The organism is Stappia sp., assembly GCF_048261845.1.
Classification (GTDB): domain Bacteria; phylum Pseudomonadota; class Alphaproteobacteria; order Rhizobiales; family Stappiaceae; genus Stappia.
Map to the genome: position 1 here is coordinate 1 of NZ_JBLXFR010000028.1, position 49,272 is coordinate 49,272.

Genomic DNA, 49,272 nt, shown 5'->3' on the forward strand with positions numbered 1-49,272 from the left:
GCCTCCCCGGGCCAGTCGCCATAAGGGAAAGCGGCGTCGTCGGCGGCGTAGACAATCGGCAGTTTCGGCATCAGGCGCCGGATCTCGCGGGCGACGGTGATCCCGCCGACGCCGCTGTCAAAGACCAGAACCGGTGCCTGCTGGGTCACTGCGCCGAACTCTCCCGGAAGGTTACACCTGGTCTGGCTGTGTGCCGCGCGGCCGCGTGGCCCGTCCCTCGAGCGCCGCGATGACGCCGCGCAGGGTCTTCACTTCCTGGTCCGTCAGTGCGGCTTTTTGAAGGATGTTGCGCAGGTTGCGGACGATCGAGGGGCGCTTTTCGACGGGGCGGAAGAAGTTGACCGTGTCGAGCGCGCCTTCCAGGTGCTCGAACAGGCGAACCAGGTCGTCCTTTGTCGCCGGCGGGTTCTGGGTTTCGTCGAGGCGGAAGGGCAGGGCTCCGTTGTTCGCCTTGACGCGCCATTCATAGGCACACACGAGCACCGCCTGGGCGATGTTCAGTGAGGCGAAGTCGGGATTGACCGGCAGGGTGACGATTTCGTCGGCCAGCGCCACCTCGTCATTGTTCAGGCCCCAGCGCTCACGACCGAAGAGATAACCGATCCGTGTGCCGCCGGCGCCAAGTCGCGTCGCGATGGTGGCCGCCTCGTCGGGGCCGCGCACGGGCTTTGCCACTTCGCGTGAACGCGCGGTCGTCGCGAAGACATGGCCAAGGTCGGCAACCGCCGCCTCGACGCTGTCGAACACCTGGACGGCGTCGATGACATGGTCCGCGCGACTTGCCGCGGCGCGCGCCTTTTCGTTGGGCCAGCCGTCGCGCGGATTGACGATGCGCAGGTCATGCAGGCCGAAATTCGCCATGGCGCGGGCGGCGGTGCCGATGTTTTCGCCAAGCTGCGGCTCGCACAGGATGACGCAGGGCGGGGCAAGATCGACATCCCGCGCGGCGGGATCTATGGAGGCGTTGCGTGTCATGCGCCGGCAGATATCCCAATCCGGCGCGCATTTCCAGTGGAGACGCGTCGCTTGCGCCCCGCCGCCCGTCCGGCATCGACAACGTTGCATCACTCGCTACACTCGGACAGCCTGCATTGAGAGGCCGCAACACGGTGGACAAACGACATGACAGACGCTCTCGCTCCCGCTCCCTCCATCACGGACATTGTGCGTGCCAAATGGGGCTGGTTTCTTGCCCTTGGCATTGCGCTGGTGCTTGGCGGTACCTTGATGATCACACTGCCCCTGGCCAGTTCCATCGCCGTCACGCTGATCATCGCGGCCGTCTTCGTCGTCGGCGGCGTGCTGCAGATCTGGCACGCCTTCTCGGTGAAGGGGTGGAGCGGTTTTCTCTGGAACATCGCAACCGGGCTGATTGCCCTGATCGGCGGCGCGACGGTCTACTTCAATCCGATGGTCGGAACTTTCACGCTGACACTGGTCGTCGCCGGCATTCTCCTCGCCCAGGGCGTTACGCAAATCCTGCTCGCCCTCAAGGTGCGTCCGCATGACGGCTGGGGATGGGTGCTTGCTGCGGGCGTCATCTCGATCCTTGCCGGCCTGTGCATCTGGCTGGAGTTTCCCACGTCGGCCTTGTGGGCGCTGGGGCTGCTGGGCGGCGTTGCCGTGCTCACAAACGGATGGAGTTACATCGTGATCGCATTGGCCGCGCGGCGACTGACGAAGGTCGCCTGACACTGAGAACCGGAAAACCGAAAGCCTGAAACGGAACCGGGAGGCGGAGGCGCATCCATTGTGCGCCGGTCCCGCCGCCGGCGGGCCGGGCGGTCCGGTTACTCGGCTGCGGCCAGCTGGGTGACTTCCGCCACCTGCCGGTTCTCCGGCGCGAAGTCGATCCGGAACGGGGAGCCTTCGCCGGGCACGCTCGTCGCATCGAGGTTCCAGCCGTGCCGCCGGGCAATGGCCGAGCAGATCGCCAGCCCCATCCCTGTGCCGGCATAGCGATCACGCGGATGCAGCCGCCGGAACGGCTCGAACACCTGCGCCTTGTGGGCCATGTCGAAGCCGATTCCGTTGTCCCGGACGACGACGCTTTGCGGGATGCCGTCCTCGTCGCGTTCGGCAAAGATCTCGATGCGGGGACGCCGTCCGGCGTCGCGGAACTTGATGGCGTTGCCGATGAGGTTCTGGAAGAGCTGCTCGAGGAAAACCGGGTCACCGAGCAGTTCGGCATCGCCGTCGCTCAGAACGATCTCGGCCTCACCCTCGCGCACCCGCTCCGACAGGCTGTCTCGGACGCTGTCGATGAGGACGGATAGGCGCACCGGCTCGTTGGAGAGCTCCCGGTCAGAGGCGGCCGAATAATTGAGCAGGTTGGAAATCAGCGTCTTGGCGCGGCCGGCAGAGGCACGCATGACATTCGCAGCGTAGTCGATGGTCTCGCTGTCGCTATTGGCGACGCCTTCCAGCAGCAGGTCGCTGAAGACGGTGATCTTGCGAACCGGTTCCTTGAGGTCATGCGAGGCGAGATTGTTGAACTGGGTGAGCCGCTCGTTGGCGGACAAAAGCTCCGCATTGGCATGGGCGAGCTCTCCGGTGCGTTCGGCGACCCGGCGCTCCAGTTGCGTCTGCAGGCGCATCAGCCGGCTGCGGTCGCGCAACAGCAGCAGACCCATCGACACTCCGGCGACAAGCAGGCCGATGATCAGGAAGAGGACCAGATCCACGGTGCGCTGGAGAACGCTGCGCTGGCGCGAGGCGGATTCCAGCTGCAGGCGGTAGACGGCGGAACGGAACGAATCGAGGGTGGACTGCAGCGCCTCGAAGTCACCGCGCAGCTTGCGGGCCGCGCCCACATCGCCGGCGGTGATCTGCTTGATCAGCGGATCGGAGGCAAGCAGGGTCTTCTCGAGGTCGGCCATCAGCGGCACGGACCCGTCGACACGCACGAGTTCCTGGCCGGCCTCGCCCTCGTCGAGGCGCATGGCGCGGCTCCACAGGATGTCGAAACGTGCCGACACCTCCTGGCGGTAGTCCTCGCCGCCGTCATGCACGATCATCGTGTTGAGGGCATGCATCAGGTCCTGATACTCGACCACGAGCTGGGCCGTGTACCAGATCAGGCTCTGACGGTATTCGGAGCGGTCTTCGCTGTTCTGGCGGTTGAGGGTGGACACCACGATAAACAGCGAACCGGTGATGATCGCCACGCCGATCAAGAGGGACACGTAGAGTGCCCGTACCCATTTCGCGCTGAGGTCCATCGCCACCCGGTCCACTCGACGCACGCGCACAACATCGTACGGTGTCCTGTCGGGACAGCTTACAGTCGACGTGGCGTCGATGGAAGCGGCATTTCAACCAGAACTACCCAGCGTCGTCGGCTACCACTATGATTTCGCGGATCTGCCAGATCGAACGCGAGTAATAGAGTTCGCGCTGCAGCGTTTCGTGCTGCGACCAGGGATAGATCAGCCAGAGCGGCCCGCGGTCGCGAATGCCGATATCCTGTCCGTCGGCGCGCATGGCGAGAATGACATCGTAGTTGCGGGCGTCCTCGATGGGAACTTCGACCCGGTAATTGTTGAGCGCGACCGCCTCGATCCTGTCACCCCGCGCTCCCACATGGTCGAGGAGGTGGCGCAGGAGCGGTCCTTCGAAGAAGGTCGTGCGCCGGGTCCAGGGGGTGTCCGTGGAAACGCCGGTCATGCCGATGCGCCTGAGATCCGCACGGGTGAAGACCCGGGGGGCGGCGCCGTCGATGGCACCGCTGACCACGAGAACGGGCTTGTCCGACGCCGCAGCCGGCCATGTGCCGAACGGGCCGCCAAGGACAAATGCCAGGCAGACAGCGAGAACGACCGGGAGACGGTCGGTCAGGCTGCTTTGTACGAACCTATCGAAATTGCCCATTCCGCACCATCCGAACCGCATTCCCCTCCGAATCTTTTACAAGGGAGGTATGCGACGAATAGGCAGTTCCCGCAAGCACTGGCACCGATAGTGGTTGCGCTTCGGATCACGGGGCAGGCTGGAGCGGCTTTGCGGTGGCGCCTTGCGCGGTAATTGACGAATGGCCGACTTCCCGTTTCGCCGCCCCTTTGGTATAGGGGCCGCGCGGTCGCTGCGACCGGCGGCGCCAACCGGTCACGGCAGGCGCGCCGGCAGGACCGGCGGTATCGGGCGCATGAGGCGCGGGAGCCACCCAAGACGCGAGGTCATCTGCACTATGGCGAAGATTAAGGTTGTCAATCCGGTTGTCGAACTCGACGGCGACGAGATGACGCGGATCATCTGGCAGTTCATCAAGGACAAGCTGATCCATCCCTATCTCGACATCGACCTGAAATACTACGACCTCGGCATCGAAAAGCGCGACGAGACCGACGATCAGATCACCATCGACGCGGCCAATGCGATCAAGGAACACGGCGTTGGCGTGAAATGCGCGACGATCACGCCGGACGAGGCACGCGTCGAGGAATTCGGCCTGAAGAAAATGTGGCGTTCGCCCAACGGTACGATCCGTAACATTCTGGGTGGCGTGATTTTCCGCGAGCCGATCATCATGCAGAATGTGCCGCGCCTGGTGCCGGGCTGGACCGAGCCGATCATCGTTGGCCGTCATGCCTTCGGCGACCAGTACCGTGCCACCGACTTCCGTTTCCCGGGCAAGGGCAAGCTGACTGTGAAGTTCGTCGGCGAGGACGGAACGACGATCGAGCACGAAGTGTTTGACGCGCCGTCTTCGGGCGTCGCCATGGCGATGTACAATCTCGATGATTCGATCCGCGACTTCGCGCGAGCCTCGATGAACTATGCGCTGGCGCGTGGCGTGCCGTGCTACCTGTCGACCAAGAACACCATCCTCAAGGCCTATGACGGTCGTTTCAAGGATCTCTTCCAGGAGATCTTCGACACGGAATTCAAGGACGCCTTCGAGAAGAAGAAGATCACGTACGAGCACCGCCTGATCGACGACATGGTCGCTGCCGCGCTGAAATGGTCCGGCGGCTATGTCTGGGCCTGCAAGAACTACGATGGCGATGTGCAGTCGGACATTGTCGCGCAGGGCTTCGGCTCGCTCGGCCTGATGACCTCCGTCCTGATGTCTCCGGACGGCAAGACGGTCGAAGCGGAAGCTGCCCACGGCACTGTTACTCGCCACTATCGCCAGCACCAGCGCGGCGAGGAGACGTCGACCAACCCGATCGCCTCGATCTTCGCCTGGACCCGGGGCCTTGCCCACCGGGCCAAGCTCGATGACACGCCGGAACTGGCAAAGTTCGCCGCGACGCTCGAGAAGGTCTGCATCGACACGGTCGAGTCCGGTCACATGACCAAGGATCTGGCCCTGCTTGTCGGCCCGGACCAGAAGTGGCTGACGACCAACGGCTTCCTCGACAAGATCGACGAGAACCTGAAGAAGGCAATGGCCTGAACGCCAGTCTGTGAGCGCCATCCGGCGATCACGTCCTGAACCGGAAAAGGCGCCTCCTGGCGCCTTTTTCTTTGCGCGGCCGCGTGCGGTCTTGCCTGAAGGACGGCCAAGGTGAAAAGCTTGCCGGCGATGCCTGTGCACGACATCGACCGGGAGAAAAGGGGCAGGGGGTATAGAATGCTGTTTTCAAGGACGGGACGTTTGCGGGCATGGCTCGGGGCCATGGCCGTGATGCTGTCGGTGGTTGCCGGCGGCACCGGGGTGCTGGCGCAAGGCGCCTATGAGCCGGCGCGGGGGACGGCGGAACGCGCCGAACTGATGAACACGATCCGCCCGCTCGTCGAGGTGCGTGTCGGGCCTCCGGTCGAGTTCGTGATCGACCGGTTGCAGGTCTCGGGCGGCTGGGCCTTCGCCATCGTGGCGCCGCAGCGCCCGGGCGGTGCGGCCATCGACATGGCGCAAACGGTTTACCGCGAACAGGTCGACTACATGGACGGGCTGCAGACCTATGTGCTGATGCACCACGCCTATGGACGCTGGAATGTGGTCGATTTCGCGGTCGGGCCGACCGATGCGTTCTGGGATGGCGACCCGCTCTACAGCCAGGTCCCGCGCGGCCTGCTGCCCGGCACGGACTGAGCGGCCCGGATCGCAAACCGCATGGTCCGTTACGGACGAGAAAGCCGGCGGATTTGTTTGACTCCCGGCCTGCTATGGGGTAGGCATCGCGTCGCTTGGCGGGCCTGTTGGCCCGCTTTGCATTTCACGCAACCGTGGAGACCCGCGCCGGCGCTGTTTGGCCGGGTGTCCTGTCGCCTCTACCGATGCCTGGCACCGGATGAGGAGAGGAGGTCGTGTTTCCTTAAAGAACGCACATACAACGAAGGAACCGCGTATGTCGAAGCGCCATGGTGTAAAGTACAAGATTGACCGCCGGATGGGCGAGAACATCTGGGGTCGCCCGAAGTCTCCGGCCAACCGCCGCGAGTACGGCCCCGGCCAGCACGGCCAGCGCCGCAAGGGCAAGCTCTCCGATTTCGGCGTGCAGCTGCGCGCCAAGCAGAAGCTTAAGGGCTATTACGGCAACATCTCCGAGAAGCAGTTCCACAAGATCTACGTGGAAGCCTCGCGGATGAAGGGTGATACGTCCGAGAACCTGATCGGCCTGCTCGAGCGCCGTCTCGACGCCGTCATCTACCGCGCGAAGTTCGTTCCGACGGTCTTTGCCGCGCGTCAGTTCATCAATCACGGCCATGTCAAGGTCAACGGTCGCCGGGTCAACATCTCGAGCTACCGTTGCAATCCGGGCGACGTGATCGAGGTTCGCGAGAAGTCGAAGCAGCTCGTCACCGTGATCGAGGCAGTCCAGCTCGCCGAGCGCGATGTGCCGGACTATGTCGTCGCCGACCACAGCAAGATGAGCGCGACCTTCTCCCGCGTTCCGACGCTGGGCGACGTGCCGTACCCGGTCCAGATGGAACCGAGCCTCATCGTCGAGTTCTACTCGCGCTGATACCTGCAGTTTCGCCAGGCCTGCAAGAGGGGCGCGCCGACCGGCGCGCCCCTTTCTCGTTGGCGTGGGCGTGCAGCCGGTACGACGGCAGCTTCTCCCCTTTTCATATTCGCTCACTCGAATATGATGTCTTCAAGAGGGAGATGCCACGGTGACCATTTCAAGACGAACAATTCTGGGCGGCGGTCTTGCCGCGCCGGCAACATTGCGGCTTGCCGCGCTCGGCGGGGCCGCAACCGGAGGCGCGCTGCTGTCGTCTCCGGCGCGCGCGGCGCAGGACGCGCATCGCCTGACGCTGGGCGCAACCGAGCTGATCGTCCTGACCGACGGCGGGTTGTCCCTGCCGGCCTCGACCCTGGCCGGCAATGTGGAGGAAGCCGAACGTTCCGCCTTTCTTGCTGCCGGCGGCTTCGATACGGCGATGCGGGACAGCGCCCTCAACATCACCCTGATCCGCTCCGGCGATGCCTTGGTGCTTGTCGATACGGGCGCGGGCATGAACTTCTTCGAAAGCGCCGGACTGCTTGCCGACAGTTTCGATGTGGCGGGGCTCGACCGGGAGGCGGTCACGCATGTGGTGCTGACCCATGCACATCCCGATCATGTCTGGGGCATCATCGACGATTTCGACGAGGCCGAGCGGTTCCCGAACGCCGGCTATCTGATTGGCGCGAGGGAATGGGACTTCTGGATGGATCCGGATTTCCTCGTCAACAACCCGGAAGAGCTGCATTCCTTCGGGCTGGGTGCACAGCGCAATCTGGGCGCGGTCGCGGAAAAGGTCACCCGCGTCGGAGCGGATCATTCGGTCGTGCCGGGCGTCACGATGATCGCGACGCCGGGCCATACGCCCGGGCACATGTCGGTTCTGGTGGAGGATGGCGGCGAACAGGTTCTCGTGCTTGGCGACGCGTTGACCCACCCGACGATTTCCTTCGAGCGGCCCGACTGGCAACCGACCTCCGACCAGGTGCCGGAACAGGCGATTGCCACTCGCCGTGCGCTTCTGGATCGGGCGGCGACAGACCGGTTGATGCTGATCGGCTATCACCTGCCCTGGCCGGGCGTCGGCAGGGTCGAGGCCAAGGACGCGGCCTGGCGCTACGTGCCGGCGGGCTGACGTCCGCTTCGTCCGGCAGGCCGTTTGCTATGGCGGAGGCGGGATGTCGGTCTTGCCCGGCGTTCCGATGGTCAGCGAGCGTGTGTCGATGGTGGCGGCGCCGCGTCCGTCGGACTTCAGCACGACCGTCCCCACCGAGGCGGAGGCGCAGGCTCCGGCAAGCAGCGCGATGGCAAGGCCGATAGGGAGAAGAGGGCGCAAGGCAAGCCTTTCCTGCTTTCGATTGCAACGTCAATTGACGAAGATCCAACGGTGACGGTACCGGATCGCGTTTTCAACTGCCACCGCCAAGGGCCTCAACGCGCCTTTTCGCTTGGCGCGGCAGCCACAAGCCGATATTCCAGCGGCGGAACAGTGATCACTTTTGAGACACCCGGGACCGTCCCATGACCGAACTTGCCAGCAGCACGGACAGCGACGTACCGGCACTCTTCCGCAACGCGCCGTCCTCGGTCGGTTTCCGCAAGCTGCGCAAGCGGCTTGTGCGCGAGGTGCGCGAGACGATTTCCCGGCACGGGATGGCAGAGGCGAGCGGTGTGCGGCCGCGCTGGCTCGTGTGCCTTTCCGGGGGCAAGGACAGCTACACGCTGCTTGCCGTGCTGCTGGAGCTGCAGTGGCGCGGGTTGCTGCCCGTCGATCTGCTCGCCTGCAATCTCGACCAGGGACAGCCGGGCTTTCCTTCGCATGTGCTGCCTGACTATCTTTCGGCCAACAGCATTCCGCACCGGATCGTGCGCCAGGACACCTATTCGATCGTCACCGCGAAGATCCCGGAAGGGCGAACCTATTGCTCGCTCTGTTCGCGGTTGCGGCGCGGGCTGCTCTATCGCACGGCGCGGGAGGAGGGGTGCCAGGCGATCGTTCTTGGCCACCACCGTGAAGATGCGCTCGAAACGATGTTCATGAACCTCTTCCATGGCGGCCGGTTGTCCTCGATGCCGCCGAAGCTGGTCAATGACGACGGCGACCTGATGGTGCTGCGTCCGCTGATTTCCTGCGCGGAAGCCGACATCGCCCGGTTTGCCAAGGCCATGGAGTTTCCCATCATCCCGTGCGACCTGTGCGGCAGCCAGGACGGGCTGCAGCGCGCCGAGGTCAAGCGCATGCTGGAAGAATGGGAACAGGCCCACCCCGGGCGGCTCGCCACCATGGCGAAGGCTCTGACCCAGGTGCGGCCGTCGCACCTCCATGACGGGACGCTGTTCGATTTCGCGGGCCTTGCGCCGGGCTCTCCCTCCGGTGCCGGGGCGCGCGAGGAGGCGGAAGGCTGCGGTGCGGCACTTGCGATGACGGCGCGGCTGTTCGCCGCCGAATAGATCCCGCCGTTCCAGACCGACAAGCGAGCCGGGAAGGGCATCTTTCCCGGCTTTTCCTTTCTTTTCAGCGCCGCCACTGGCTGCGCGAATTTCCGGAACTCCACGATGACTGTCCACAAGCCCTGCGGCATCGACTTCGGCACGTCCAACTCGACCGCTTCGATCCTCGATCACGACGGCTCGGCCTGTCTCCTGCCCCTGGAAGGCGACAGCGTCGTGCTGCCCAGCACGATCTTCTTCCCCTTCGAGGACCGGCATGTGCGGTTCGGCCGGGCCGCGGTCGGTGCCTATGTCGAGGGGATCGAGGGGCGGTTGATGCGTGCGCTCAAGAGCGTGCTCGGCTCCAGCACGATGGCGGAGAAAACCACGATCAAGGCGCAGCGCTGGACCTTTTCCGAGATCATCGGCCTTTATCTCGGGCAGGTGAAGCACCGGGCGGAGCAGGCGGTGGCGCATCCGCTTGATGCAGTTGTCCTGGGTCGGCCGGTGCGGTTCGTCGATGACAACGAAGACGCCGATCGGCGCGCCGAAGGGGAGCTGGAGGCGATCGCCCGGGCCGCCGGTTTCGCTTCCGTCGCCTTCCAGTTCGAGCCGATTGCCGCGGCTCTCGACTATGAGCGCTCGGTGACGCGCGAGGAACTGGCCGTCATCGTCGACCTTGGCGGCGGCACGTCGGATTTCGCCATCGTGCGGGTGTCGCCCGAGCGACGGCGCAGAACCGACCGCCGCGAGGATATTCTCGCCAGCGCCGGGGTTCACATTGGCGGCACCGATTTCGACCGGCTGCTCAGCCTGCGCAAGCTCATGCCCGAATTCGGCTACGGCACGCTGGCGCGAGACCGCCGGCGCGATCTGCCGAACTGGGCCTTTTTCGAGCTGGCCACCTGGCACAGGATCAATTTTCTTTACGCCCCGCAGGTCGACACCAGGCTGAGGGCGTTGCGACAGGATGCTGACCGGCCGGAACTCGTCGAGCGGCTGATGTCGGTGGTCGCCGAGCGTCAGGGACATGCGCTTGCCGGCGCGGTGGAAGAAGCGAAGATCATGCTGTCGGGCACGGAGCTTCACCGCCTGCATTTCCCGCTGCGCGACGAGGATCTCGACATCGACGTGAGGCGCGAGGATCTGATCGCGGCGATCGAACAGTCGGTCGGGGGAATCGAGGGGGCGCTTGGCAACTGCCTGAGCCAGGCGGGCGTTCAGGCAGGAGCGATCTCGTCCGTGTTCCTGACAGGCGGCTCGGCCTCGGTGCCTTTCGTGCGCGAACGGCTGACCCGCCTGTTTCCGCAGGCCGAGGTGGTGCAGGGCGATGTGTTCGGCAGTGTGGGGGCGGGGCTGGCGCTTGATGCGGCACGCAAATACGGCCCCGCGTGAGCCGTATCGCGTTTTCCGGGCGCGCCCTGTGCCGGGGCAGCTTGGCAAAGGCGCATGACGTCTCGCGGGGAAGCAGGCGTCACTCCGGAAATGGCTTGCCCGTTTGTGTCACGACGACGGGCTTGTCAGGATCCCTTGCCGACGGTGAGGCCGAGGTCCGAGCCTGCGGGCCGGTTGCGAACGAGAATGACGAGAGCGGCGGGAGCCGCCGTTGCACCTTCCGCCGCAAGCCCGCCATGGGCGCGGCAGGTGTCTGTATCGCTGATGCCGTTGGCCGGTGCGAAGACCATGAGATTGACGCAAGAGATGCGACGGAGACCGGCATCCGACTCCTGTGCGAAGGTTGCAAGGCCCAGCCCGAGGCTGAGAGCAATACCGGTAACGGCTATTTTCGCGATCCGCATCTGCCAATCCTTTCGGTGTCGGGAACTCCTGATACAACCGAGGACTATCCCGCCCGGACTGAGTACGACCTGAAGCAGGCATTCATCTGACGTTCATCGTGGGTGATTCGGCAAAATTTGCCTAGTCTTCAAATTTTGCAAAAATAAAGGGCGAATCGACTTCGATCCGCCCTTTATTAACCATTTGTTAACCTGTCAATTCAGGCGAGCGTCATGCCGACTGGCGTGTCTCGACGCCTTTTTCGGCGAGATGCGACTGCAGTTCCTGGTTCTGGAACATCTCGCGGATGATGTCGCAGCCGCCGACGAACTCACCCTTCACATAGAGCTGGGGAATGGTCGGCCAGTCGGAGAATTCCTTGATGCCCTGGCGCAGTTCGTCGTCCTCGAGCACGTTGATGCCCTTGTAGGTGGCACCGACATAGTCGAGAATCTGCACGACCTGGCCGGAGAACCCGCATTGCGGGAAGGCCGGGGTGCCTTTCATGAACAGCACGACGTCGTTGTTTTCGACTTCGTTCTTGATCCAGTCCTTGATGCTCATTGTCCTGTCCTTTCGTTGCGCCGGGTCAAGGTCCGGCGAGCGTGGAATTGGTTGCGGGCCGGGTTATTCGGGAGCGCTCGTCTGCAGCGCCAGCGCGTGCAACTCGCCGCCCATGTTGCCCTTCAGGGCCTGGTAGACCATCTGGTGCTGCTGGACGCGTGTCTTGCCCTTGAAGGCATCCGAGACCACGACCGCCGCATAGTGATCTCCGTCCCCGGCCAGATCGCGGATTTCCACCCGTGCGTCGGGCAGGGCCTCCTTGATCAGGGCTTCGATCTCGCGCGCCTGCATCGCCATTCTGTCACGTCCTTCCTGTCGGGCAGTCCGCAGGGCCGGGCAGCCCGGTCCTGCAATCCTCGGTTTGCATGTCTTTCACGGCAACCTTCGCGGCAGCCGCATGGCCGTTGCCTCAGGCATTGGCCATGTATCGCGGAAACCAACTCTCGTGGGTCTCGCGCAGCTTTGCAACGGATATGGTGAGAATGTCCTCAACCGTCAAATCCGTGCCACCGACATTGCCGATCTCGACAACCTCGAGACCTTCGTCGAGGGCGTCCTCGATGACGGCCGCCGTTCTGTCGGCGGGAATGGTCACCACGTAGCGGGCCTGGTCCTCGCCGAAAAGTGCGGCATGGGCGGGCGCGGGAACCGTGACTTTGGCTCCTTTTCCCCCGGCCATGGCCATTTCCGCGAGAGCCACGGCAAGGCCCCCGGAGGAAATGTCATGGACGGCGGTGACGCGGCCGGCGCGGATCAACTCGCGAATGAAGTCGCCGCGCCGCCGCTCGGCTGCAAGGTCGACAGGCGGCGGCGCGCCCTTCTCCTCGCCCAGAATGTCGCGCTGATAGGCGCTCTGGCCGAGATGGGAGCCGTGGCCGCCGATGATCGCAATCGCGTCTCCCTCGCCGGAAAAGGCGAGGCTGGCGCGTTTCGTCACATCCGGCAGCAGCCCGACGCCGCCGATCGCCGGTGTCGGCAGGATGCCCTCGCCGCTGGTCTCGTTGTAGAGCGAGACATTTCCCGAGACGATCGGCATGTCGAGGGCCTCGCAGGCCGCGCCGATGCCTTTGATCGCACCGACAAGCTGCCCCATGATCTCGGGACGCTCGGGGTTGCCGAAATTGAGGTTGTCGGTGGCCGCCAGCGGCTCGGCGCCGACGGCGGTCAGGTTGCGCCAGCATTCGGCGACCGCCTGCTTGCCGCCTTCGAAGGGATCGGCCTCGACGTAGCGCGGTGTGACGTCGACGGTGAAGGCGAGGGCCTTGCCGTTGTCTCCGACCCGGATAACACCGGCATCACCGCCGGGCGACGCAATCGTGTTGCCCTGGACGAGCGTGTCGTACTGCTCGTAGACCCATCGGCGCGATGCACCGTTGGCATTGCCGAGAAGGGTCAGGAGGGCGTCCGCGTAGCTGGCGGGTTCCCGGACCTCCGATGCCGGCAGCAGGGGCTGCTTGGGGCTCTCCGCCCACGGGCGGTCATATTCCGGAGCCTCGTCTCCGAGTTCCTTGATCGGCAGGTCGGCGACCGTCTCGCCCTGGTGATTGACGATGAAGCGCAGCGTGTCGGTGGTCACACCGACAATGGCGAAATCGAGCCCCCATTTGCGGAAGATCGCCTTGGCCTCGTCTTCCTTCTCCGGCTTCAGCACCATGAGCATGCGCTCCTGGCTTTCCGAGAGCATCATTTCGTAGGCGCTCATGCGCTCCTCGCGCACGGGCACGGCGTCGAGGTCGAGGGTGATGCCGAGATTGCCCTTGGCGCCCATCTCCACGGCGGAGCAGGTGAGGCCGGCCGCGCCCATGTCCTGGATGGCGACGACGGCGCCCGTCTTCATCAGCTCCAGACAGGCTTCCAGCAGGCATTTCTCGGTGAAGGGGTCGCCGACCTGCACTGTCGGGCGCTTTTCCTCGATGGTCTCGTCGAATTCGGCCGAGGCCATCGTGGCGCCGCCGACGCCGTCGCGGCCTGTCTTGGCGCCGAGATAGACGACCGGCAGGCCGACGCCCTCGGCTTTCGACAGGAAAATGCCGTCGGCCGGCGCGATGCCCGCGGCAAAAGCGTTGACCAGGCAGTTGCCGTTGTAGCGGGGATGGAACTCGACCTCGCCTCCAACCGTTGGAACACCGAAGGAATTGCCATAGCCGCCGACGCCGGCGACGACGCCGGAGACAAGATGGCGGGTGCGCGGATGCTCGGGAGCGCCGAAGCGAAGCGCGTTCATCGCCGCGACGGGGCGCGCACCCATGGTGAACACATCACGCAGGATGCCGCCGACGCCGGTCGCGGCCCCCTGGTAGGGCTCGATATAGGAAGGGTGGTTGTGGCTCTCCATCTTGAAGACCACGGTCTCGCCGTCGCCGATGTCGACGACGCCGGCGTTCTCGCCCGGCCCCTGAATGACGCGAGGCCCGGTCGTGGGAAGCGTCTTCAGCCACTTCTTCGAGGACTTGTACGAGCAGTGCTCGTTCCACATGGCCGAGAAGATGCCGAGCTCGGTAAAGGTCGGCGTGCGTCCGATCAAAGCCAGGACGCGCTCGTATTCATCCGGCTTGAGGCCATGGGCCTCGACCAGTTCGGGAGTGATCGCGATGTCGTTGGGGATCATGGGCGCCTGCAGCCTTGGATGCGAAAGATGCCGCCCGTTTAGCAAACCGGGAGGCCAAAGGGAATTGTAGACATTCGCTCTTGCCCCACCCATCTTCGAACGCGGAGGGGATACCTCGCTCCCGCGTTCCGCTTTTCCCCTTCCCAGCAACAGACCGGAGCATCGTCATGCGTCGCATGTATCTCATCCTGAACGGCAAGTCCTCGCAACGCGACGATGTACGGGCGGCGGTCGCACATGTGCGTGAACAGGGCTACCAGCTCGAAGTCCGGGTGACCTACGATGCCGACGATGCGGCTCGTTTCGCGCGCGACGCGGTATGCCGCGAGGCTGATGAGCGACCCGACGTGATTGTTGCCGGGGGCGGCGACGGCACGCTCAACCAGGTCGTTGCCGCGGCCATTGAAGCGGATGCCGGGACACGCTGCGCCTTCGCGCTTCTGCCGCTGGGAACTGCGAACGATTTCGCGGCCGGGCTCGACATTCCGGTTGATCCGCAGGCGGCGCTCGTCCTCGCGGCGTCCGGTACGCCGCGCAAGATCGACATCGGCCGCATCAACGACCGTGTCTTCGTCAATGTCGCCAGCGGCGGCACTGTCACGCGCATCACCCGCGAGGCGGACCCGCGCGCCAAGCGCCTGCTCGGCGGGGCGGCCTATCTGATCGCCGGGGCCAGCCGGATCGGCGAACTGACGCCGACGCGCGCCTCCTTTTCCGCAGACGGGTTTTCCTGGGAGGGGCAGTTTCTCGCCATGGCCATCGGCAATGGCCGGTTGGCGGGGGGTGGCGTGCCGCTCTGCCCCGAGGCAAAAGTCGACGACGGCCGTCTCGACCTGATGCTGTTTCCCCAGCCCGAGGCCGACCATGTCCTGTCGCTGCTGTCGAGCCTGCTGCGCGAGCCCGACGGCGACCTGCAGGGCTATGCTACGCGCGCGAGTTTCACGTCGCTGCGTGTCGATGCCGAGGAGGAATTGTCACTCAATCTCGACGGCGAGCCGATGTCGGCCTCCCGGCTCGACGTCAAGGTCGAGCCGGGGGCGCTTCGCTTCGTGAGCCGAGCCTGACGAGATCAGACCGCGCCCGTATATTCACCGCGGGCCGGATAGTCGTTCTTGCGCACGAAATCGAGCGCGCCGACCATCTCCTGGAAGTGCGGACGGACGAAGGGCATCGTCTGCACCGAGGCGAAGTAGAGCGTGCCGTCGGCGCGGACCAGGAAGACGCCGGGCTCGGAGAAGAGTTCGGGCTCCTCGATGCCGATCGATGTCGTGCCGCGTCCGGCCGAGACATAAAGTCCCCATTCGCGTGCCAGTTCGAGCGGCAACCCGTAGCCGAAGCGCAGGCCGGTCGCGCCGACCTTCTCTGCCATCGCGCGCGTGCGCTCCTCGCCGTCGGACGAGATCGCGATGGTGGTCACGCCGCGCTCGGCAAGGTCCGGCGTCAGGCGTGCCAGTTCCTTCAGGTAGGTGGCGCAGATCGGGCAGTGCAGGCCGCGATAGAAAACGACGAGCGTCGCGAAGTCGGGCGTTTCCGAGGAAAGGTCGAACGTGCCGTGGTCGAGCGTGTCGACGATGAGGCCGGGGACGGGTTGGCGGGGGAGGAGGGGCATGGGCGTGTCCTTTTGGGCAAGGGGTGGCCGGCTGGTCGCCGGGCGGTCGGGATCTGACGCATCCCGCGTTGTTCAGGATCTCTAGATAGTGTATTCTTGGGTAACATCGATGCTAATTTCTTGCCATATCGTTCAGGTGCGTCATGGATCTCATGCAGAAGCGGGTGGACCGGCTGTCGGCCCTCATCGACCGGTTCCGGATCGAGGCGTCGGTTCTCGATGCCCCGCTGGCTGACAGGGCGGCGGATAGCGTCAATCTGTTCCTGATCACCGATGGCGTGCCCGAAGAGGTTTCGCACCCGCGCTGGCTGGTGTTTCGCACGGATGGCGCCGCCACCAACGGTGCGTCCGTGCCGCCCGAGGGCCATGTCGCGGTTGCCGCGCGGGTCGACCTTGGCGGGGCGGGGTCTCCGCTGGCGATGGCCTTGCCGGCCGAGGTGCGTGTCGATCTTGGGGATGCGCCCGCGCTGGCCGCCGTTTCGGCCGTTCTTCTGGAAGAGGTCGAGCGACCGCGATGCGGCGGCAAGGCGATTGTCGACCGGCTTTGCGAGATCGTGGTGATCCGCTTCCTGCGCCATGCGGTCGAGACCGGCCGTGCTGAAAACGGGCTGATTGCCGGGTTGGGGCATCCGCAGATCATGCTGGCCCTGGTTGCCATGCACGAGGCGCCGGAGCGCCGATGGACGCTGGAGGACCTTGCCGGCCTGTGCGGCATGTCGCGCACCGCTTTCGCCGTCACTTTCCGCGATGTCGTGGGACGTACGCCCGGGGCCTATCTGCAGGACTGGCGGCTGGGGCTGGCGCGCCAGGAGATCGGCCGGGGCGGGGCGCTCAAGACGGTCGCGGGGCGTGTCGGGTTCTCAAGCGCGGCCGCTTTCAGCCGCGCTTTCTCGCGCCAGTTCGGGCATGCGCCGAGCGCCTGCGCGCGGCCGGGTTAGCGGGGCGCGCCGGTCGTCGGCTTTTCCAGCTGATAGACAGCGTCGGTCGCCTCCTCCAGCCGGGCGGCGATGGCCGCCTGTGCGTCGAAGAGACCGCGATTGTAGAAGGCATTGCCGATCTCGCCGGCGAGGAAATCCAGAAACGCCTCCGCCTCGAGCGTTCCGATCCGCACATCGAGTTCATCGCGCAGATGCGTGCGCAACCGGTGCACCAGTTCCGCTTTCTCTTCGGTGCTGAAGGGGGAGCGGTTCATGGCGTCCCTTGTCGGCCCGGGGTCAGGCGGTGGCGAAGGCGTTGCAGATGCTCTCGAAGAAGGCGCGGCCGTCGGTGCTCGCCTGCAGCGGATCGACGTAGTTTTCCGGGTGCGGCATCATCCCGAGGACATTGCCGGCCGCATTGGCGATGCCGGCGATGTCGTTGATCGAGCCGTTGGGGTTGGTGCCTTTCGCGTAACGGAAGGCGACGCGGTCCTCTGCCTCCAGCATGCGGACCGTTTCCGCGTCGGCGAAGTAGTTGCCGTCATGATGGGCAACGGGGCAGCGCCAGATCGCGCCCTTTTGCATTGCTGCGGCGAAGCGGTTGGCGGTGGAGGCGGTTTCCATGAGCACTTCGCGGCAGACAAAGGTAAGCGCTGCGTTGCGCATCAGGGCACCCGGCAGCAGGCCTGCCTCGGTCAGCATCTGGAAACCGTTGCACACGCCTAGGACGAGGCCGCCCTTGTCCGCGAAGGCGCGGACCGCATCCATGATCGGCGCACGCGCGGCAATCGCCCCGGAGCGCAGGTAGTCGCCATAGGAAAAGCCACCCGGCAGCACCACCAGGTCGACGTCGGGCAACTGCGTGTCGGCATGCCAGACGGCGGCCGGCTTGTGGCCGGAGACCAGCTCCAGCGCGTGCATCATGTCGCGCTCGCGATTCGAGCCGGGGAAGGTGACGACGGCGGATTTCATGGCGGGACGGCTCCCTTGGGGTTCGGACCGGAACGGCTTCAGACCAGAAACAGAGCGGCGGCCAGTGCCAATGCGGCCGGCAGCAGGATGAAGACGGCCGCCTTGATCAGCAGGAAACGCAGGGCACGGGCGCTGTCGTCATCCATGGCTGGCGGGCAGGGCCGGAGGCCCCGTTCTTCTGAGTATCAGACGATCTCGATGTCGTAGTTCTCGATCACCGTGTTGGCGAGCAGCTTCTCGCACATGGCGGCAAGGTCGGCGCGGGCGCTGTCCGCGTCGCGGCCGCCGATCTCGATGTCGAAGACCTTGCCCTGGCGCACGCTGTCGACGCCGGCAAAGCCGAGCGCGGCAAGGCCGCCCTCGATCGCCTTGCCCTGCGGGTCGAGGACGCCGGTCTTCAGGGTGACGGTCACGCGTGCTTTCATCAGGGCTCGTCTCCGCGAATGGGGGACCGGCACGGATCGCGGCCGGCCGGGCTTTCGCGCCGCTTCTAGCGCGGCGGCCGTACGGAAGAAAGGGGCTTCTGCACATTTTGCATCATCCCCTGTGTTCGCCACAACAGCGTGAGCGATCTCTAATCGGGTGTCGCCGCCGCCTCCGTCCGCCTACCAAGCCTGTCATTGGCAACGGCAATGGAGGGTTTCATGCCTGTACTGGAAAACAAGGTCGCGATCATCACCGGCGCAAGCTCGGGTGTCGGCGCGGCAACGGCGCGGCTTTTCGCGTCGGAGGGCTGCGCGGTTGTTCTGGCCGCCCGCCGCAAGACCGAGCTTGAGGAACTGGCGGCCGAGATATCGCACAAGGGCGGCCAGGCTGCGGTGCTCGCCGGAGACGTGCGCGAGGAGGCCTATGCCGAGGCGCTGGTCGATCTGGCGACGAACCGCTTCGGCGGGCTCGACATCGGCTTCAACAACGCCGGCACGCTCGGATCGATGGGGCCGGTCCCGTCGCTGTCGCTCGACGACTGGAACATGACACTCTCCACCAACCTGACCGGCGCTTTTCTCGGCGCGAAATATCAGGTGCGGGCGATGGAGGAGCGCGGCGGCGGGTCGTTGATCTTCACCTCGACCTTTGTCGGGCAAACGGCCGGGATGCCGGGAATGGCCGCCTACGCGGCCAGCAAGGCCGGTCTTGCCGGTCTGACCCAGGTTCTGGCGGTCGAGCATGGGGCGAAGGCGATCCGGGTCAATGCGATCCTGCCCGGCGGCATCGACACACCGATGGGACGCGTGGTCGCCAACACGCCGGAGGCGCGCAGCTTCGTCGAGGGCCTGCACGCCTTGAAGCGGATTTCCAGCCCGGAGGAAATCGCCCGCTCGGTGCTGTATCTGGCATCCGACGCGTCGAGCTTCACCACCGGCACGGCGATGCTGGTCGACGGCGGCGTCTCGATCAACCGCACCTGAACGGCGCGAGCGCCCTCGAAACGCAAAGAAGCCCCGGCCAGTGGCCGGGGCTTCCTCGTTCGTTGAGTGGCTGCAGGGGCGCGGCCCTACAGGCAGTCCTACTTGACGAGAACCGGGCCGGTACCGGCGGCGCGGTCATTGTCGTTGAGGATGCCGAGGCGGCGCGCCACTTCCTGATAGGCTTCCAGCATGCCGCCGAGATCGCGGCGGAAGCGGTCCTTGTCCATCTTCTCGTTGGACTGGATGTCCCACAGACGGCAGCTGTCGGGCGAGATCTCGTCGGCGACGACGATCCGCATCATGTCGCCTTCCCAGAGCCGGCCGCATTCGATCTTGAAGTCGACAAGACGGATGCCGACGCCAAGGAACAGGCCGGAGAGGAAGTCGTTGACGCGGATGGCCAGCGCCATGATGTCGTCCATCTCCTGCGGCGAGCACCAGCCGAAGGCCGTGATGTGCTCCTCGGAGACCATCGGGTCATCGAGCGCGTCGTTCTTGTAGTAGAACTCGATGATCGAGCGCGGCAGCTGGGTGCCTTCCTCGATGCCGAGGCGCTTGGACAACGAGCCGGCGGCAACGTTGCGAACCACCACCTCGAGCGGGATCATCTCGACCTCACGGATCAACTGCTCGCGCATGTTCATGCGGCGCAGGAAATGCGTGGGGATGCCGATCCCGTTCAGATGGTTGAAGATGAACTCGGAAATCCTGTTGTTCAGGACGCCCTTGCCATCGATAATCTCGTGTTTCTTGTTGTTGAAGGCGGTCGCGTCGTCCTTGAAGTGCTGGATGAGCGTCCCGGGCTCCGGGCCCTCGTAGAGGATCTTGCCCTTGCCCTCGTAAATGCGCCTGCGGCGGTTCATAGGCACGTACCGTGTTGGAGAAAGAAAATCCATAACTGGCGGAGTTGCTCCGGTTGACTGCGGTCCCGAGCCCCATGGACGCTGTCTGATCGGCCATGCGGGCTGGTCGGGACGGTCATCGGAAGGCGCGAGAACGGCAGTTGCACTTTCGGCCCCCCGCTCGATGGCGCGGAACCTACACGATCGCCCGGTAAAGTACAATGAAGCGCGAAAAGAGAATTTCCCGTCGTCCGCCGGGGCAGAGGTTCGTCGTCGGCAACGCCGTGGATTTGGCCGGACGATGCCCGCACGCAGGTTCTTATCGCGTTGATTTGGCCGCCTGCGAAGGATATGCAAGGGCGCACCGGATACCCATATGGAATATGCCAAAGAGTATGGCGCAATCCGCAACCCTTCCAGCGGCCACCAGCAACGGCGGGCCGCACCCGAGACGAGGCAGGAGACACAGGCATGAGCACGTTCGACCGTCGCGAGGAGGCCTTCGAAAACAAGTACGCCCACGACGAGGAGCTCCGCTTCAAGGCCGTGGCGCGCCGCAACAAGCTGCTTGGCCTTTGGGCGGCGGAAAAACTCGGTCTCGATGCCGACAAGGCGCAGGACTACGCCAAGGAAGTCGTGCGCTCCGATTTCGAGGAGCCGGGCGAGGAAGACGTGTTCCGCAAGATCCGCAAGGATTTTGACGACGGGGGCGTCGAGCAGTCGGACCACCAGATTCGCCGTACCATGGACGAGCTGCTGCATCAGGCGGCGGAACAGATTCAGAGCGAAGGCTGACGCTGCAAGGCGAGCAGATGCCGGCGGCGTCCGCGCCGCCGGATTCTTCCGGCTTCCGTTCTTTCGCGGGGGGCGGACACTTCCCTCCCGCAAGGATCTTCCCGATGACCGCCGCTCCCACTCTTGCCGCTCGTCTGCGCGCCGACGAGACCGTTGTCACCGCCTGGTCGACGCTGGCCGTCCCGATCCTGGCGGAATTGCTGGGGCGTGCCGGTTACCGCGCGGTGACGCTCGACATGCAGCACGGCGCCCATGACATTGCCTCGGTACGCGATGGCATCACTGCGACACGGCTGTCGGGAGCCCATGCGGTGGTGCGCCCGCCGGTCGACGATTTCGCCACTGTCAGCCGGGCCTTCGATCTCGGCGCGGAAGCGGTCATCATGCCGATGGTGAATTCGGTCGAGGACGCGCTGGCGCTTGTCGGGGCTACCAAGTATCCGCCGATCGGCACGCGCAGCTGGGGACCGCACCGTGCGGCGATGCTGCAGGGCATGACACCGCCGGACTATCTCGCCTCCGCCAATGCAGAGACGGTCGCGCTGGCGATGATCGAGACGCCGGCGGCGGTCGAGGCGCTCGACGAGATCCTCGCCGTCGACGGTCTGGACGGCATCTTCGTTGGCCCTGGCGACCTGTCGCTGACCCTGTCCGATGGCAAGGCCGTGACGCCGAGCAGTGAGACGGTGCAGGCGATGGCGGCCGATATCGCGGCCAGGACGCGGGCGGCGGGGAAGTTCGCCGGCGCCTTCTGCAACACTGCGGAGGATGCGCGCGCGGCCCGCGACATGGGCTTCCGCTTCATCGCCCACGGCGTCGAAATGTCGCTGTTGCTGGATGCCGCTGCCGCCAAGCTCGCCGAACTCGACTGATCGCGGGGGCGCCTCCGGCGCTCCTCCCTGATTCCGGTGAAGTCCGGTATCACGTCCGCGCGTGTGGCTTCGCCGCGGCGCTTCGTGTTGCCGGGTGATCGCCCTAGCCGGCCGGGGCGAGGAAGCCTTTCAGGTCCTTCTGAAGATTCTCGATCGGCGGATTGCCATTCTTGAGCAGCGGCTTGCGGGCCGGCGCACAGCCCGGCGAATAGGGCTTGGCCGCATCGCGCGGCAGCGGCTTCACCACCCTTGCGCTGGTCAGGCCGAACACGTCGCCGCGCTTGGTGTCGAGCATGAAGACGTTCTGGTGCTGGAAATTGCCGCACTGGAAGCCGGGGCCGGCATCCTTCATCATCGGGTTGCGGGTGCCGGGGCCGTAGTCGTAGCAGACCTGCAGATAGTCCTTGCTGTCGTCCAGCTTCCAGCGCCCCTGCAGGATGCGGGAGTTGCCCGGATACCAGAGCCAGGAGCGGCCGTCGGCGGAGGTGTAGGAAATCTGCGTGCCATGGCCGGGCATGTAGGAGACATCGGTGCGGTCGGCCATGGATTCGGGTGCGTCGGCCGTCGTGTAGCGCGTCAGCCCGCGCAGCCGGTCCTTTTCCACGATGGCCCGCGCCGCCGGCGCATCGTTCTCGGTGTTGCCGCAGGTGCTTTTCTTGTCCCAGGCCTGCACAAACAGATCCTGCTCCCGCTGCAGCACTTCCTTGCTTGGGCCGCAACCGACGAGGATCAACGGAACCGAAAGAAGAAGTGCCACACGTAGAAATGTCTTGTCCGCTTTCATCGAAATGTCTTTTCCAAGAAACGTGAGTATGCACGCGATCATCGGATGATGCCGCTGTCGCGTGGAAAGGATCTGCCACTCGGACGAGCTTTGCTCGCGTCGAACTCGCCTCAAACTTGCATTTCCCGAGAACTTCCATATCAACGGCGGACGCATCTGCCAAGCGGCATCGGAGAACCCCGGATGTCTTGCGGCAGGGATACTCAAGGACTTTTCAGGACATCGATATGTTCAGGCTTGTTGTTGTGTTTTCGCTTTGCCTCTTTGCAGCTTCCTGCAGCAAGCAGGGCGCCGACGAATTCGCCGAGTCGGTCGGAGGAGCGCACATCCTCTTCCATAAAAACGTGAACGTTCTTCCCGAGCCGCAAAGGGCGGCGATGGTTCACCGGTATCGGGACTCGCTCGAGTGCTGGATGGCGGATTCCGCCATCAACACGCAAGGCCTGGTCATTTCGCGGGTCGAGCCCTACGACAATGACCGTGGCTTCACCGCTTATTTCGCCTATCCCGACAAGCCGGGTGTGACCGCCGCGAATATGGAATTCGGGTTGCCGTGGTTCTGGGTGCCGAGTGTCTCTGTCTTTGTCTTCGGCCCGGAAAGGTGGGGCGCGACCATGAAGGCGCTGAAGCCGTTCCACCAGGAGAACCGCATCATCCTGTGCGGCGACAAAGGGCAGTTCGGCTTCCGTTCGTCGCGGCGCTAGAAGCGCCGGGACCAAACTTCACCTGCGTTTGCCCTCACAGGTCCTTCATCAGATAGGCGAAGGACATAAGCCCTTCCGGCCAGGGGCCGTGGCCGCTTTCCAGGTTGATATGGCCGGCATCGCCCGCATCCTGGAAGTGGGCGCCCCAGTCCTTCGCCATCTGTTCGGCCACCTCGAAGGCGCAATAGGGGTCGGTGCGGCTGGCGACGACGCGGGCGAAGAACGGGAGCGGTCCCTTCGGCACGGCCCGAAACGGGGCGGCGTCGAAAGCGGGTTTCGGCTCATCGCGGTCAAGGTTGGTCGGTGCGACGAGGAAGGCTGCCTTGATCTTGTCCGTGGCGAGGCCGTGGCCATGCGCGGCATGCACCGCGGTGATCGAGCCGAGCGAGTGCCCGACCAGCACGACCGGGCGTTCGGCCTCGTCGACGGCCGCCTTCACCGTGTCGATCCACTCCTTCAGCACGGGCTGGAACCAGTTGCGCTGGGCGACGATGCGCGCGGTCGGCATCTTCTCGCACCAGCGGTGCATCCAGTGGCCGGCCGGCGTGTCGCCGTAGCCGGGCAGAAGCAGGATATCGGTCTCGGCGATCTTCATGGGTCTCCGCTCCCTTGTCGGTGGGGCAGGGACGGGTTTGCAGCCCGCCCCTGACTTGCGTCAGGCGTTCTGCCTCAGGCCTTGCCGAACACCCGGGCGAAGATCGTGTCGACCGCCTTGGTGTGATAGCCAAGGTCGAAGCGCGAGCGGATCTCCTCCTCCGACAGGGCGGCGCGCACGTCCTCGTCCTTCAGCAGTTCCTCGAGAAAGTCGACATCGGCGCTGCCGTCCTTCTGGTAGCTGTCCCAGACCTTCATGGCGTTGCGCTGGACGAGACGGTAGGCGTCTTCGCGCGAAGTGCCGGCCTGGGTCAGCGCCAGCAGGATGCGCTGCGAATGTACCAGCCCGCCAAGGCGGTTCATGTTGGCCAGCATCCGCTCGGGATAGACGAGGAGCTTGTCGACGACGCCGGTCAGGCGGGCCAGCGCGAAGTCCAGCGTCACCGTCGCATCCGGCCCGATCATCCGCTCGACGGAGGAATGCGAGATGTCGCGCTCGTGCCAGAGCGCCACATTCTCCATCGCCGGAAGCGCGTAGCCGCGCACCATGCGGGCAAGGCCGGTCAGGTTCTCGGTCAGCACGGGGTTGCGCTTGTGCGGCATGGCGCTGGAGCCCTTCTGGCCCGGCGAGAAATACTCTTCCGCCTCCAGCACCTCGGTGCGCTGCAGGTGGCGGATTTCGGTCGCCACCCGCTCGATCGACGAGGCGACGACGCCGAGTGTCGCGAAGAACATCGCGTGGCGGTCGCGCGGGATCACCTGGGTGGAGACCGGCTCGACGGCAAGGCCCATGGCCTTGGCCACATGTTCCTCGATGCGCGGGTCGATATTGGCGAAGGTGCCGACGGCGCCGGAAATGGCGCAGGTGGCGATTTCCGCGCGGGCCGCGACAAGCCGGGTGCGGCAGCGGTCGAACTCGGCATAGGCCTCGGCCATCTTCAGGCCGAAGGTGACGGGCTCGGCGTGAATGCCGTGCGAGCGGCCGATGCAGACCGTGTCCTTGTGCTCCATGGCGCGGCGCTTCAATGCGGCGAGCAGCGCGTCGATATCGGCAAGCAGCAGGTCGGCGGCGCGGGTCAGCTGCACGTTGAAGCAGGTGTCGAGCACGTCCGAAGAGGTCATGCCCTGGTGGACGAAGCGGGCGTCGGGTCCGACGATCTCGGCCAGGTGGGTCAGGAAGGCGATGACGTCGTGTTTCGTCTCGCGTTCGATCTCGTCGATGCGGGCGACGTCGAACGTCGCGGCTCCGCCCTTGTCCCAGATCGTCTTCGCCGCTTCCTTCGGGATCACGCCGATCTCGGCCAGTGCGTCGCAGGCATGGGCCTCGATCTCGAACCAGATGCGGAACTTCGTCTCGGGAGACCAGATGGCGACCATCTCGGGCCGCGAATAGCGCGGAATCATGCGGGTTCCTTCAAGGGCGGAGTGCTTAGGATGCGCCGGTCCTTAGCAGACGCGGCGGCGCGGCTCAATGCGGGCGAAGTACAAGGAGAAGGCGAGCAGCGGAACGAGAGCGAAGGGAAGCAGGGCGCGCGCGCCCATGACGCCGAAGATGTAGGCGGTGGTGGCGGCCGTGAAGACCTGTTCCCACAGCATCCGGTAGGAGATCTGCTGCGTGTGCCATTGCGAGTAATAGGCGCGCAATTGCAGGAAGAAGAAGAGAGCGGCAAAGGCCGCGGTGCCGAGTGACAGGAACAGGACCATGGCCGCGAAGCGCGCCGGGCCGCGTGCCTTTCGGCGGCGCAGCGTGACGAGGCTCGCGGCGCCCCAGGCACACCAGGCGCCGAGGAACGAACCGCTGGCGAAGACCGCGACGACAGCGGCGGAACGGCCGCTCAGCGCTTCGCCCCGCCAATGGGCAAGAAGGGCGGCAAGGCCGCCGATGACGAGCGCCCAGGCTATCGCGAAAGCAAGTGAACGCACGGGCGTGTCTGTCCTTGCGGCTGTTGCCGGCGTCGGGAACCCGGAGCCGGCCTCGGGTCTGGTGTTTCAAGAGTGGGACCGGGCCGGGGCGGGGTCAAGCGGCCGCGGCCTCGGCTGCCTTGCGGATCGCGTCGATATTGGCGCGGTAACCCTCGATGCCCTTGCCCTTGAAGACGGCGGAGCCGGCGACAAGCGCATTGGCGCCGGCCTTTGCGACCAGCGGCGCGGTCTCGGCGGTGACGCCGCCATCGACCTCGATGTCGATCGGGCGCTCGCCGATCATCGCCTTGATGCGCGCGACCTTGTCGACCATGGCGTGGATGAAGGACTGGCCGCCGAAACCCGGATTGACGCTCATCACCAGGACGAGGTCGAGCCGGTCGAGCACATATTCGATGACGCTTTCGGGCGTGCCGGGGTTGAGCGAGACGCCTGCCTTCTTGCCAAGCGCACGGATCGCCTGGAGCGAGCGGTCGAGATGCGGCCCGGCCTCGGCATGGACGGTGATGATGTCGGAACCGGCCTTGGCGAAAGCCTCGAGATAGGCGTCGCAGGGCGCGATCATCAGATGCGTGTCGAAGATCTTGTCCGTGTGCTTGCGCATCGCCGCGATGACATCCGGGCCGAAGCTGATGTTGGGCACGAAATGGCCGTCCATCACATCGAGATGGATCCAGTCGGCGCCGGCCTCGACGACATCGCGGACCTCCTGGCCGAAGGCTGAGAAATCGGATGCGAGCATCGACGGGGCGATGACGAGGGGGCGGGACATGGCGGCGGCTCCGAAGGGAAAGGTTGGCATGCCGCTACCATAGCCGGTGCCGCCCCACAAGGTCGTGGGCCGCAACAGGGACCGTCCGGCGTCAAAGACGACCGGTGATGGCGATATAGCGACCGTCCGGCCCCTCGAAACCGATTCGCTCGACCAGCACGAGAACGGCGAAGACGGGACGGCCCATTTCCTCGGGGTAATGCACCACCAGCCGGTCGATCCGGTAGCGCAGCGCGCAACCACGGCTGTCGGGCAGGCGGGTGTCGTCATTGAGCACCCGGGTTTCTCCGTCATGGGTGAGTGTCAGGCGGAAACCCTGGATCGTGCCGAAGCCCTCCGGGCAGTTTGCCGGGCGCTGCACCGGCGTCTCGCTCAGGCGCAGTTCGATCGTCGGACCGAGCGCGGGAGCCGCTGCGCGGGTCCCGGCGATCATCATGTGCGGATCGGCGCCGCGCTCGGTCGACGGATTGTGAGCAACCGTGGCGCCTGCTCCGGAGATTGCCGCCGCCTCGATCGCCGTGCTGGCCGCCTCGTGATTGGCGGCGCGGGTGCTCGCCAGTTCAGCCTCGAAGTCGAGAGGCTGGCTGTCATCGATCTCGTCGAGGCGGCGGAAAGGGCTGCCCTTGGTCCAGCTGTCGCGGGCGACGTCGATCACGTAGAGATTCGACCAGGGAAAGCCGGAGCCATCCTGGATGCCGTATTCCTCGAAGGCGAAATGCGCTCCGTCACCCGAGAAACCCAGGATCTCGGTGCGGGCGTAGTCGCCGGCAAGGGCCGCCTGCGGGACAGGCATGGCCGTCAGCAAGCAGGCAATCAGCATGCGCCACCCGGCGTGCATTGTCGAAGGAGACATCACTGTCACTCCATTGCGGGGTTTTCGCGCAGTCTAGCCCTTGTTGTCCGCTCCGGCGTGACCGGCGTCACGGCCTGCCTGATTTGCCGCCAGCCGTGTCGCCACCGGTTTCAGCAGCCAGGGAAGCAGGTAGATCGGCAATTGGCCGAGGCCGAAATAAAGCCAGGCAAGGTCAGGCAGCGTGCCGCCAAGGGCAGCCACAAGCAGGCCCATGTTGCGATTGCCGGCGGCGTGGGCGAGCACGAAGGCATGGTCGCGGCGGGTTCTTGCGAACACCAGAAAGGTCACGCCCATCTGGGTGAGGGCTACGAGGAAGGTGAGAGCGGCGACGCCGAGCGTGAAGAGCGGTGCTTCCAGGAAGCGGTCGGCGACACCGTCCATGACCGCGACGGCGAAGACGAAAAGGATCAGCACGTTCATCCCGTCGACATGCTCTTTCGCGGCGGTCACACGCGCGGAGCCGGCAAGACGCCGAATCAGCGTTGCCAGGCCTGCCGAGGCGGCGAGCAATGCGGTCAGGCGGAAACCGAGGGCGACGGCGTCGATCGGCAGGGCCTCGCCGACAAGGAAAGCACCGATCAGCGGTGCGGTCAGCGGGGTCAGCAACATGCCGCCGCCGACCAGTGCCAGAGAGAGGGCGCCATCAAGGCCGATCAGGGCGATGAAGGCCGGCGCCGACATGATCGGCGGGGCGGCCGTGACGATGAACACGGCAAGCGCGACATCGGGATGAAGCGCGATCAGGCCCGTCGCATGCAGGGCGAGCCCGACCATCACGGGAATGGCGATGAGCATCCAGGAAAGTGCAAGCGCCGCAAGGCGCGGGCGACGCATGTGGGCAACGACCGCGACCGGGTCGACCCGCAGGAAGGCGAGCACCAGCAGCACGAAGATCGCTTCTTCGACCAGCGGCCGGAAGAGCGCCGAGAGCTGCGGCAGAACAAGCCCCAGAAGGGCGCTGACGGCGACGGCGCGGGTGCCCTGGCGGCCAAGCCAGGCAAGCAGGTCGAGCGGCAATGAGAGGGCCCGCATGGCGGCATCCAGGGCTTGGGGAAGAAAGTAAGGCGGGAACAAATCCGGGAGGGAGAGTATCGCGGAGTGCGTCTTCCACTTGCAAGGTGATTGTGAACGGTGTCGATAGGTTCTGATGCGAAGAGTCGATGTCGTTGTCCTGGGAGCCGGAATCACCGGCGTGAGCGCTGCCCTGCATCTGCAGGGGCGGGGCCTGCGCGTGCTCCTTGTCGACCGGCGCTCGCCGGGCGAGGACACCTCGCGCGGCAACACGGGCGTGCTTGGCCGCGACGGCTTCTCGCCCGTGCCGCTGCCCTCATCGGTGCTCGGGCTTGCCGCGCATGCGCTCAGCCCGATGAAGCGCCCGCGTGTCGAGCCGCGTTCCGTTCCCGCCCTGTTGCCGTTCCTGGCCGCGTTTCGCGATGCGACACAGCCCGCCGCCATGGCGCGCAGTGCCCGGGCGCTGGCGCCGCTGCAGGGGGCCGCCGTCGGGGAGCATCTCGCGCTGGCGCGGGCCGCCAGCGCCTTGCGGTTTTTCAGGCGCACGGGCTGGATCAAGATCCAGCGCTCGCGGGAGGCTCTCGAGGCGGCCGAGATCGAGCGGCATTTCGCGCGCGTTCTCGGCGTGCCCTATGCCGATCTGGCGGCGCAGGACATCGTCCGTCTGGAGCCGCATCTGCGGGCGCTCGACCATGCGGCGATGTCGTGGCCCGAAAGCCAGTCGGTGTCCTCGCCCGGCGGGGTGACCAAGGCCTATGCGCGGCTGTTTCGCGAACGTGGCGGGGAGAGCGAAACCGGCGATGCGGCAACCCTTGTCGAGATTCGCGGAGGCTACGGGTTGAGGACGGCGCGGGGCGAGATCGAGGCGGCACAGGTGGTGGTGGCGCTGGGCGTCGGTGCCATGCCGCTGCTGGACCGCTTCGGCCAGGGTCTGCCGGTGGCGGCCTGCCGCAGCTATCACCGTCACTTCCGCGCGGTCTCGGGTGTCGCGCTGTCGCGGCCGGTCACGGATGTCGATGCCGGTTTCACGTTGACACCGATGGAGCGCGGCCTGCGTCTTGTCGGCGGGGCGGAACTCCTCTCGCCGGCGCGAGCAACGGGAGATCTGGCGCCGCGTGCCTCGGCACTCAACCGTGCCACGACGCTCGTGCGCAAGCTGCTTCCTCTTGGCGCGGCGGTCGAAGAAGCGCCGGTGGCAGGTCTGCGCGCCTTCGTCCCTGATCTGTTGCCGATTGTGGGGCCGGTTCCGGGACGCCCGGGGCTCTGGCTTTCGATCGGCCATGAACGCGACGGGTTCGCGCTTGCCCCGGCCATGGGCCGGCTGCTTGCCGACCTGATGACGGGCTCCCTGCCGCTCGCCGATCCGCTGCCCTACGCACCGGCGCGCTTCCTGCAGGTTTGACGCGTGGCGATCAATGCGCGGCCGCGAAGTCCTGCATGAGCGGCTGGAAGTCTTCGGGCGGCGGGAACCCCTCGTAGCTGCGGTCAACGGGAAGTTCCACCCAGGCCAGTTTCTCCGCCGTCATTGTCTCGATGAAGGGGCGGCTCCATTTCGGCTCGTCAAACAGGGTCGGCCGGACATTGACGATGTCGGGCATCTGGGTGATCCGCGTGAACATCCAGGTCATGCAGTCGGGGCAGAAGAAATGGTCGAGGTCGGGGCCTTTCGTTCCGCCTTTCACCGGCTCGCCCCGGGTAACGCGGAAGGCGGGCGCGGGAACCATCGCGGTCAGCGAATAGGCACTGGAGCTCATCTTCCGGCAGCCCTGGCAGTGGCAGGCAGCCGTCATGATCGGCGGGGCGGCGATCTCGAATTCGGTCTTGCCGCAACGGCAGGTTCCGGTGAGCCGTGTCGGGGCATCTTGCATGGGTGGTCTCCGGTTGTGTCGGGCTGGAAGCGCGACCTTGCGGCGCACTCTGGCGGAAATGATCGGACGGGGGATGCCTGCCGGCGGACATGTCACCATCCGCTTCAGCGGCTCTTGGCTGTTGTCGTGTCGCGGCGATGGTCACCCGGGCAGTTCGCCCTGCCGTGCCGGAATGTCGGTGGTCAGGTTTCCCTGAGCGGTAGCGCGACCGTCTGCTTGACGTTGCTGACGACGATGCGCGACTGGACGTCGGAGACGAGCGCGTTGTCGAGCAGCTTCAGCCGGAGGAAATCGTCGTAGGCCTTGATGTCGCTCGTCACCACCTTGATCAGGTAGTCGACAGCGCCTGTGATTCGCTCGCAGATCACCACTTCCGGCCATCGGTTGATCAGCCTGTCGAAGGTTTCCATGTTGTCGCGGCTCGGCACGGCGAGCTTGACGAAGGCATAGGCGACGAAGCCGAGACCGACCGCTTCCCGGTCGACGACGGCGACGATCTGGCGGATGACGCCCGCCTCCTTCATCTTCTTGATCCGCCGCCAGCAAGGCGTCTGGCTCATGCCGGCCTCGCGGGCAATTTCTGCGATGGAGAGGGAGGCGTCGCGCTGGAGAATCTGCAGCACACGGATGTCGGACGGGTCGAGAAGTGTTTTTTCGCTCATAGGCCGTGATCTGGGAATTTTCGTTCTCATTTGAGGTCGTTGCCCGGCACGATAGCACAGAAATCCACCTGAAGAAGGACCATATTGGATGGCAGGAAAGCCTGTGGGGCGCGTGGCCGCAAGGTCCCCTCGCATGCGCATGCTCAAAGACGGATGAGGAGGCCGTCGCATGAACGCCATCACCAGAACCATCTCGCTCGACGACAAGTATGTGGCCACCCGCGGCCGCGTCTACCTCACCGGCATCCAGGCGCTGGTACGCCTGACGCTCGACCAGGCGCGTCTCGACGCGGAAGCCGGACTTCGCACCGGGGGCTTCGTCTCGGGCTATCGCGGCTCGCCGCTCGCCGGTTATGACACCGAGCTGGTGCGCGCCAGGCGGCACCTTTCTCCCGCCAGCATCGTCTTCAAGCCCGGCGTCAACGAGGAGCTGGGCGCCACCGCCGTCTGGGGCACGCAGAAGGTCGGCCATCACGGCAAGGGCAGCGACTATGACGGCGTCTTCGGCATCTGGTACGGAAAGGCGCCGGGCGTCGACCGGGCCGGCGACGTGCTGCGCCAGGCCAATGCCAGCGGCACGGCGGCAAAGGGCGGCGTGCTGGCGCTTGCCGGTGACGATCACCTCGCCAAGTCGTCGATCCTGCCGGCCCAGTCGGAATTCTTCTTCGAGCATGTCGAGATGCCGGTGCTCAATCCGTCCGACATCCAGGAAGTGCTCGACTACGGCCTGCACGGGCTCGCCATGTCACGCTTCTCCGGTCTCTGGTCGGGCCTGATCTGCCTTGCCGACACGATGGATGCCTCGGCGACGATCTCCGTCGATCCGCGCCGCCTTTCCTTCGTTCATCCGGAAGACCGCGATCCGCGCCGGCATGACGACCTCAACCGGGTGTTGCTCCTTGGCAACCGGCTCGAGACCGAACGGCTCCTGCGCGACATCCGCATTCCGGCGGCGCGTGCCTATGTGCGGGCCAATGGGCTCGACCGCGTCGCCTTCGGGGCGAGCCGGCCGCGCATCGGTATCGTGGCCACCGGCAAGGCTTATCGCGACCTGCGCCAGGCGTTCGAACTGATCGGCCTTACCGAGGAGCGGGCCCGGGACATCGGCCTTGCCATCTACAAGGTCGCCATGCCCTGGCCGCTGGAGCCGGTCGGCCTGTCGAATTTCGCGCGCGGTCTCGAACGGCTCCTGGTGGTCGAGCACAAGCGCGCCTTCCTCGAGCCGCAGATCAAGGAGATCGCCTATGACTGGCCGGAGCGGGCCCGTCCGGCGATCTGGGGCAAGAAGACGCCGGAGGGCGGGCCGTTCCTCTCCGACGTGCTGGAACTGGCGGTCGCGGAGATCATTCCCGCGCTGCTCGCCTTCCTTCCGTCCGACTTCGTCACGGGGGAAATGCGGGCCGTCGCCGAGCGCATGAACAGGCAGGTGATGTGGTCGCAAGGTCATGCGGAGCGCGCCGCCCGGGTGCCCTATTTCTGCTCCGGCTGCCCGCATTCGACCTCGACCGTCGTGCCCGAGGGCGCGCGCTCGATGCCTGGCATCGGCTGCCATGCCATGACTGAGATCCCGGGCCGCACGACCGACGGGCAGATCGCCATGGGCGGCGAGGGCGTCCTGTGGGTCGGCCAGTCGGAATTTTCCAACGATACCCATGTCTTCGCCAATGTGGGCGATGGCACCTATTTTCATTCCGGCATCCTGGCGATCCGCCAGTCGGTCGCCTCGAAAGTGTCGATCACCTACAAGATCCTCTACAATGACGCGGTGGCGATGACCGGCGGTCAGCCGGTCGACGGCACATTGACCGTGCCGCAGCTCACCCGCCAGTTGGAGGCGGAGGGCGTCGAGCGCATCGTCGTCGTCAGCGAGGAGCCGGACGCCTATCTCGGCCGGCACGACCTGGCGCCGGGCACGGACGTCTTCCACCGCGACGATCTGATGGACGTTCAGAAGGAGCTGCAGGCGCTGAAGGGCGTCACCGTGCTCATCTACGACCAGACCTGCGCGGCGGAAAAGCGCCGCCGTCGCAAGCGCGGCGGTCTTGCCGACCCGGACATGCGCCTGTTCATCAACGAGCGCGTCTGCGAGGGCTGCGGCGACTGTTCGGTGCAGTCGAACTGCATCTCGGTGGAGCCGCTGCCGACCGCCTTCGGGGAGAAGCGGCGGATCAACCAGTCGTCCTGCAACAAGGACTTTTCCTGCGTGAAGGGCTTCTGTCCCTCCTTCGTCTATGTGGAAGGGGCGGAGCTGCGCCGCGCCGATACCGGTCATATCGACATCGACGCGCTTGCCGCCGAACTGCCCGAGGCGGAGGTTGCCGGGCTGGAGACGACACTCAATCTCCTGATCGCCGGCATTGGCGGCGCCGGCGTGACGACGACGGCCGCGGTGCTTGCCATGGCCGCCCATGTCGACGGCAAGCAGGCCTCGACGCTCGACATGACCGGTCTGGCCCAGAAGGGCGGGCCGGTCACCTCGCATCTGCGCTTCTCCACCCTTGAGCGGGCGATCGAAGGGCCGCGCATCCCGACCGCCAGTCTCGACGTGCTGCTCGCCTCGGACATGGTGGTCGCCACCAATGCCGAGCAACTGGCCCTCATCGACCGCGAGCGTACCGCCGGATTTGCCAATGCGCGGGTTGCCCCGACGGCCGAGTTCGTCATGAAGCAGACGCTGTCCTTCGACGAGGCGCGGATGCTGCAGACGCTGAAAACCGCCTGCCCGACCTTCATCGGCCATGATGTGGCGAGCATCGCCGAGGCGCTGTTCGGCGATGCCATCTATGCCAACATGATGCTGGTCGGCATGGCGCTTCAGGCCGGCCGCCTGCCACTGTCGAGCGCCGCGCTGGAAGCTGCGATCCGGCTGAACGGCGCGGCGGTGACAAGCAATCTTGCCGCCTTCCGTGCCGGCCGGGTGCTTGCCGCGGATGCCGGCAGGATCCTTTCTGCGTTGCCCGGCACGCGCGATGCGGAGCGGGCCGAGGACATGGATCTCGACACGCGCATCGAGTTTCTCAGCAACGAGCTTGCCGCCTATCAGGACGAGGCCTATGCACAGCGCTTCCGCCAGGCGATCGCGCGCCTGCGAAAGGCCGACGAGGCGGATGGCAACGGCACCTTGCGGCTGACGCGTGTTGCCGCCGACATGGCCTACAAGGTGATGGCCTACAAGGACGAATACGAGGTGGCGCGGCTGTACAGCGAGCCGGGCTTCCGCGCCCGGCTCGAGAGCCAGTTCAAGGAGCCGGCCAAGCTGAAGGTGATGCTCGCCCCGCCGCTGGTCTCGCGCGGTCTCGACCCGAAGACCGGCCGGCCGCGCAAGATCGCCTTCGGGCCGTGGATCTTCACCGCCTTCCGCCTGCTCACCCGCTTCAAGGGATTGCGCGGCACCGCCTTCGACCCGTTCGGGCGAACGGCCGAGCGGCGCATGGAGCGGCAGCTCGTGGAGACCTGTCTCGCCGATCTGGAGCATATTGCCGGTCTCGTCGGCCGGGCCGGTTACGGGCTGCTGGTCGAGCTTGCGCGCATTCCCGACACGGTGCGCGGCTTCGGTCCGGTGAAGGAGGCGAACCACGCGAGCGCGATGAAAAAGCGCGCCGCGCTTCTTGCCCGCCTCGACGGCGAAGGCGGCGGCGTTCCGGTGCTGGAGGCGGCGGAGTAGGGGTCAGGCGCCGAAACGGGCCTGCCAGGTCGGCAGCGTGTCGCCTGGCCGGGCCTCGGCCGCATGGACAGCACGGGCGATTGCCCGGCTCATGACGGACGCGGCGGCCGCGCCGAGCGCGACGTTTTCCGCCAACGGATCGGCGGGCTTTCGCGCCGCTGTCGACAGCGCGAAGACGAGATCTCCGTCGAGCGCGGTATGAGCCGGCCACAGTGCCCGGGCGAAGCCGTCATGTGCCATCACCGCAAGCCGCTGCAGTTCCGCCTTGGTCAGGTCCAGGTCGGTGGCGATGATGGCGATCGTCGTGTTGGCGCCCTCCTTCAGCGCGTCGAGCTTGGTGCGCGGCCGGTCGATGCCCTCCGGCATTGCCTGCGGCCAGCCAAGCCCGCCAAACTCCCCGTTCTTCTCGAAGGGAGCCGCCCAGAAATGCGGGGTGTCGCCCATCGTCGCGCTGCCGAGCGCGTTGACGGCGACCAGAGCGCCGAGCGTTGCGCCGGTGTCCAGCCGTGCCGAGGCCGAACCGAGCCCGCCCTTCAGGTTGGCGGTCGTCGCGCCGGTGCCCGCACCGTGGCTGCCGAGCGCGAAGTCGCGACCGGCGGCAGCGAGTGCCTCGCGGCCGAGCGCGCCATAGGGGTTGACGTCACCCCATGCCTTGTCGCCGCCGTTCAGCAGGTCGAAGAGGATGGCAGAGGGGACGATCGGCACGCGCGCCGGGCCGACGGCGAACCCGCGTCCTTGCGCTGCGAGGGCCATCTGCACGCCCGAGGCGGCGTCGAGGCCGAAGGCGGAGCCGCCGGCGAGCACCAGCGCATCGACGGCATCGACCGTGAAACGCGGATCGAGGAGCGCCGCCTCGCGTGTTCCCGGCGCGCCGCCATGGATGGCGAGCGAGGCGCGCGCCGGCACATCGGGCACCAGCACGGTGACGCCGGATTTCAGCGTTTCGTTCGAGGCATTGCCGACCGAAAGGCCGTGCACGTCGGTGATGAGGTTTCGCAAGGCCGTCGGTTCCGCGTCAGATGCGGTGGTAGGTGCGGTCGAGATAGATCAGCGCCGGGCCGCGCTCGCCCAGGCGGATCGCGACGATTTCGCCGAAGACGACCGAATGCGTGCCGATTTCGGAGATTTCCGTGACGCGGCAATCGAGTGCGACGCGTGCCCCTTGCAGGATCGGCGCACCGGTGACCAGCCGGGTCCATTCGGCGAGCGCGAAACGCTCGTCGAAGGAGAGGTCGCCCTTGCCGGCGAAGGCGTCGGACAGCGGTTCGGCATCGGCGGGAAGCGTGTTGATCGCGAAGGAGCCGTTCGCCTTGATCACGCCGTTGATGCGGGCCTGGCGGTTGACGCAAACGAGAACCGTGGGCGGCGCGTCGGAAACGGAGGTGACGGCGGACACCGTCGTGCCGCCGCGTCCGGCGGCTCCGTCGGTCGTCGCGATATGGACCGCTGCACCGAGACGGCTCATCGCCTCGCGGAAATCGTTGCGGTCGACCGCGCGCGCATGACGCTGCCGCGCTGCGATGCCGCCCGTATCGGACGCGGGGCTGTTGGTCATCTCGTCCTTTCGGGTCCGTTGCCGCGGGGGTCCCCGGTTCGAACGCCCATCATAGCCGTAATGCTAACCGGGGCCGGTTTCAAATAGGTTTCCCGACCGTTGCGGTTCGTGCGCGACACCTGCCGGCCGTGGCGGGCCGGCCGTCCCGGTGCCGGGCATGCGGTCGCAGATCCAGTCGATGAAGCTTTGCGCGGCCGGTCCGGGTTGATGGGCCGCGGTCAGCCAGTAACCGCGATCCCGGTTGCCCGCCATGTCCGTCAGCGGGATCAGGTCGCCGCGCTGCAGCTCCGCCTCGATCATCGTCTCGACACAGAGTGCCACGCCGTGGCCGGCGACCACGGCGCTGACCAGCAGGTTGAAGTCGTTGAAGACGGGGCCGCTGCCGGCCAGCTCGGCTGAGAGCCCGTTGTCGGCCAGCCAGTCGCGCCAGTCCTTGCGGGTCTCGTCATGCAGGAGCCGCGCGGTCGCAACCTGATGGGGGGCATCGAACGGGCCGTGTGCGGCAAGATGCGCGGGACTGCAGACCGGCCGCGTATGTCCCGACAGCAGGCGCAGGCGGACGGCATGGCGTCCGGTTTCCGGCGGCGTGTCGAACCAGTCGATGGAGATGTCCGCATCCTGGGGCGTTCCGTGCAGCGCATAAAGCAGGCGCAGGCGCAGGGTCGGTGCGACTTCGGCAAAATCGACCAGCCGCGGGATCAGGTAGCGGGTTCCGAAGGAGGGCACGCAGGCGATGGAAAGTTCGGGCCTGCGGGCGGTCTCGGCCACATCGTTGCAGACCTCGCCGATGCGGGTGAGAGCGGCCTGCATGGCGCCGGCGATGCGCTCGGCCTCCGGTGTCAGCTCGATTCGCCTGCCGACACGGCGAACCAGGGCCATGCCGAACCAGTCCTCGAGATTGCGCAGATGGTGGCTGACGGCGGCGTGCGTCACGCCGAGTTCATCGGCCGCAAGTCCGACGCGTCCCGTCTGCGCCAGTGCGGCAAGGGCGCGCAAAGCATTGAGCGGAGGGAGGCTGGCACGCTGCATCGTTAGTTTTTCTAACAAGTTTGTCGGTATCTTTCAATTGAAACTGGCGTTTCAATGTGACTTTTTTCCCCAACGTGAATTGGCGGAAGCGGGAGGAAACGCGCCATCGCCAGCTATCCCGGACATGACCGTTCCTGTGATCTTGCGTGCCAGCCCGACCGGGCCGGCGGGCGCGTGATCTTTTTGCGCAAGGCGTGATCGCGGGACGCGGCGGCGGGGAGAAACTGTTCGCGTTCTGGTGCCATGGGGAAAGATGTTCTTTTCTGGCCATGGCTTTTCGAGGGGAATTGTGCCGTCAATGGCGGCTTGGTAAGTACATGCTATCACGCGCCGGTCGCAAACCGCGCCGCGCGACGGACTGAGAACGGCACAAGCCGCCAGTCCTTCAGGGGGATCACAGGGCAGATGGACTACTTCATCCAGCAGTTGATCAATGGCGTAACGCTGGGGTCGATCTACGGCCTTATCGCCATTGGTTACACGATGGTCTACGGGATCATCGGCATGATCAACTTCGCCCATGGAGACATCTTCATGGTCGGAGCCTTCATCGCGTTGATTGTCGTCATCGCACTCGGCATCACGGCGGCAACGCCGCTTCTGCTGCTCATTCTCGCGCTCGGGCTGGTGCTGGTCATCGCCATGGCGCTGACCGCGGTCTGGGGCTGGACGGTGGAGCGGATCGCCTACCGGCCGCTGCGTGGTTCGTTCCGCCTGGCGCCGCTGATCACGGCGATCGGCGCCTCGATCGCGCTGCAGAACTTCGTGCAGATCTCGCAAGGCGCGCGCAACAAGCCCCTGCAGCCGCTGATCTCCGGCAATTTCAAGCTTTGGGAGACGGTGACGCCGGAAGGCTCGTTCGTTGTCCAGATCAGCTACATGCAGATCCTGATCATCGTCACGACGCTGGCGCTGATGGTCGGCTTCACGCTGCTGATCAACAAGACCTCGCTGGGCCGGGCGCAGCGCGCCTGCGAGCAGGACCGCAAGATGGCCTCGCTGCTCGGCGTCAATGTCGACCGGACGATCTCGCTGACCTTCGTCATGGGCGCGGCACTCGCCGCGGTCGCCGGGCTGATGTTCCTGCTCTATTACGGCGTGATCGACTTCTACATCGGCTTCCTGGCCGGCGTGAAAGCCTTCACCGCTGCGGTTCTCGGCGGCATCGGCTCGCTTCCCGGAGCGATGCTCGGCGGGCTTCTGATCGGCCTGATCGAGACCTTCTGGTCGGGCTATTTCTCGCTCGAATACAAGGATGTGGCAGCCTTCTCGATCCTTGCCATCGTGCTGATCTTCATGCCCGAAGGTCTGCTCGGCAAACCCGAAGTGGAGAAGGTCTGAAACCATGGCCGCACAGAAACAGGATTTGCTTGCAGGCTCCGTGAAGGATGCCGCCGTGGGCGCGCTGGTCGCATTCGGCCTGTTCGCCATGATGATCGGCATGAAGACCGAGGTCGATGTCGGCGGACTGGCCATCGAGTATCGCTGGGGCGCGGTTGCCATGGCGGTTGCCGTGGTCTTCGTCGGCCGGCTTCTGCTCAATCTCTTCGTCTGGAAGAGCGAAAAACCGGTCACCGGGCTGCTCGGCGGCCTCATGCCGACGCAGTCGTCCTTCTCGAAGGTGTCGCATCTGATCACGCCGCTGCTCTTCGTGCTGGCGGTCGTGCTGCCCTTCCTGCTGATGTATTTCCTCGGCACCCGCGGATCGCGCCAGTATCTCGATCTGGCGATCCTGGTGACGACCTACGTCATGCTCGGCTGGGGCCTGAACATCGTGGTCGGCCTCGCCGGCCTGCTCGACCTTGGCTATGTCGCCTTCTACGCGGTCGGTGCCTATTCCTATGCGCTGCTTGCCCAGAACTTCGGCTTCTCCTTCTGGATCTGCCTGCCGCTGGCCGGCATCCTGTCGGCCTTCTGGGGCATCATCCTGGGCTTCCCGGTGCTGCGGCTGAGGGGTGACTACCTCGCCATCGTGACGCTTGCCTTCGGCGAGATCATCCGTGTGGTGCTGCTCAACTGGTACGAGTTCACCGGCGGTCCGGACGGGCTGTCGGGCATTCCGCGCCCCAGCTTCTTCGGGCTGGAGTTCGAGCGGGGCGAGGGCGGCTTCGCGGCCTTCTTCGGGCTCGACTACAGCTCCATCCACCGCATCATCTTCCTTTACTACCTGATCCTGATCCTCGCGCTGATCACCAACATCGTGACGATGCGGCTGCGCAAGCTGCCGGTGGGCCGGGCCTGGGAAGCACTGCGCGAGGACGAGATCGCCTGCCGCTCGCTTGGCATCAACACCACGCATACCAAGCTGACCGCCTTTGCCATCGGCGCCATGTTCGGCGGCTTTGCCGGGTCGTTCTTCGCGACGCGCCAGGGCTTCATCTCGCCGGAGAGCTTCACCTTCATCGAGTCCGCCGTGATCCTGGCGATCGTCGTGCTCGGCGGCCTCGGGTCGCAGGTCGGCGTCGTCATTGCCGCGGTGGTGATGATCGGCGGCTTCGAGTTCTTCCGACAGTTCGAGGAGTACCGCATGCTCGTCTTCGGCCTGCTCATGGTGGTGATCATGGTGTGGAAGCCGCGCGGCCTGATCTCGACCCGGACGCCCTCCATCGCGCTCGACAAGCGCAAGGCCAAGGGCATTTCCGCCGATATGGTTCAGGAGGGCCACGGATGACCCGCTGGAACGACGACGCAGTCCTTCGCATCGAGCATGTGACCATGCGCTTCGGCGGCCTGGTTGCGGTGAACGATCTCTCCTTCAATGTCGGGCGCGGCGATATCACCGCCCTGATCGGCCCCAACGGTGCCGGCAAGACCACGGTCTTCAACTGCGCCACCGGCTTCTACAAGCCGACCGAGGGGCGGATCGTGATGATGCGCAAGTCGGGCGAGCACTATCTGCTCGAGCGCATGCCGGACTTCAAGATCTCGGCGCATGCCGGTGTGGCGCGCACCTTCCAGAACATCCGCCTGTTCGGCGGCATGACGCTGCTGGAGAACCTGATGGTTGCCCAGCACAATCCGCTGATGGTCGCCTCCAACTTCACCGTCGGCGGGCTTCTCGGGATTGGCGGGTTCCGCAAGGCGGAGGCGGAAGCGGTTGAGCGCGCCCGCTACTGGCTGGACCGCACCTCCCTGCTCGACCGGGCGGACGATCCCGCCGCCGACCTGCCCTATGGCGCGCAGCGGCGGCTGGAGATCGCGCGGGCGATGTGCACCTCGCCGGAGCTGCTTTGCCTCGACGAGCCGGCGGCGGGCCTCAACCCGCGGGAAAGCGCGGAGCTCAACACGCTCCTGCATTTCATCCGCGACGAGCATGCGACTTCGGTGCTCCTGATCGAGCACGACATGTCGGTGGTCATGGAAATCTCCGACCACGTGATCGTGCTCGACTACGGCGAGAAGATCTCCGACGGCACGCCGGACGAGGTCAAGAACGATCCGAAGGTGATTGCGGCCTATCTCGGCGTTGCCGATGACGAGGTCGACCAGGTGGAAGAAGAGGTGGGCCTGTGAGCGAGAATCAACTCCTTCTCCAGGTTCGCGGGGTCGAGACCTATTACGGCAAGATCGTCGCCCTGCGCGGCGTCGACCTTGACGTCCACGAGGGCGAGATCGTCACCCTGATCGGCGCCAACGGTGCCGGCAAGTCGACCCTGATGATGACGATCTGCGGCACGCCGCAGGCGCGCACCGGAACGGTGGTCTACAAGGGCATCGACATCACCCGCATGCCGACCCACGAGATCATGCGCATGGACATCGCCCAGTCCCCGGAGGGGCGGCGCATCTTCCCGCGCATGTCGGTGCTGGAAAATCTCCAGATGGGGGCGGCCGTCGTCGACCCGAAGCATTTTGCCGGCGATCTCGAGAAGGTCTTCACCCTGTTCCCGAGGCTCAAGGAGCGGCGGGAACAGCGCGGCGGGACGCTGTCGGGCGGCGAACAGCAGATGCTGGCCATCGCCCGGGCGCTGATGGGCCGGCCGCGGCTTCTGCTTCTCGACGAGCCGTCGCTCGGCCTGGCGCCGCTGATCGTCAAGCAGATCTTCGATGCCATCGCCGAACTCAACCGTACCGAGGGGCTGACCGTCTTCCTCGTCGAGCAGAACGCGTATCATGCGCTGAAGCTCGCCCATCGCGGCTACGTCATGGTCAATGGCGTGATCACGATGTCCGGGACAGGCAAGGAGCTCCTGTCCCGCGAGGAGGTCAAGGCGGCCTATCTCGAGGGCGGACGCCACTGATGCCGAGGCCGCCGGTCACGGCGGTGGGGATTGTTTCATCGCCATTTGCGGGGGGGGCGTTCCTCCCCGTACGGCGGAAACCTAAGGAGGTCCTGATGGGATTCCTCTACGATACGAGCCTTGCGGGTTTCATTATCCTGACGTTGCTGCTTGGCAGCGCCGCGGCATGGTCCACCGGGCGTGCCTGCGCGCTCACCTGGCGACCGCTGCCGGTGCTGATCTGGTTCGCCTTCCTGCTGTCGGTCGTGGTCCGCTTCCTCGGCTTTGCGCTTTATGGCGGAACACTGCTTTCGATCCAGCACTGGCTGGTTGCCTTCGTCTGGCTCGCGGGTGTCGCCCTTGTCGGATGGCGGGTGACGCGCACGGCGCAGATGACCAGCCAGTATCGCTGGCTCTACGAGAAAACGAGCCCGTTCGGCTGGCGACTTCGTCCCGGTGCGGATGACAGCATCGTCAATTAGGGCAGGGGTTTAACGGGAGGGGACGGTTTCTCTCCCGGAGGAATCCGAAACACTCGACTTTGTTCGAAAAGGCGATAGTGTTTCGGTACATGGCGGCGCCGGAAGGGGCCGTCGGCGGGCGCAAAGCCCGCGACCAGAGTGGTCCAGCACCCGGTCCGGGGTGGGTCGGGAAAGCATCTGGAACAGGGGAGAGTATCTTATGAAGAAGCTTCTTTTGGCGAGCGTTGCCACCGTCTTTGGCATGGGGCTTTCGAGCGCCGCGCTGGCGGATATCGTGATCGCCACCGCCGGTCCGATGACCGGCCAGTATGCGTCCTTCGGTGCGCAGATGAAGGCCGGCGCCGAGCAGGCCATCGAGGACATCAACGCGGCTGGCGGCATCAACGGCGAGAAGCTCGTGCTTCAGGTCGGTGACGATGCCTGCGATCCGAAGCAGGCCGTTGCGGTTGCCAACCAGTTCGTCGGCTCGGGCGTCGTCTTCGTCGCCGGCCACTTCTGCTCGGGTTCGTCGATCCCGGCCAGCCAGGTCTATGCGGAAGAGGGTATCGTCCAGATCTCTCCCGCCTCGACCAACCCGAAGTTCACCGACGAGCGCCCCGGTCCGGGCACGTTCCGCACCTGCGGCCGTGACGACCAGCAGGGCCAGGTCGCCGGTGCCTTCCTTGCCGAGAAGTTCGCCGACAAGAACATCGCGGTCATTCACGACAAGACCGCCTATGGCAAGGGTCTTGCCGACGAGACCAAGAAGTACATGAACGAGGCGGGCAAGCAGGAGACCCTCTACGAGGCCTATACGGCTGGCGAGAAGGACTACACCGCGCTCGTTTCCAAGCTGAAGGCCGAAAACATCGGCGTGCTCTATGTCGGCGGCTATCACACCGAAGCCGGCCTCATCAAGCGCCAGATGGCCGAGCAGGGCATGGACACCATCCTCGTTTCGGGCGACGCGCTTGTCACCGACGAGTACTGGTCGATCACCGGCGATGTCGGTGCCGGCACGCTGATGACGTTCTCGCCGGATCCGCGCAAGAACGAAGTCGCCAAGCCGGTCGTGGATGCGCTCGAGGCCGCAGGCCGTACGGCCGAGGGCTATTCGCTCTACACCTACGCCGCGATCCAGGCCTGGGCCGAGTCCGTGAAGGCTGCCGGTTCGACCGATTTCGACGCCGTCGTGGCGAAGCTCAACGAGGGTGAGTTCGCGACCGTCCTCGGCAACCTGTCCTTCGACGACAAGGGCGACGTGACCCTGCCGGGTTACGTGTTCTACGAGTGGAAGGACGGCACCTACGACTACCTGCAGTAATCGCTGGCAGGCAGTTTGCCGAAGCTGAATACGCCCCGTCCGGCCTTGCCGGGCGGGGTTTTTCGTGGGAGCGGGCTGTGCTGCCGCCGGCCCCCCGTAAACCTTAACGCGTAACCTTGTTGCGCGAATCCCGGTGCCGGGGACCGCGAACCCCTTCCCGTTGGTGCGGTATTGCGTAAACTTTCCGTAAACCAACCATCGGGCGGGCGCACGGATGAACAGGGTAATCTGGGCAATGGTCGCCATCTACCTGGCGATCGGACTGGCCTTCTGGAGCCACGCGGCAGCCGCCGCGCCGGAGGTCGTTTCCTTTTCCGACGCCCGTTTCGCGCCCGGCACCATCGTCGTGCGCAACAGCGAGAAGCGCCTTTATCTCGTCCAGCGCGGCGGCACGGCGCTGCGTTACCCGGTCGCCGTCGGCAAGCGCGGCAAGGCGTGGACCGGACGCACCTTCATTCGCGGCATGCATGTGCGCCCGGCCTGGTCGCCGCCCGCCGTGGTCAAGCGCGACCTGCCGCATCTTCCGGCCGTCATCCCCGGGGGCGCCCCGAACAACCCGATGGGCGTGGCCGCCATGACGCTGGCCGGCGGCGAATTCGCCATTCACGGCACCAATCGCCCAGGCTCCATCGGCCGCGCCGTGTCCTACGGTTGCATCCGCATGCAGAACCGCGACATCGCCGACCTGTTTCGCCGGGTGAACGTGCGCACGCCGGTCGTCGCGGTGAACTGACCGCCGGCCCCGGGGGCGTGCCGCGTCCGCGTCCCGGAAAAGCGCAATTTTCAACCCTCCAGCGTCTTCTTCCGATTGCGCGGGCCAACGATATCTGGTCCTCTCCCATCATCCTGAGGTTGTGTGCAGCAGTCTGTCGCGTCGGTGGCGATCGCCAGCCGTATCTCGGGCGGCCATCCGAGGGGCGGAAATGCCGGAGCGGGGGAGCGCGGAATGCTTGCAGGACTGCGAAGCACGATTCACAGCCAGGACGGGGAGGACGGGCTTCTTGAAGCCCTGTTCGCTCGCATCGGCGGCAAACCGGGCTATTTTGTCGAGTTCGGCGCCTGGGACGGACGCTTCAACAGCAACACGTTTCATCTCTATGAATCGCTCGGCTGGACGGGATGCTACATCGAGGGCGATGCGGAGAGGTTCAAGGACCTGCTCGGCAATGTCGATCCTGAGCGGATCGAGGCGCTCAACGTGTTCGTCATGCCGAAAGGCGGCAACTCGCTCGACGCGATCCTTTCCGGCACCCGTTGCCCGAAGGAATTCGATGTCCTGTCGATCGACATCGATTCCGATGACCATGCCATCTGGAAGGGGTTCACCGGCTATCGTCCGAAGATCGTGATCATCGAGTACAATCCGACCATTCCGAATTCTTCAGACTACGTCCAGCCGCCCGGCAGTCATATCGGCAATTCCGCCGGCGCTCTCTACAAGCTTGGCCGCGTGAAGGGGTACGACCTCATCGACGCGACAAAGACCAACCTGATCTTCTGCCGGACCGACCTGCTCGACACGTTCGGAGTGACGGCCGTCGACCTTGCCACCGCGCGCCCGGATGTCGGTCATGTCTTCTTCGGCTATGACGGGTCGGTACAGGTGACCGGTCGAATGACCTCGCATCCCTGGACAGGAAAGTCGCTGCATACGACGGTGACGGGGCAGGAACCGAGCCTGTCGGAAATCCGCAAGTTGCTCAGCCGCAAACTGCGCCGCGTCATGCGCGGGTTGCGCGCGAAGGCGACATCCCGGGCCGGCTGACTGCCGGCGACGAGGGTTGCAGATGCGCGCGTGACAGGGCCGGTGTCGCCTCGGTCGCCGGGGCGGAAACGAGCATCCTGCCGGCGTCCTGAACGGCCGCGCCCATTGCAAGCAGGATCGCGGTTGCAAGAACACAAGCGACCGCCGCAGGCAAGATCCCGCCTGCCGATCTGCTTGACTGTACCGTCCGTTCCGTCAATTTCATCGTCATCTCCGGCGTCCGTCGAACCTTGCGCATTGTCCGGGAGAACGCATAAGATAAGCTTTGGGTTCCACGTTCCTATACTTCAGATGAATGTCGAGGCCGGCAATTTCAAGGCAGGCTCCAGCCGGGAATGTGGCACTTCGGCAAGAAACCGGCTGTTCGACGCCGGTTTTTGATGATGCACTCTTCCTGACTTGATCCGAAAAACGGGGGACGCGGGATGCTCGGAGCCCTGACACTCATCCTGTGCTGCCAGCTTGCCGGCGAGCTTCTTGTCGAGGCCGCCGGCCTGCCTGTGCCGGGACCGGTCGTCGGCATGGTGCTGCTGTTTGTCTGGCTGGTGCTGCGCAAGGGCGCGGACACGGACCTGGCGGCGGTGGCAGACGCGCTGCTGCGCAACATGGCCCTTCTGTTTGTTCCCGCAGGCGTCGGCGTCGTCCTTCATCTCGGCCTGCTCGGGCGCGAGGGCATCGCCATTTCGACGGCGCTCGTCGTGTCGACGCTCGCCACCGTCGCGGTCACGGCGCTTGTGATGCAATGGAGCCTGCGCGGCTCGGGCGGGGGGAACGCTGCGACTGGCCAGGACGGCGGGGAGGGCAAGCAATGAGCGCTCCGCTTGAGCAGATCTGGGTCTATCTCTCGGCAAGCCCGCTTGCCGCGCTGACAGTGACGCTCATCGCCTACCAGGCCGGTTTCGCGCTCTACCGGCGGTCCGGATATCATCCGCTCGTCAATCCGGTCCTGATCGCGGTCGCGATCATCGCCGGCCTGCTGATTGCCGGCGACATCGACTATTCGGTCTATTTCGACGGCGCCCAGTTCGTGCATTTCCTGCTCGGGCCGGCGACCGTGGCGCTTGCCATTCCGCTCTACCGGCAGATCGAGCGGGTTCGCCGTTCGGCCCTGGCGATCATCGTCAGCCTCCTGGCGGGGTCCGCCTTCGCGGCCGTGTCCGCTGTCGGCATCGCCGCGCTGCTCGGGGCATCGGACGCGACGCTCGCTTCGCTGGCACCGAAGTCGGCCACGGCACCGGTCGCCATGGGCATTGCCAGTTCGCTCGGCGGGTTGCCGTCGCTCACCGCTGTCCTGGTCATTCTCACCGGCATTCTGGGAGCCGCGCTCGGGCCCCTGGTCCTCGACCTTGTGCGGGTAAAGGACTGGCGCGCGCGCGGTTTTGCCATCGGCGTCGCCGCCCATGGCATCGGTACGTCGCGCGCGCTCCTGGTGAACGAGACGGCGGGTGCCTTTTCCGGTCTTGCGATGGGACTGAACGCGGTGGCGACCGCGTTGCTGGTGCCGCTTGTCTGGCGTCTTTTCCAGTAAAGGCGGCCGAGAGGGATCAGCCCGCCGCCTTCAGCCAGTGGCGCGGATCGACCGATCCGTCCGGCCGGGCGCTGCCGGAGAGCGCGCGGCAAAGGTCCTCGACCTTGTCGAGCGAGTGCACCGAGCGGAATTCGTCGACATGCGGCAGCATCGCCCGGACCCCCTTGGCCCGCGCCTGGAAGCCGTCGAACCGCAGCAGCGGGTTCAACCAGACCAGCCGCCGGCAGGAGCGGTGCAGCCGGTCGATCTCGCGGGCGAGATCCTCGTCGGTGTCGCGCTCCAGCCCGTCGGTGACGAGCAGAACGATCGGCCCCCCCGACATCACCCGGCGCGACCATTTCCGGTTGAACTCGGCAAGCGCCGTGGCGATCCGGGTTCCGCCGGACCAGTCCTCGACGCCGTCGGTGCAGGCGATCAGCGCCTCGTCCGGGTCCTTCATCCTCAGTTGCCTGGTGACGTTGGTCAGCCTCGTGCCGAACAGGAAGGTGTGGACGTTGCGCCGTTCCTCCGTCAGCGCATGCAGGAAATGCAGCAGGATGCGGGTGTACTGGCTCATCGAGCCGGAGATGTCGCAGAGCGCAACGATCGGCGGCCGGCGCATGTCGGCACGCTTGTGGCGCAGGTCGATCATGTCGCCACCGGTTCTCAGCGAGGCGCGCAGCGTCCGGCGCGGGTCGATACGGCCACGCGGCGCGGCGACGAAGCGGCGCAGGCGCACCTTCTCCAGCGGCATCGCCATGCGCTGCAATGCAGATTTGGCGGCGCGGATTTCCTCCGCGTTCATCTGGGCGAAGTCCTTGCGCTGAAGCAGCTCGCGGCCCGATACGGTCAGCCGTGCGTCGATCTCCAGTTCCTCGCGCTCCTGGGTGCTCTGCCGGTCGCGGGTTGCCTGGAAGGCCTGCGCGACGCGCGTCTGGCCGGCCTTCGGCTTTTCGGCCTCGCCGCGCGGCGGGGCGACGGGGGAGAGGATGGACAGGAGCTTCTCGACCAGCCCGCGCGACTTCCAGTAGATGCGGAAGGCTTCGTCGAAGACGATGCGGTGCTCGCGCTTGCGCACGAAGACGGCGTGCAGCGTCCAGTAGAGATCGTCGCGGTTGCGGATCCCGGCAAGCTCGACGGCACGCACCGCATCGACCACGCTTGCCGGTCCCACCGGCATGCCGGCTCGGCGCAGGGTGCGGGCGAAATGCACGATGTTCTCGGTGATGCGCCCGGCGGAAGCGCCGTTGCCGCCCGCGATGCCGCCTGCCTGGTCGGCCATCCGGGCTACTCCGTCTCCGGTCCGGCGCGTTCCATGTCGCGGCGGATCTCGTCGATCATCTGGCGCGCGCGCGAGCCCCGTACCCGGTCGATGTCGTCCTGGTATTTCAGCAGCACGCCAAGCGTGTCGGAAACCATGTCGGGGTCCAGCGCGATCTCGTTCAGTTCGGTGAGCGCGGTGGCCCAGTCGAGCGTTTCGGCAACGCCCGGCTGCTTGAACAGGTCCTCATCGGTGCGCAGCTTCTGCACGAAGGCGACAAGCTCGGCCGTCAGCCGCTCGGCGGCACCGGGCACCTTGCGCCGAACGATTTCCAGTTCGCGTTCCGCGTCCGGATAGTCGACCCAGTGATAGAGGCAGCGGCGCTTCAGTGCGTCGTGAATCTCGCGGGTGCGGTTGGTGGTAATGATGACGATGGGCGGCTCCTCGGCGCGGATGGTGCCGAGTTCCGGGATTGTCACCTGGCTGTCCGCCAGAACCTCCAGCAGGAAGGCCTCGAACGCCTCGTCGGCCCGGTCGAGTTCGTCGATCAGCAGCACCGGGGCGCCATTGACCGAAGGTTGCAGGGCTTGCAGGACGGGCCGGCGGATCAGGAAACGTTCGCCGAAGACACTGCGGGAGAGGTCGTCCCGGTCAGTGTCGCCGGAGGCCTCCGACACGCGGATTTCCACCATCTGCGCGGCGTAGTTCCATTCGTAGACGGCGGTGGAGATGTCCAGCCCCTCGTAGCATTGCAGGCGGATCAGGTCGCGCCCCAGCGCCTGCGACAGCACCTTGGCGATCTCCGTCTTGCCGACGCCGGCCTCGCCTTCCAGGAACAGCGGCCGTTTAAGCTTGAGGGCGAGCAGCAGGACGGTGGCGAGCGCGCGGTCGCCGACATAGCCTTCGCCGTCGAGCAGGGCCATGGTGTCGTCGATCGAGGCGGGCAGCGGCGTTGCGGTCATCTGGTCTCCGTGAGCTGTCGTCCTGCTGCCCACCATAGTGCGAGGGCGCATGCCTTGTCAGGTGTCCTAAAGGCCGAGGCACATATGGCAAGCCCTTCCGGAGTGCCTGGCCTGTGACCAGTCATTTCGCCGGGTTAACGTTCTGTTAAGCATAAATTCCGGACACTGTTGGCGGGGGGAGGTTACGGAGGTCCCGATCATGAGATCGTCGGAGTTTTCGCGCCAGCTCGAGGGTTACGGCCTGCTCACGGCCCAGATCCTCTATCACATGCCCGACCATCCGGGTCTGCTGCAGACGTTTCTCTGGCAGACGCTGGACAAGGCCCCGGTCTTTCCGGAGCTCAAGCGGTTCCTGACATTCTGGGAACGCGACATCGACGGAAAACTCCATTCCGTGCGGATCTGTCATCGCGACCTGATCGGGCCATCCGACTGGCGTCTCCTGGACGCCGAATACCCGATCCACTGACGGTCCGGCGCCGGGCGGACCGCTATCGTTTCGGCAGGTCCAGTCCGGCGCCGTCGCGCATGATGGCGCGCGCCTGGGGAGTGAAGTCCGATCCGGTGCCCTCGTGCAGCACAAAGCCGGGCAGCAACCGCAAGGGCGCGCGGCTTGCCCGGATCGCGCGCAGCAGGATGCGGGTCGCCGCCGCTTCCGGT

54 protein-coding genes are annotated in these 49,272 nt (G+C 65.6%); 26 read left to right on the forward strand and 28 right to left on the reverse strand.

The features are described from left to right. Positions 1–171: 171 nt before the first annotated feature. Positions 172–975: an RNA methyltransferase gene (locus ACN0T5_RS12660; protein WP_417768964.1), complete on the reverse strand. Its 804-nt coding sequence runs from the start codon at positions 973–975 to the stop codon at positions 172–174. A gap of 147 nt (positions 976–1,122) precedes the next feature. On the opposite strand from ACN0T5_RS12660, the gene ACN0T5_RS12665 reads away from it, so the two are divergent. Continuing rightward, positions 1,123–1,692, forward strand: coding sequence for an HdeD family acid-resistance protein (locus ACN0T5_RS12665; protein ID WP_417768965.1), 570 nt, complete (start codon positions 1,123–1,125; stop codon positions 1,690–1,692). A 98-nt stretch (positions 1,693–1,790) separates the two neighbouring features. Here the strand turns inward: ACN0T5_RS12665 and ACN0T5_RS12670 are convergent, their stop codons facing one another. Both ACN0T5_RS12670 and ACN0T5_RS12675 read right to left on the reverse strand, forming a co-directional pair. Then, a complete protein-coding gene (locus ACN0T5_RS12670; RefSeq protein ID WP_417768966.1) occupies positions 1,791–3,245 on the reverse strand; it encodes a sensor histidine kinase in 1,455 nt (484 codons plus the stop codon). A gap of 79 nt (positions 3,246–3,324) precedes the next feature. Further along, positions 3,325–3,870: a molybdopterin-dependent oxidoreductase gene (locus ACN0T5_RS12675; protein ID WP_417768967.1), complete on the reverse strand. Its 546-nt coding sequence runs from the start codon at positions 3,868–3,870 to the stop codon at positions 3,325–3,327. A 316-nt stretch (positions 3,871–4,186) separates the two neighbouring features. On the opposite strand from ACN0T5_RS12675, the gene ACN0T5_RS12680 reads away from it, so the two are divergent. The 4 genes from ACN0T5_RS12680 (at position 4,187) to ACN0T5_RS12695 (ending at position 8,031) form a co-directional block, all read left to right on the forward strand. Continuing rightward, positions 4,187–5,398, forward strand: coding sequence for an NADP-dependent isocitrate dehydrogenase (locus ACN0T5_RS12680; protein ID WP_417768968.1), 1,212 nt, complete (start codon positions 4,187–4,189; stop codon positions 5,396–5,398). A gap of 177 nt (positions 5,399–5,575) precedes the next feature. Beyond that, positions 5,576–6,037 (forward strand): hypothetical protein, encoded by a 462-nt coding sequence (locus tag ACN0T5_RS12685; protein WP_417768969.1) that lies wholly within the window; start codon positions 5,576–5,578, stop codon positions 6,035–6,037. Positions 6,038–6,293: 256 nt separating this feature from the next. Continuing rightward, the gene (rpsD, locus tag ACN0T5_RS12690; RefSeq protein WP_417768970.1) at positions 6,294–6,911 is read left to right on the forward strand and encodes a 30S ribosomal protein S4; all 618 of its coding nucleotides are present in this window, start codon (positions 6,294–6,296) and stop codon (positions 6,909–6,911) included. A 151-nt stretch (positions 6,912–7,062) separates the two neighbouring features. After that, positions 7,063–8,031, forward strand: coding sequence for an MBL fold metallo-hydrolase (locus ACN0T5_RS12695; RefSeq protein ID WP_417768971.1), 969 nt, complete (start codon positions 7,063–7,065; stop codon positions 8,029–8,031). 27 nt (positions 8,032–8,058) lie between these two features. On the opposite strand, the gene ACN0T5_RS12700 is transcribed toward ACN0T5_RS12695, so the two are convergent. Beyond that, the gene (locus ACN0T5_RS12700) at positions 8,059–8,232 is read right to left on the reverse strand and encodes a hypothetical protein (protein WP_417768972.1); all 174 of its coding nucleotides are present in this window, start codon (positions 8,230–8,232) and stop codon (positions 8,059–8,061) included. Positions 8,233–8,417: 185 nt separating this feature from the next. Here ACN0T5_RS12700 and ttcA point away from each other — a divergent pair, with 185 nt between their 5' ends. After that, the gene (gene ttcA / locus ACN0T5_RS12705) at positions 8,418–9,347 is read left to right on the forward strand and encodes a tRNA 2-thiocytidine(32) synthetase TtcA (RefSeq protein WP_417768973.1); all 930 of its coding nucleotides are present in this window, start codon (positions 8,418–8,420) and stop codon (positions 9,345–9,347) included. Between the two features lie 105 nt (positions 9,348–9,452). Continuing rightward, positions 9,453–10,721 (forward strand): Hsp70 family protein, encoded by a 1,269-nt coding sequence (locus tag ACN0T5_RS12710; protein WP_417768974.1) that lies wholly within the window; start codon positions 9,453–9,455, stop codon positions 10,719–10,721. A gap of 125 nt (positions 10,722–10,846) precedes the next feature. Here ACN0T5_RS12710 and ACN0T5_RS12715 read toward each other — a convergent pair whose 3' ends face one another. The 4 genes from ACN0T5_RS12715 to purL form a co-directional block, all read right to left on the reverse strand. Continuing rightward, complete coding sequence (locus ACN0T5_RS12715) at positions 10,847–11,125, reverse strand: hypothetical protein (RefSeq protein ID WP_417768975.1); 279 nt, start codon at positions 11,123–11,125, stop codon at positions 10,847–10,849. 211 nt (positions 11,126–11,336) lie between these two features. Beyond that, positions 11,337–11,669, reverse strand: coding sequence for a Grx4 family monothiol glutaredoxin (grxD, locus tag ACN0T5_RS12720; RefSeq protein ID WP_417768976.1), 333 nt, complete (start codon positions 11,667–11,669; stop codon positions 11,337–11,339). A gap of 63 nt (positions 11,670–11,732) precedes the next feature. Then, entirely contained in the window at positions 11,733–11,966 is a 234-nt protein-coding gene (locus ACN0T5_RS12725; RefSeq protein WP_306029889.1) for a BolA family protein, read from the reverse strand. A gap of 112 nt (positions 11,967–12,078) precedes the next feature. Then, entirely contained in the window at positions 12,079–14,277 is a 2,199-nt protein-coding gene (purL, locus tag ACN0T5_RS12730; RefSeq protein ID WP_417768977.1) for a phosphoribosylformylglycinamidine synthase subunit PurL, read from the reverse strand. Between the two features lie 167 nt (positions 14,278–14,444). On the opposite strand from purL, the gene yegS reads away from it, so the two are divergent. Next, positions 14,445–15,341 (forward strand): lipid kinase YegS, encoded by an 897-nt coding sequence (gene yegS / locus ACN0T5_RS12735; RefSeq protein WP_417768978.1) that lies wholly within the window; start codon positions 14,445–14,447, stop codon positions 15,339–15,341. A gap of 5 nt (positions 15,342–15,346) precedes the next feature. Here the strand turns inward: yegS and ACN0T5_RS12740 are convergent, their stop codons facing one another. After that, on the reverse strand, positions 15,347–15,886 hold the full coding sequence (locus ACN0T5_RS12740; protein ID WP_417768979.1) for a peroxiredoxin-like family protein: 540 nt from the start codon (positions 15,884–15,886) through the stop codon (positions 15,347–15,349). A 143-nt stretch (positions 15,887–16,029) separates the two neighbouring features. Between ACN0T5_RS12740 and ACN0T5_RS12745 the strand changes: the two genes are divergently transcribed. After that, positions 16,030–16,824 carry an AraC family transcriptional regulator gene (locus tag ACN0T5_RS12745; RefSeq protein ID WP_417768980.1) on the forward strand — a complete coding sequence of 265 codons (795 nt, stop codon included), beginning with the start codon at positions 16,030–16,032 and terminating at the stop codon, positions 16,822–16,824. Here ACN0T5_RS12745 and ACN0T5_RS12750 read toward each other — a convergent pair. The 4 genes from ACN0T5_RS12750 to purS are packed head-to-tail and all read right to left on the reverse strand — an operon-like array spanning position 16,821 to position 18,200. Beyond that, positions 16,821–17,078 (reverse strand): DUF2164 domain-containing protein, encoded by a 258-nt coding sequence (locus ACN0T5_RS12750; RefSeq protein WP_417768981.1) that lies wholly within the window; start codon positions 17,076–17,078, stop codon positions 16,821–16,823. The two genes, ACN0T5_RS12745 and ACN0T5_RS12750, sit on opposite strands and share 4 nt — an antisense overlap. A 22-nt stretch (positions 17,079–17,100) precedes the next feature. Then, on the reverse strand, positions 17,101–17,775 hold the full coding sequence (gene purQ, locus ACN0T5_RS12755; RefSeq protein ID WP_417768982.1) for a phosphoribosylformylglycinamidine synthase subunit PurQ: 675 nt from the start codon (positions 17,773–17,775) through the stop codon (positions 17,101–17,103). Between the two features lie 38 nt (positions 17,776–17,813). Next, positions 17,814–17,921 (reverse strand): phosphoribosylformylglycinamidine synthase-associated small membrane protein, encoded by a 108-nt coding sequence (locus tag ACN0T5_RS12760; protein WP_417768983.1) that lies wholly within the window; start codon positions 17,919–17,921, stop codon positions 17,814–17,816. A 39-nt stretch (positions 17,922–17,960) separates the two neighbouring features. After that, on the reverse strand, positions 17,961–18,200 hold the full coding sequence (gene purS / locus ACN0T5_RS12765; protein WP_417768984.1) for a phosphoribosylformylglycinamidine synthase subunit PurS: 240 nt from the start codon (positions 18,198–18,200) through the stop codon (positions 17,961–17,963). Between the two features lie 219 nt (positions 18,201–18,419). Here purS and ACN0T5_RS12770 point away from each other — a divergent pair, with 219 nt between their 5' ends. Then, complete coding sequence (locus tag ACN0T5_RS12770) at positions 18,420–19,184, forward strand: SDR family oxidoreductase (RefSeq protein WP_417768985.1); 765 nt, start codon at positions 18,420–18,422, stop codon at positions 19,182–19,184. Between the two features lie 98 nt (positions 19,185–19,282). On the opposite strand, the gene purC is transcribed toward ACN0T5_RS12770, so the two are convergent. After that, complete coding sequence (gene purC, locus ACN0T5_RS12775; RefSeq protein ID WP_306029899.1) at positions 19,283–20,080, reverse strand: phosphoribosylaminoimidazolesuccinocarboxamide synthase; 798 nt, start codon at positions 20,078–20,080, stop codon at positions 19,283–19,285. Positions 20,081–20,497: 417 nt separating this feature from the next. On the opposite strand from purC, the gene ACN0T5_RS12780 reads away from it, so the two are divergent. Beyond that, entirely contained in the window at positions 20,498–20,821 is a 324-nt protein-coding gene (locus ACN0T5_RS12780; protein ID WP_417768986.1) for a DUF1476 domain-containing protein, read from the forward strand. A 104-nt stretch (positions 20,822–20,925) separates the two neighbouring features. Next, positions 20,926–21,693 carry an HpcH/HpaI aldolase family protein gene (locus ACN0T5_RS12785; protein WP_417768987.1) on the forward strand — a complete coding sequence of 256 codons (768 nt, stop codon included), beginning with the start codon at positions 20,926–20,928 and terminating at the stop codon, positions 21,691–21,693. 103 nt (positions 21,694–21,796) lie between these two features. Here ACN0T5_RS12785 and ACN0T5_RS12790 read toward each other — a convergent pair whose 3' ends face one another. Next, on the reverse strand, positions 21,797–22,477 hold the full coding sequence (locus ACN0T5_RS12790) for a hypothetical protein (RefSeq protein ID WP_417768988.1): 681 nt from the start codon (positions 22,475–22,477) through the stop codon (positions 21,797–21,799). A 227-nt stretch (positions 22,478–22,704) separates the two neighbouring features. Here ACN0T5_RS12790 and ACN0T5_RS12795 point away from each other — a divergent pair, with 227 nt between their 5' ends. Further along, complete coding sequence (locus tag ACN0T5_RS12795) at positions 22,705–23,181, forward strand: hypothetical protein (RefSeq protein ID WP_417768989.1); 477 nt, start codon at positions 22,705–22,707, stop codon at positions 23,179–23,181. A gap of 34 nt (positions 23,182–23,215) precedes the next feature. Here the strand turns inward: ACN0T5_RS12795 and ACN0T5_RS12800 are convergent, their stop codons facing one another. From ACN0T5_RS12800 to ACN0T5_RS12825, 6 genes are all read right to left on the reverse strand, one after another. Next, complete coding sequence (locus ACN0T5_RS12800; RefSeq protein WP_417768990.1) at positions 23,216–23,776, reverse strand: RBBP9/YdeN family alpha/beta hydrolase; 561 nt, start codon at positions 23,774–23,776, stop codon at positions 23,216–23,218. A 74-nt stretch (positions 23,777–23,850) separates the two neighbouring features. Further along, positions 23,851–25,179 (reverse strand): adenylosuccinate lyase, encoded by a 1,329-nt coding sequence (gene purB / locus ACN0T5_RS12805; protein ID WP_417768991.1) that lies wholly within the window; start codon positions 25,177–25,179, stop codon positions 23,851–23,853. A gap of 42 nt (positions 25,180–25,221) precedes the next feature. Continuing rightward, positions 25,222–25,698 (reverse strand): hypothetical protein, encoded by a 477-nt coding sequence (locus tag ACN0T5_RS12810; protein ID WP_417768992.1) that lies wholly within the window; start codon positions 25,696–25,698, stop codon positions 25,222–25,224. A 94-nt stretch (positions 25,699–25,792) separates the two neighbouring features. Beyond that, a complete protein-coding gene (gene rpe, locus ACN0T5_RS12815) occupies positions 25,793–26,470 on the reverse strand; it encodes a ribulose-phosphate 3-epimerase (protein WP_417768993.1) in 678 nt (225 codons plus the stop codon). Positions 26,471–26,561: 91 nt separating this feature from the next. Then, positions 26,562–27,290 (reverse strand): DUF2259 domain-containing protein, encoded by a 729-nt coding sequence (locus ACN0T5_RS12820; RefSeq protein ID WP_417768994.1) that lies wholly within the window; start codon positions 27,288–27,290, stop codon positions 26,562–26,564. A 66-nt stretch (positions 27,291–27,356) separates the two neighbouring features. Continuing rightward, positions 27,357–28,355, reverse strand: a complete 999-nt coding sequence (locus tag ACN0T5_RS12825; RefSeq protein ID WP_417768995.1) for a sodium:proton symporter — start codon at positions 28,353–28,355, stop codon at positions 27,357–27,359. 115 nt (positions 28,356–28,470) lie between these two features. On the opposite strand from ACN0T5_RS12825, the gene ACN0T5_RS12830 reads away from it, so the two are divergent. Beyond that, a complete protein-coding gene (locus ACN0T5_RS12830; protein ID WP_417768996.1) occupies positions 28,471–29,736 on the forward strand; it encodes an NAD(P)/FAD-dependent oxidoreductase in 1,266 nt (421 codons plus the stop codon). A 10-nt stretch (positions 29,737–29,746) separates the two neighbouring features. Here the strand turns inward: ACN0T5_RS12830 and ACN0T5_RS12835 are convergent, their stop codons facing one another. Together ACN0T5_RS12835 and ACN0T5_RS12840 are read right to left on the reverse strand one after the other, a co-directional pair. After that, the gene (locus ACN0T5_RS12835; RefSeq protein ID WP_417768997.1) at positions 29,747–30,202 is read right to left on the reverse strand and encodes a GFA family protein; all 456 of its coding nucleotides are present in this window, start codon (positions 30,200–30,202) and stop codon (positions 29,747–29,749) included. A 182-nt stretch (positions 30,203–30,384) separates the two neighbouring features. After that, the gene (locus ACN0T5_RS12840; RefSeq protein WP_417768998.1) at positions 30,385–30,864 is read right to left on the reverse strand and encodes an Lrp/AsnC family transcriptional regulator; all 480 of its coding nucleotides are present in this window, start codon (positions 30,862–30,864) and stop codon (positions 30,385–30,387) included. Between the two features lie 169 nt (positions 30,865–31,033). Between ACN0T5_RS12840 and ACN0T5_RS12845 the strand changes: the two genes are divergently transcribed. Further along, entirely contained in the window at positions 31,034–34,528 is a 3,495-nt protein-coding gene (locus ACN0T5_RS12845) for an indolepyruvate ferredoxin oxidoreductase family protein (protein ID WP_417768999.1), read from the forward strand. Between the two features lie 3 nt (positions 34,529–34,531). On the opposite strand, the gene ACN0T5_RS12850 is transcribed toward ACN0T5_RS12845, so the two are convergent. The 3 genes from ACN0T5_RS12850 to ACN0T5_RS12860 form a co-directional block, all read right to left on the reverse strand. Further along, a complete protein-coding gene (locus ACN0T5_RS12850; RefSeq protein WP_417769000.1) occupies positions 34,532–35,527 on the reverse strand; it encodes a P1 family peptidase in 996 nt (331 codons plus the stop codon). 16 nt (positions 35,528–35,543) lie between these two features. Then, positions 35,544–36,083, reverse strand: coding sequence for a flavin reductase family protein (locus tag ACN0T5_RS12855; RefSeq protein ID WP_417769001.1), 540 nt, complete (start codon positions 36,081–36,083; stop codon positions 35,544–35,546). A gap of 63 nt (positions 36,084–36,146) precedes the next feature. Then, positions 36,147–37,112, reverse strand: coding sequence for a LysR substrate-binding domain-containing protein (locus ACN0T5_RS12860; RefSeq protein ID WP_417769002.1), 966 nt, complete (start codon positions 37,110–37,112; stop codon positions 36,147–36,149). A gap of 405 nt (positions 37,113–37,517) precedes the next feature. On the opposite strand from ACN0T5_RS12860, the gene ACN0T5_RS12865 reads away from it, so the two are divergent. The 10 genes from ACN0T5_RS12865 (at position 37,518) to ACN0T5_RS12910 (ending at position 46,410) form a co-directional block, all read left to right on the forward strand. Next, positions 37,518–38,453, forward strand: coding sequence for an ABC transporter permease subunit (locus ACN0T5_RS12865; RefSeq protein ID WP_417769003.1), 936 nt, complete (start codon positions 37,518–37,520; stop codon positions 38,451–38,453). Positions 38,454–38,457: 4 nt separating this feature from the next. Continuing rightward, complete coding sequence (livM, locus tag ACN0T5_RS12870; RefSeq protein WP_417769004.1) at positions 38,458–39,783, forward strand: high-affinity branched-chain amino acid ABC transporter permease LivM; 1,326 nt, start codon at positions 38,458–38,460, stop codon at positions 39,781–39,783. Continuing rightward, complete coding sequence (locus tag ACN0T5_RS12875; RefSeq protein ID WP_417769005.1) at positions 39,780–40,625, forward strand: ABC transporter ATP-binding protein; 846 nt, start codon at positions 39,780–39,782, stop codon at positions 40,623–40,625. Before livM ends, ACN0T5_RS12875 begins: the two co-directional genes overlap by 4 nt. Then, positions 40,622–41,353, forward strand: coding sequence for an ABC transporter ATP-binding protein (locus ACN0T5_RS12880; protein ID WP_417769006.1), 732 nt, complete (start codon positions 40,622–40,624; stop codon positions 41,351–41,353). Before ACN0T5_RS12875 ends, ACN0T5_RS12880 begins: the two co-directional genes overlap by 4 nt. Before the next feature lie 92 nt (positions 41,354–41,445). Beyond that, positions 41,446–41,814 (forward strand): DUF6867 family protein, encoded by a 369-nt coding sequence (locus tag ACN0T5_RS12885; RefSeq protein ID WP_417769014.1) that lies wholly within the window; start codon positions 41,446–41,448, stop codon positions 41,812–41,814. A gap of 199 nt (positions 41,815–42,013) precedes the next feature. Then, entirely contained in the window at positions 42,014–43,117 is a 1,104-nt protein-coding gene (locus ACN0T5_RS12890) for a branched-chain amino acid ABC transporter substrate-binding protein (protein WP_417769007.1), read from the forward strand. 235 nt (positions 43,118–43,352) lie between these two features. Further along, complete coding sequence (locus tag ACN0T5_RS12895) at positions 43,353–43,850, forward strand: L,D-transpeptidase (RefSeq protein WP_417769015.1); 498 nt, start codon at positions 43,353–43,355, stop codon at positions 43,848–43,850. A gap of 213 nt (positions 43,851–44,063) precedes the next feature. Beyond that, positions 44,064–44,882: a hypothetical protein gene (locus ACN0T5_RS12900; protein WP_417769008.1), complete on the forward strand. Its 819-nt coding sequence runs from the start codon at positions 44,064–44,066 to the stop codon at positions 44,880–44,882. 425 nt (positions 44,883–45,307) lie between these two features. Next, positions 45,308–45,694: a CidA/LrgA family protein gene (locus ACN0T5_RS12905; RefSeq protein ID WP_417769009.1), complete on the forward strand. Its 387-nt coding sequence runs from the start codon at positions 45,308–45,310 to the stop codon at positions 45,692–45,694. Further along, on the forward strand, positions 45,691–46,410 hold the full coding sequence (locus tag ACN0T5_RS12910) for an LrgB family protein (protein WP_417769010.1): 720 nt from the start codon (positions 45,691–45,693) through the stop codon (positions 46,408–46,410). Before ACN0T5_RS12905 ends, ACN0T5_RS12910 begins: the two co-directional genes overlap by 4 nt. A 16-nt stretch (positions 46,411–46,426) precedes the next feature. Here the strand turns inward: ACN0T5_RS12910 and ACN0T5_RS12915 are convergent, their stop codons facing one another. Continuing rightward, positions 46,427–47,671 (reverse strand): vWA domain-containing protein, encoded by a 1,245-nt coding sequence (locus ACN0T5_RS12915; protein WP_417769011.1) that lies wholly within the window; start codon positions 47,669–47,671, stop codon positions 46,427–46,429. A 5-nt stretch (positions 47,672–47,676) separates the two neighbouring features. Further along, on the reverse strand, positions 47,677–48,612 hold the full coding sequence (locus tag ACN0T5_RS12920) for an AAA family ATPase (protein WP_417769012.1): 936 nt from the start codon (positions 48,610–48,612) through the stop codon (positions 47,677–47,679). 199 nt (positions 48,613–48,811) lie between these two features. On the opposite strand from ACN0T5_RS12920, the gene ACN0T5_RS12925 reads away from it, so the two are divergent. Next, positions 48,812–49,081 (forward strand): usg protein, encoded by a 270-nt coding sequence (locus tag ACN0T5_RS12925; RefSeq protein ID WP_417769013.1) that lies wholly within the window; start codon positions 48,812–48,814, stop codon positions 49,079–49,081. The last annotated feature ends 191 nt before the right edge of the window (positions 49,082–49,272 follow it).

Bases quoted from the DNA above. Each gene is read 5' to 3' on its own strand.
- ACN0T5_RS12740 (WP_417768979.1), bottom strand. From the start codon at position 15,886: ATGCCCCTCCTCCCCCGCCAACCCGTCCCCGGCCTCATCGTCGACACG.
- ACN0T5_RS12830 (WP_417768996.1), top strand. From the start codon at position 28,471: ATGCGAAGAGTCGATGTCGTTGTCCTGGGAGCCGGAATCACCGGCGTG.
- ACN0T5_RS12675 (WP_417768967.1), bottom strand. From the start codon at position 3,870: ATGGGCAATTTCGATAGGTTCGTACAAAGCAGCCTGACCGACCGTCTC.
- ACN0T5_RS12840 (WP_417768998.1), bottom strand. From the start codon at position 30,864: ATGAGCGAAAAAACACTTCTCGACCCGTCCGACATCCGTGTGCTGCAG.
- purC (WP_306029899.1), bottom strand. From the start codon at position 20,080: ATGGATTTTCTTTCTCCAACACGGTACGTGCCTATGAACCGCCGCAGG.
- ACN0T5_RS12770 (WP_417768985.1), top strand. From the start codon at position 18,420: ATGCCTGTACTGGAAAACAAGGTCGCGATCATCACCGGCGCAAGCTCG.
- ACN0T5_RS12795 (WP_417768989.1), top strand. From the start codon at position 22,705: ATGTTCAGGCTTGTTGTTGTGTTTTCGCTTTGCCTCTTTGCAGCTTCC.
- ACN0T5_RS12790 (WP_417768988.1), bottom strand. From the start codon at position 22,477: ATGAAAGCGGACAAGACATTTCTACGTGTGGCACTTCTTCTTTCGGTT.
- ACN0T5_RS12925 (WP_417769013.1), top strand. From the start codon at position 48,812: ATGAGATCGTCGGAGTTTTCGCGCCAGCTCGAGGGTTACGGCCTGCTC.
- ACN0T5_RS12785 (WP_417768987.1), top strand. From the start codon at position 20,926: ATGACCGCCGCTCCCACTCTTGCCGCTCGTCTGCGCGCCGACGAGACC.
- yegS (WP_417768978.1), top strand. From the start codon at position 14,445: ATGCGTCGCATGTATCTCATCCTGAACGGCAAGTCCTCGCAACGCGAC.
- ACN0T5_RS12915 (WP_417769011.1), bottom strand. From the start codon at position 47,671: ATGGCCGACCAGGCAGGCGGCATCGCGGGCGGCAACGGCGCTTCCGCC.
- ACN0T5_RS12680 (WP_417768968.1), top strand. From the start codon at position 4,187: ATGGCGAAGATTAAGGTTGTCAATCCGGTTGTCGAACTCGACGGCGAC.
- ACN0T5_RS12905 (WP_417769009.1), top strand. From the start codon at position 45,308: ATGCTCGGAGCCCTGACACTCATCCTGTGCTGCCAGCTTGCCGGCGAG.
- ACN0T5_RS12710 (WP_417768974.1), top strand. From the start codon at position 9,453: ATGACTGTCCACAAGCCCTGCGGCATCGACTTCGGCACGTCCAACTCG.
- ACN0T5_RS12750 (WP_417768981.1), bottom strand. From the start codon at position 17,078: ATGAACCGCTCCCCCTTCAGCACCGAAGAGAAAGCGGAACTGGTGCAC.
- ACN0T5_RS12715 (WP_417768975.1), bottom strand. From the start codon at position 11,125: ATGCGGATCGCGAAAATAGCCGTTACCGGTATTGCTCTCAGCCTCGGG.
- ACN0T5_RS12745 (WP_417768980.1), top strand. From the start codon at position 16,030: ATGGATCTCATGCAGAAGCGGGTGGACCGGCTGTCGGCCCTCATCGAC.
- ttcA (WP_417768973.1), top strand. From the start codon at position 8,418: ATGACCGAACTTGCCAGCAGCACGGACAGCGACGTACCGGCACTCTTC.
- ACN0T5_RS12865 (WP_417769003.1), top strand. From the start codon at position 37,518: ATGGACTACTTCATCCAGCAGTTGATCAATGGCGTAACGCTGGGGTCG.
- rpe (WP_417768993.1), bottom strand. From the start codon at position 26,470: ATGTCCCGCCCCCTCGTCATCGCCCCGTCGATGCTCGCATCCGATTTC.
- ACN0T5_RS12685 (WP_417768969.1), top strand. From the start codon at position 5,576: ATGCTGTTTTCAAGGACGGGACGTTTGCGGGCATGGCTCGGGGCCATG.
- rpsD (WP_417768970.1), top strand. From the start codon at position 6,294: ATGTCGAAGCGCCATGGTGTAAAGTACAAGATTGACCGCCGGATGGGC.
- ACN0T5_RS12760 (WP_417768983.1), bottom strand. From the start codon at position 17,921: ATGGATGACGACAGCGCCCGTGCCCTGCGTTTCCTGCTGATCAAGGCG.
- livM (WP_417769004.1), top strand. From the start codon at position 38,458: ATGGCCGCACAGAAACAGGATTTGCTTGCAGGCTCCGTGAAGGATGCC.
- grxD (WP_417768976.1), bottom strand. From the start codon at position 11,669: ATGAGCATCAAGGACTGGATCAAGAACGAAGTCGAAAACAACGACGTC.
- ACN0T5_RS12895 (WP_417769015.1), top strand. From the start codon at position 43,353: ATGGTCGCCATCTACCTGGCGATCGGACTGGCCTTCTGGAGCCACGCG.
- ACN0T5_RS12875 (WP_417769005.1), top strand. From the start codon at position 39,780: ATGACCCGCTGGAACGACGACGCAGTCCTTCGCATCGAGCATGTGACC.
- ACN0T5_RS12910 (WP_417769010.1), top strand. From the start codon at position 45,691: ATGAGCGCTCCGCTTGAGCAGATCTGGGTCTATCTCTCGGCAAGCCCG.
- ACN0T5_RS12780 (WP_417768986.1), top strand. From the start codon at position 20,498: ATGAGCACGTTCGACCGTCGCGAGGAGGCCTTCGAAAACAAGTACGCC.
- ACN0T5_RS12845 (WP_417768999.1), top strand. From the start codon at position 31,034: ATGAACGCCATCACCAGAACCATCTCGCTCGACGACAAGTATGTGGCC.
- ACN0T5_RS12665 (WP_417768965.1), top strand. From the start codon at position 1,123: ATGACAGACGCTCTCGCTCCCGCTCCCTCCATCACGGACATTGTGCGT.
- purB (WP_417768991.1), bottom strand. From the start codon at position 25,179: ATGATTCCGCGCTATTCGCGGCCCGAGATGGTCGCCATCTGGTCTCCC.
- ACN0T5_RS12660 (WP_417768964.1), bottom strand. From the start codon at position 975: ATGACACGCAACGCCTCCATAGATCCCGCCGCGCGGGATGTCGATCTT.
- ACN0T5_RS12725 (WP_306029889.1), bottom strand. From the start codon at position 11,966: ATGGCGATGCAGGCGCGCGAGATCGAAGCCCTGATCAAGGAGGCCCTG.
- purL (WP_417768977.1), bottom strand. From the start codon at position 14,277: ATGATCCCCAACGACATCGCGATCACTCCCGAACTGGTCGAGGCCCAT.
- purS (WP_417768984.1), bottom strand. From the start codon at position 18,200: ATGAAAGCACGCGTGACCGTCACCCTGAAGACCGGCGTCCTCGACCCG.
- ACN0T5_RS12835 (WP_417768997.1), bottom strand. From the start codon at position 30,202: ATGCAAGATGCCCCGACACGGCTCACCGGAACCTGCCGTTGCGGCAAG.
- ACN0T5_RS12920 (WP_417769012.1), bottom strand. From the start codon at position 48,612: ATGACCGCAACGCCGCTGCCCGCCTCGATCGACGACACCATGGCCCTG.
- ACN0T5_RS12855 (WP_417769001.1), bottom strand. From the start codon at position 36,083: ATGACCAACAGCCCCGCGTCCGATACGGGCGGCATCGCAGCGCGGCAG.
- ACN0T5_RS12860 (WP_417769002.1), bottom strand. From the start codon at position 37,112: ATGCAGCGTGCCAGCCTCCCTCCGCTCAATGCTTTGCGCGCCCTTGCC.
- ACN0T5_RS12825 (WP_417768995.1), bottom strand. From the start codon at position 28,355: ATGCGGGCCCTCTCATTGCCGCTCGACCTGCTTGCCTGGCTTGGCCGC.
- purQ (WP_417768982.1), bottom strand. From the start codon at position 17,775: ATGAAATCCGCCGTCGTCACCTTCCCCGGCTCGAATCGCGAGCGCGAC.
- ACN0T5_RS12890 (WP_417769007.1), top strand. From the start codon at position 42,014: ATGAAGAAGCTTCTTTTGGCGAGCGTTGCCACCGTCTTTGGCATGGGG.
- ACN0T5_RS12820 (WP_417768994.1), bottom strand. From the start codon at position 27,290: ATGCTGATTGCCTGCTTGCTGACGGCCATGCCTGTCCCGCAGGCGGCC.
- ACN0T5_RS12800 (WP_417768990.1), bottom strand. From the start codon at position 23,776: ATGAAGATCGCCGAGACCGATATCCTGCTTCTGCCCGGCTACGGCGAC.
- ACN0T5_RS12900 (WP_417769008.1), top strand. From the start codon at position 44,064: ATGCTTGCAGGACTGCGAAGCACGATTCACAGCCAGGACGGGGAGGAC.